This window comes from Bacteroides sp. 3_1_23, assembly GCF_000162555.1.
GTDB classification, from domain to species: domain Bacteria; phylum Bacteroidota; class Bacteroidia; order Bacteroidales; family Bacteroidaceae; genus Bacteroides; species Bacteroides ovatus.
Window position 1 is genome coordinate 1,058,809 of record NZ_GG774949.1, and the last position, 57,671, is coordinate 1,116,479.

Below are 57,671 nucleotides of genomic sequence, written 5' to 3' on the forward strand. Positions count from 1 at the left end.
CTTTGTCGGTTTTTACCAAAGAATAAAAAGATATCTCCGGAAACGGGAGACAAGTCCTTCATTTCCGATCGTATAATTTTGAATAAACCGTCAATGCCAAGGTTCATACGAACAAAGCCCTGGTACAGATAGTAGCGATTGGCTGATGTTAGAGAATACATAGATCTCCCTCCGTTCTTTCGTAATCGCGCAACATTTTAATCACACCACCGGGTGTGGCCCGTTTGACCGAAATGGTGGTTCCACTGTTAAAGGTGATTGTGATCCCGGCAAGACTAAACTCTTCTTCCGACAACATGGCGGGTGCTATTTGAGTGAATAAAGGAGAGGAAGTTGTCGGTTGGGAGGGTTCAACGCCGCCATAATAATCACGGACCACATCTGCCTTGGCTTGTTTAACGCTATAGCCCCGTCTGGACATCCAGGAACTCATACCACCAAAAGTGGTATGCTGATCGCGGCAAACATCGGCTAAAGGACAATTGTAGTCTACTTTCAATGTTTCAAGGAAATGTTTCCAAGTTTTTCCAAATCGATTTTCTGCTAAATCCATAATGCTTCATTTTTATACATAGCAAAAATATAAGAATGAAAAAAGGGCGACAAGATAGAATCGCGGAGACGCTTACATATGCAATACGATGAATGTAATGATGAAAAACTCTACCTTCACCCGTAGAGAGCTTATTTATCAGGAGTTCAGAAGAAAGGTGAAGGAGAATAGAGAAATGAGTTTTTTGTAGGAGAAGTGTGAAACTTCTTTTAGTATAAGTAAAAAGTATAGCTTTAGAGAACGGAAAGCTTAGCTTTAGGTGGGCAAAAGCTATGCTTTAGGAAGAGGAAACAATCTATATGTGAAATAATCATGAATATATTCATTCTGCTTAAAATTGGCCAAAAGCATGTTTCTTTTAAATAAGAAAAGGGCTGTTTTTAGTAAGTTGAAGTTTTAGACAGCCCTCAATTCTTTTATTTCTTATAAACCAACTTGCTCGGAACTCCCTCCCCGAACAAATTATCACCCAGCGTCGTAATCTTATTTCCGGTAGCCAACACATAGCGGAGATTATCGCATCCCATAAAAGCACCGAACTCAATAGCCGTTACACTGGCCGGTAATTCCAGCGTGCCGCACAAGCGACCGCAATTACTAAATACACGCTGTCCGATTGATTTCAGGTTATGAGGTAATTTCATATTCAGCAGATACTTCTTTTGCGAGAAAGTGAAGTCGGGGATAGCCGTTGCATTCGTCTTGGAAATATCAACCGATACGAGATTCGGCATATAATCACGGATAAGTTTGAAGTCAGCGTTATCCAGTTTCCCTTCAACGGTCAGGAAGTTGATGTCTCTGGGTTGCAGTCCGGCTTTCAGGATCTCTTCTTCCAGTTTACCCATTGCCCCCACTTGCAGGGTAGTCTCTACCGGTTCGCCTTCGATAAAAGCAAAATTCTGCCATCTGTCCTTGTAGCGGTAAGAGTCGCTGCTTCCCAGAGGGACGAAGATGGCGGTAACGCTGTCTGCCAATGCTTCCGGCAACAGGTTGGGAGCTGTCTTCTTCCGGATCTGACAGATTTTCAGATTCTCGCAACCTTTGAAGGCGGCATCCTCTATATTCTTCGTTTTCTCCGAAAGAATCACTTTCTCCAGAGTGGCTTTACCTTTGGTCACTCCGCCTACCACATTCGAGAAAGCATAGGCAGGGATGAAGTTCGGCATATAAATGTAGAATTTTCCATTGGGATAAGTACCGGCTTTTCCGCTGTACATCTTGATTTCTGCGTTCGAAATATCCAATACTTTCAGATTGGCAAATTCGTCACGGAGATGCCGGAAGTCCTCTGCATTCAGTTTTCCGGTCAGTGTGAGGTGGGTGACACTGTTGGCTTCCTCTTCAGTCATCATGGAAATCAGCGTACCGGGCTTACTCACATAATACGTCTTACTCACTTGGGCGGCGGCTCCTAATGCATTAGCGGCCAGTAAGAAACTTATCAATAGTAGTTTAATTTTCATAATTTTGTAGATTTGTTCTGACAAATATAGGAAAAATAGAGAATACATGATGTTTTTTTATGTTTTATATCTAATTTTGTAGCCGGATTAACAAATTGTAAAAATGGAGGCAGACAACATAGATGGGAAGAAAGAACCCAAAAGACTTCCTGTGTGGGCATGTATCTCGCTGTTTATTGTAGTACTTTTCATATTTATTGGATTGTATGGGACACTGGTTAGCGGAGGCTTGTCGTTGGTTCTTGGAGTGGAGGCTCGTCATCCGGGAGTAGTAGGGTATATTTTCGTGGAGGCCAGTATGCTTTTGGCTGTTCTTACTGCTGCCGTAATCTTGCTTCGTCTCGAACGTCGTCCGTTTTCTGATTTGGGACTTTCTTTAAAAGGACATGCCAGTGGACTGTGGTATGGACTTCTGATGGCAATCTTGCTCTATTTGCTGGGTTTCGGAATCTCTGTTGTTTTGGGAGAAATAGAAGTCACCGGTTTTCAGTTTAAGCCGTTGGATTTATTGGGGTCGTGGGTGTTTTTCCTGTTAGTGGCGTTGTTTGAAGAAATTCTGATGCGCGGCTATATCCTCGGACGTCTGCTTCATACTAATATGAATAAATTCCTGGCGCTCTTCATCTCGTCGGCATTATTCGCGTTTATGCATATCTTTAATCCAGAAATAGCTTTCCTACCGATGCTTAATCTCTTACTTGCCGGTATGTTGCTGGGTGCTTCCTATCTTTATACCCGGAATCTGTGTTTCCCTATCTCGCTTCATCTTTTCTGGAATTGGATTCAAGGCCCCATCCTCGGTTATCAGGTAAGCGGAAACAACTTCACCACCAGTATGCTGACTTTGCGTATGCCCGAAGAAAACGTACTGAATGGCGGAGCCTTCGGTTTTGAAGGCTCGCTCATTTGCACAGTACTTATGATTGTTTTTACGATTCTGATCGTGTGGTGGGGAGAAAAAAGGGAAGCAATTAGTCTTGCTGTACCCCGATCATACTAAGCTGAATCCGTTTCCGGTCATAATCTACATTCATCACTCTGACCATGACGTGTTGATGGATGGATACCACTTCCGTTGGATCGGAAATGAACCGTTCCGCTAATTGCGAGAGGTGCACCAATCCGTTCTCCTTAATACCTATATCGACAAACGCCCCGAAATTGGTGATGTTGCCTACAATGCCCGGAAGAATCATTCCTTTGCGCAAATCGGCTATGGTGCGCACGTTCTTGTCGAATTCGAAGACTTTGATAGCCTTACGCGGGTCACGTCCCGGCTTGTCGAGTTCCTGCAGAATGTCCTGTAAGGTGGGCAGACCGACGGTAGGTGTGATGTAGGCGGAGATGTTAATCTTCCGGCGGAGTTCCTTGTCGGATATCAGTTCGTCGATGGTACATTTCAGGTCTTTGGCCATTTGCTCTACGATGTGGTAGCTTTCCGGATGCACGGCGGTGTTGTCCAGCGGATTCTTGGCTCCGGGGATGCGGAGGAATCCGGCACACTGTTCGAAAGCCTTGGCACCCATGCGAGGAACTTTCATCAACTCTTTCCGCGAACCGAAAGCTCCGTTTTCCGCCCGGTAGTTGACGATATTTTGAGCCAGTTGCGGTCCCAGTCCGGAGATATAAGTCAATAGATGGCTACTTGCCGTATTCAGGTTTACACCGACCAGGTTCACGCAATTCTCTACTGTCTGATCGAGCGCTTTTTTCAGCTTTGTCTGGTCTACATCGTGCTGGTATTGACCTACACCGATGGATTTAGGATCTATCTTTACTAATTCTGCCAACGGGTCCATCAGGCGGCGGCCGATGGAGACTGCTCCACGCACCGTTACGTCATAATCGGGAAACTCGTCGCGGGCAATCTTCGAAGCCGAATAGATGGAAGCTCCCTGCTCACTGACTACAAACACGGGTATCTGGCGGTCGAAACTCTGGCTGTTGATGAAATCTTCTGTCTCACGGCTTGCTGTTCCGTTGCCAATGGAGATGGCTTCTATCTGATAGGCCTCAATCATCTTACGGAGTTTGGAAGCAGCTTCTCCTGTTTTGTTCACCGGAGGATGCGGATAGATATTCTCATTATGCAACAGATTGCCTTGTGCGTCGAGGCAGACAACTTTACATCCCGTACGGAATCCGGGGTCGATGGCGAGCACCCGTTTTTGTCCCAATGGAGGGGCGAGAAGAAGTTGGCGGAGGTTCTCGGTGAATACCCGGATGGCTTCCTCGTCGGCTTTTTCTTTGGATTGAGCGGCAAATTCTGTTTCGATGGAGGGCTTGAGCAGACGCTTGTAGGCATCGACTGTGGCTTCGTCCACCTGCTGGCTACACTCGTTGTTGCCACGTACGAACTGACGTTCCAGGCGTTCGATACATGCCTCGTCGTCGGGATTGATGGATACTTTTAGCAGACCTTCCGACTCTGCCCGGCGGATGGCCAACAGGCGGTGGGACGTGCAACGTTTCAGTGCTTCGGAGAAATCGAAATAATCCCGGTATTTTGCCGCTTCTTCCTCTTTTCCTTTCACTACTTTGGCACTAATCTCTGCCTGGCGGCTGAACTGATTACGTACCGCGTTGCGGGCACGTTCGTCCTCGTTCACTTGCTCTGCAATGATGTCACGGGCGCCTTTCAGGGCATCTTCCACATCTTTCACGTCTCCTTTCACGAAGGAGGCAGCCTTGGTACTAAGATTGTTTTCCCTTTGCAACATCAGGATGGTGGCAAGCGGTTCCAACCCTTTCTGGCGGGCTACTTCAGCACGTGTCTTCCGCTTGGGTTTATAAGGAAGATAAATGTCTTCCAGTTCCGTCGGATTCCAGGTGTCGTTGATACGTTTCTCCAGTTCGGCAGTCAGTTTTCCCTGCTCGTTGATGGTGCCGAGAATCGTTTCTTTCCGTTTGGCTATGTCGCACAACTTATCGTGTTGCTCTTTTATTTGCTCTATCTGCACTTCATCCAGTCCGCCGGTGGCTTCTTTACGGTAACGACTGATGAAGGGAATCGTAGCACCTTCACCCAAAAGATGGAGCGTACTACTTATTTGTCTTTCCGGTATACCCAGAAAACCGGAAATCATCTTGTGAAATAATTCCATAATTTGTATTTTTTGAGAGTAAATGAGCGACAAAAATACATATAAATCTGCTAAACCCGACAAGTTTTACTATATTTGCAACTCAATTAATGAATTAACACATCAAAACTGCATAATTATGCTGGGACGTCTTGGATATCTTTTTATCTGTTTCCTTTGGCTTCTGCAGTCAACGGAAGTATTGGCTGTCTCTAAAGATAAGAAACCTATTCTGATTATTTGCTCTTATAATCCGGCAGCGCACCAAACTTCGGTCACTATTTCCGATTATATGGATGAATATAGTAAGTTGGGAGGACAGCGCGACATTGTCATCGAAAACATGAACTGTAAAAGTTGCTCGGAGGCTCCGTTATGGAGCGCGATGATGGCGCAGATTCTGGCTAAATATCAGGGAGAAAAGCATCCGGCACAAATTATTTTATTAGGACAGGAAGCGTGGGCTGCCTATTTGTCGCAGAGGGATGAAATGCAGGTGAAAGTGCCGGTGATGTGCAGTCTGGCCAGTAGTAATGTGGTGATATTGCCAAAAGATACGGTGGAAAACCTTGATTGCTGGATGCCCGAATCTGTCGATATCTTTGAAGATCATCTGGATATTCCCGAACTGGAATCGGGATTTATCAATCAATATAATATAGAAGGTAATATCTCCATGATTCAAGCTTTCTATCCGAAAACAAAACACATTGCCTTTATCTCGGACAACACTTATGGCGGAGTGACTATGCAAGCGTTGGTACGAAAAGAAATGAAGAAGTTCCCCGATCTGGATTTGATTTTGATGGACGGCCGGAGACATTCTATTTATACCATCGTTGAGGAATTGAGACAGCTGCCCGAAAATACGGTTATTCTGGTGGGAACGTGGCGTGTGGATATGAACGAGGGGTATTTCATGCGGAATGCGACGTATGCCATGATGGAGGCTACTCCTACCATCCCGGCTTTTACTCCTTCATCGGTGAGCCTTGGATATTGGGCGATAGGAGGAGTGCTGCCCGATTATCGGAAAGTGGGAGGAGAAATGGCTATGGAGTCCATACGGATGGATCAGCACCCGGAGGATACGGGGAAGCATCTTTCGATCATTGGCTCTAAAGCGGTATTGGATAGCCGGAAGGTGAAAGAGTGGGGGCTGCGCCCAAGCGTGTTGCCTTTTAAAGTGCAGCTTGTCAACCAACCGGTTTCGTTCTATCAGCAATATACTTATCAGATATGGTCTGCTTGTGCTTTGTTCGTGATTCTGGTACTTGGCTTATGTATCTCTCTTTTCTATTATTTCCGTACGAAACGTTTGAAAGACGAGCTTCTGAAATCGGAGAAGGATTTGCGTGTAGCGAAAGACAGGGCGGAAGAGTCTAATCGTCTGAAGAGTGCTTTCCTTGCCAATATGAGTCATGAGATACGGACGCCGTTGAACTCGATTGTCGGCTTTTCGGATGTACTGGCAATGGGCGGTAGCACGGAGGATGAACAGCAGTCTTATTATAAGATTATCAAAACCAATTCGGATTTGTTGCTTCGTCTGATTAATGATATTCTCGATCTTTCACGTCTGGAGGCGAACCGGGTGACTTTGACGTGGGAGGAATGTGATGTGGTGCAGTTGTGTAGTCAGGTGGTTGCCTCTGTTAGTTTTTCACGGCAGTCGTTGGACAATCAGTTCTTGTTTTCCACTTCTTTTGAAACTTTCCGGATGGTGACGGATGTGCAGCGTATGCAACAGGTAATCATTAATCTGCTGTCCAACGCCGACAAATTTACGAAACGCGGGAAGATTACCTTGGACTTTTCTGTGAATGAGGAAAAGCAAATGGCTATTTTCTCGGTAACGGATACCGGATGCGGTATCCCGAAAGAAAAACAGGGACTTGTGTTCGAGCGTTTTGAAAAGCTGAATGAGTACGCCCAGGGAACCGGATTGGGATTGTCTATCTGTAAATTGATTGTGCATAAATGGAGAGGAAGTATATGGATCGATCCTGACTATACCGGTGGGGCACGGTTCGTATTTTCGCATCCGCTAAATATAGAAAAAGAATGAAACGAATAGGATTTATTTATGGCTTGCTTTTCTGTCTCGTACTGTCTGTTGCGGCGCAGGAAAAGGTGGTGAAGCTGAAGATTGTGGAAACGAGTGACGTACATGGTAATTATTATCCTTACAATTTTATAACCCGCCACGAGTGGAAGGGTAGTCTGGCACGTATTTATTCTTTCGTGCAGAAAGAGCGTGAACAGTATAAAGAGAATCTGATATTGCTGGATAATGGTGATATTTTGCAGGGACAGCCTACTGCCTATTACTATAATTATATAGATACGGTGTCTCCTCATCTTTGTTCGGAAATGATGAATTTCATGAAATATGATGCCGGTAATATGGGGAACCATGATGTGGAAACGGGACGTGCTGTGTTCGACCGTTGGATAGCCACTTGTGACTTCCCTGTGTTGGGTGCCAACATCATTGATACGTCTACGGGAAAACCCCATCTGGCTCCTTATAAGGTGTTGGAACGTGATGGCGTGAAGATTGTGGTATTGGGTATGATTACTCCTGCCATCCCTGCATGGCTTTCTGAAAATCTGTGGAAAGGCTTGCGTTTCGACGATATGGAAGAGACGGCACGCAAATGGATGAAGATTATCCGTGAAAAAGAGAATCCGGATTTGGTGATCGGGTTGTTTCATGCCGGACAGGAGGCTTTCAAAATGTCGGGCAAATACAATGAGAATGCTTCTCTTAACGTAGCGAAGAATGTGCCGGGATTCGATATCGTGTTAATGGGGCACGATCATGCCCGCGAATGTAAGAAGGTGATGAATGTAGCCGGAGATTCGGTGTTGATTATCGATCCGGCCAGCAATGGAATTGTATTGTCTAATGTCGATGTGACCTTGAAACTGAAAGATGGAAAGGTGCAGAGCAAGGACGTCAAAGGGGAGTTGACAGAAACGGAAGCTTACGGAATCAGCGAGGATTTCATGAAGCGTTTTGCTCCGCAATATGAGACGGTGCAGAAGTTTGTATCCAAGAAGATCGGCACTTTTACCGAGAGTATCTCTACTCATCCTGCTTTCTTCGGTCCTTCTGCTTTTATTGATTTGATACATACTTTACAGCTCGATATAACCGGAGCTGACATCTCTTTTGCCGCTCCGCTTTCGTTTGATGCGGAGATAAAGAAAGGGGATGTGTTTGTCAGTGATATGTTCAACTTGTATAAGTATGAGAATATGCTGTATGTGATGACGTTGTCCGGAAAGGAGATTAAGGATTTTCTGGAGATGTCTTATTATATGTGGACGAACCAGATGAAGTCACCGGAAGATCATCTGCTCTGGTTCAAGAAGAAACCTCGGGAAGGTGCGGAAGACAGGGCTTCTTTCCAGAACTTCAGTTTTAATTTCGACTCGGCTTCCGGCATTATTTATACGGTGGACGTGACAAAACCGAAGGGAGAAAAGATTACGATTACGAGCATGGCGGACGGTTCTCCTTTCCGTATGGATAAGATATATAAAGTGGCCTTAAATTCTTATCGTGGTAATGGTGGTGGAGAACTGTTGACGAAAGGATCGGGTATTCCGCAGGAGGATTTGAAGGACCGCATAATTTTCTCTACAGATAAAGATCTTCGTTTCTATTTGATGAATTATATCGAAAAGAAAGGTACGATGAACCCCAAAGCCCTGAATCAGTGGAAGTTTGTTCCGGAGAAATGGACAGTGCCGGCTGCCCAACGTGATTCTGTATATTTATTCCGGTCTGTTCAATAAGTAACTAAAAGTGTTCATTATGTCTGATAATACTCTTGAACGGCTTGTATATCTGATTAAATGCTGGTATATTTGTCGCAAAAAAGAGAGAGTATGTATATTCAAAATGTTCCCAAAGTAGGTATTTCTTCGGTAGTTCATTCTAAACATATAGATTCTGGCAACATTGATGTTGTTGATAATGATATAGCGCTCTTCGATACGGAGAGCGTTATATCGTTGTATAATGGACCGACTAAACTGGAGGTGTTGACGGTAGGTCTTTGCCTGGAAGGTACTGGTACTTTTAATATTAGTTTACGTGAGTTCCAACTGTTCCCCGGATTAATGGTGATCGCGCTGCCTAATCAGATTGTCGAACAGCGGTGTTTCAGTTCCGACTTTAAAGCGATATTCTTTGCTGTGTCGAAGAACTTGTTGGAGACATTGCCTAAGATCAGTAATGTGCTTTCCTTATTCTTTTATCTGAAAGATTACCCGTGTTTCAATCTTACACCGCAGGAGCAGGAGACTGTGAAGGAATATCATGCATTTATCAGAAAACGGTTGAAGAATAAGGAGGCTTTATATCGTAAAGAAGTGGTAATGGGCTTGATGCAAGGGTTCTTTTTTGAACTTTGTAATATCTTTACCAATCATGTGCCAGCCAATGCTACTACCATGAAAAATAAAAGCCGGAAAGAATATATTTTCGAACGTTTTTATGAGTCTTTAGTGGAGTCTTACCAGTCTGAACGGAGCGTGAAATTCTATGCTGACCAGTTGTGTCTGACGCCGAAGCATCTTTCGGGAGTAGTAAAAGAGGTCAGCGGAAAAACGGTGGGGGAGTGGATAGACGAACTGGTGATTCTGGAAGCGAAAGCACTTCTGAATTCTTCAAGTATGAATATACAAGAGATTGCCGATCGGCTGAATTTTGCCAACCAGTCGTTCTTTGGAAAGTATTTCAAGCATTACACTGGTATGTCTCCTAAAGAATACCGGAAAAGCCGCTAAAATCATAGAACACCGGAGCGCACGCGGCTTAGTGTTTCCGGTGTCATCAAAAGATAAGAGGCGATGTGTGCCAGAGGTGCACGTTTGATAATTTCCGGATGTGTTTCGAGCAAGAGGTTATAGCGTTCGCGGGCGGATTCAAAGCGCCAGGAGTCTGCTTTAATCTGTGACACAATCAAGGAGTATTCCAGTATCTTTTGGTAGAACATATTGATTTCCCAGTTCTCTTTTGCCAATTTTTGTATCATGTCGCGAGGGAACAGGTAGATAATGGAAGGTTCGAGGGTTTCCACGATTAGCCGGGTGGGTACTTGTTTCAGAAAACTCTCAATGCACATCACGATACATCCTTCGTATGAGAAATGTTCGGTCACGTCTTTCCCATTCTTGTAATAGTACTGCCTAAGCATCCCTTTGCCGACAAATACGATTTCATGAGCTACTTCTCCTTCATTCAGCGCTATTGCTCCTTTGGGAAATTCTTCACGAATCAGTATACTTTCTATCTGTCGTCTTCCTTCTATACTCATTTCCGGAAAGCGGGAATTTACAACAGCATTTACAGTCTCTCTTAATAATGTATCCATGTCTTTTCTGTCTTGATGTGTGCAAAAATACTAAAAACGGTTGACATAAATCAAGTGTGGTATAAAAAAGATGTATCTTTGTCCGCAAAATCAAGAGGTAAGATGATAATGAATAAGATAATAGGCTTGGCAGTGTTGCTGTTCTGTTTGAGTGGTTGCGTAAGGGATAATGATGCTATTTATTATCCGGTTGGCAACGTAGATGTGGAAAGAGGCGGTCCGGCTTTGGAGGCTGGAAAGGGTGATTTAATAACCCGTAGTTACAATACCGAAGATTATGTGCTGGACACGCTTGCGCAATATCCGGGTGATCCGACGCTTGGTAAACTGACATTCATGGTCAGTCTGAAAAACCGGTTGGCAGATCAGGAGGTGAGTGGCTTTAATGGTGTCGGTCTATCCAAACTAACGATGAGTCTTGGATATAAAGACGGCAACTATCCGGCAGAAAGCCAGGTTCCTGTTTATACTTCGTCCGACGTGACTGCCAGTTATGCCATTAAACTTCGTTTAAAGGGAGAATTGACTTTAACAGGAGACGAATGGATGATTGACTATATTTATGCTCAATTAGCGGGTTTATTCCAGCCTTATCCTCCTACGTCTTTCCCGGAAGTGTTTATGTGTAAAGGGGGTGAGCAATCGTATGCAACGTTCGATTCTTTTCGTAGAACCTGGACATTTGATATTACTTATGATCGTTCCAACCTTTCTTTCAGCCAACTGTATTTCAATCTGTTTGTGAATCTGGCAGGACAGAAAAGGGAGGATAGAGTCCGGTTGAGGATTGATAAGGAATCTTATTTCGAGATCTATAAAGAAAAAGAGGAAATGTAGTTAAACTGCATTTCCTCTTTTTCTTTGGTAGTGGGTACGAGAATCGAACTCGTATTACATGCGTGAGAGGCATGTGTCCTAACCGTTAGACGAACCCACCGGAGTTTGATAGATTTAAAAAGAGCCAAGTCTATAAAACTTAGCTCTTTTTATTTTGAGATTTTGCGGAAGCTGGGGGATTCGAACCCCCGGTACCCTTACGAGTACGTCAGTTTAGCAAACTGGTGGTTTCAGCCACTCACCCAAACTTCCTTGAACCCGCATTCTCTCTCAAATGCGGTGCAAATATAGGGGGAACTTTTGGACTACGCAAATCTTTTAGCAAGATTTTTTTTACCTGTTTTTTGTGAAATGAGATAACCTGCTATGTTTCAAATGTTAAACGGAAGAAATTTTTTTCGAAAGCTTTTAATTTTTATCGATGGAATGGGAACTTGAAACATATTGACGCTATCCGCTTATTATAGTGACGGTATCTTCATGGGATAGGGTAAACATCCGGATGGGATAGTGACGGTATATTTGACGTGAGAAAAGAACATAAAAAAAGGCTATCTATCCCAGACAGCCAATCTTTTGTTAACCTTAAATCTAATACTATGAAAAACACAGTACAAATATACGGACTTCTGTCGAATTTGCAAATAAAACAAGAAAAAAGAGATGTTTTATAACATTGATTAAATATTTGATTCTTCAATTCTATTTTTATTAAGACTTTCAGCGTTTTGAACACTATATTCCCAATATTTATCACATAATTTCAGATAACTGGTCTCGGCACTTTTGCCTCCTAAAGAAATGGCATACATTTTTGTCTGTTTTGCTTTTGCATGTTCTATGGTCCGGGATAGCAGTTTATCGACTGGACGCATCTCAAAATCCGATACGGTGATGATGTCTGCTTCCATATATCCTTCTTCGCTGATCTTTCGCAAAGCATGTGTGATGACTGGTTCCATATCTGTGCCACCATGAAAAGATTGGCTTAGAAAATCGACAAGGCGATCGAAACTACTCCCTAAATCGGTTATTTCAATACACTCGATATCATCGGAGAAGAGGATGACGTAACATTTCCGATGTTGTACTTCTGTCAATTCGGCAATGGCAAGTAGAGTAGATTTTGCGATTCTTTCCCGTTCGCCTGCCATAGAACCGGAAGTGTCCAGGCAAACGATGAAAGGACCTTCAGCTTCTTCGGAAACTTCATTTCCTACTGTTTTCTTATCATTGATGGTTTGTTTCTCGTGCGATTGATAATCGATGACTTGTAGTCTCTTCTCTATGAAACGCTCGAAAAATATGGGTTGCAGGTTCTTTTCCGCCAGATAACAATATTCCAGAGGGAGAAGACTATTCAAATCGTTTCCTTCACAAATGCCTGCAATATCACTTCGGGTGGCATGAGATATAATTTGTTCCCGGTGAATACCTGCGGTCATTTTGAAACGTTTCCGGCTACTTTGGTGTTTTTTGCCTAAGATTTCTACCAGTTCGCGGATAACGGGATTTCGTTTGATCGTTTCTTCGTATTCTAAAATCTGTTCCGCTATCTGTTTATGATTGCGAAGTAGCCAGACGAGGCGTGAGCCACCGCGTACCGGAAGATTTTTGGCTAATGCCAGTTGAATACGGTAGAAATCCTCACAGAGTTGCTCGATATGTTCCATCTGATAGTTGAACTCATTGTTCGAGAGTAGCGTATGCCACTTGTCGAAAAAAAGAGTCCGCAACGCTTTCCATTCTTTGGAACGCGGGCTGATTGCATTAAAACGTTGGAGGTAGTATTTTACGTTGAGGTCTACCAGGTGATATTTCATGGAGAAGGGGTATGCGCTGTTTTTCAGGAATTGAAGAAACTTTGCGTCCGATGCTTCATTCATTTCATGAAAGTATTCCCATTGCGATGCATAACGGGAGTAGAAATCTTGCAGGGAGGGTTGTGTGTGACGAAAATACAGGTGAATGTCCGCATCCAGTTCTTCGGGACGGATAATCAGATTGTGTAGTTGTTCGTCATACACCTCATAGGCTATTCCCTGCAATTTTTCGTAATAAATGTCTTGCAGGTGTTTGAGCCTAATACTCTCTGTTCTCTTGTTCATGGGCATGAGCGATGATGCGAAGTTCGTTCCGGTAATTCTCTATGATATGTGCAGTCTCCCCTAAGATTCGCTTGATCTTGCTTTTTTGCGATGAGCTTAAGAAAAGATGTTCCTTTGTATATGCTGTTTCCCGCTCGGAGATTGTTTTATATTCTACCTCCATTTGGTGAAGTAAATCTATCACTTCCTGCAATGTAAATTCGAACGGAGTGCTGTCGTCCTGTTGTGCTGGCAAAGGTTCGCAATTATCATAACATAGTAGTGGATACTCTTGATTGTTGACGAAAACGGATCGTTTCCCTTTTCGGAGGGAATAAATATTCTTTTGTGCAATATTTCTGTTCTTTACAAAATCATAAGCTTTCAGGATTTTGTTGACCGGACGGAATTTATCCTGCTGAATATAAAACAATCGGTTACTGTCTTTCCTCAAAGACTGGTAGTCCGAAGCAAAGATGAGTAAATTTCCGGCAATGTGGTAACCTTCTATGCGATGATAGAAGGTATCTACGACCTGGATTCCCGGATCGCTAAGTTCCCGTAGGCTGTGTTCGGACTTCATGTTTTCTTTCAGCGTATCCAGTTTCTGTTCCAGTCGTTTTTCTCCCAATAAATATGTATTGATTCCCCGTGCAATCGACTGTTCCACTATGTTTTCGATGATGGGGAGCTGCGAAACTTCATCCCACAGGCAGGCGCTCATCAGCAGGCAGTCGGAGAAGTGAATTCCCGGAGATTCATTCAGATAGGCTGAGGTGCGGAGCAGGCCTACTATTTTTTTCCAACGGCGGTCGGATATATAGATGGGAGGGGTGTTTTCATCCCGTCCCGTATTATATTGTTCGATTTCTCGTTTAATATTGTGAATCAGCTCGAAGATGGTATAGTGGATGCCTACTTTCTCACTTTCAGCTTGTATTTGATTGTATAATTCATCGTCTACCTGGAGTTTTGCCGGGATTTCAGGTTCTACTTCCCGTGTAGAAGAAATCATCTGGTCGAAAGCATATTCCTGTTCAATGCATCCGACAAACTGGCGGATCAGGAAACGGTCGTATAAGGCTTCCAGTCCTTCACCCTTTGCGGGTAGTTCGTTGGATGCGGCAATCAGCGCTTTCAGAGGAACACGCACCGTAAACTGCCCGTTGCGATATATCTTTTCATTGATTACCGTCAAAAGAGAATTTTGGATAGCAGGACCGGCTTTCCAAATTTCATCCAGAAAGACAATCGATGCTGTCGGCAAGTATCCTTTTGTAATGCGTTCGTATGTATCTTCATCTTTCAATTTTGAGATGGAGACGGGGCCGAATATTTCATCCGGTGTACTGAAACGGGACATCAGATATTCAAAAGCATCCGCATCTTTAAAAGCCAGCTTGAGCCTGCGCGCCACTAAGCTCTTGGCTACTCCCGGAGGGCCCAATAGAAAGATACTTTCACCTGCCATGGCAGATAATAGGGAGAGTGCGATGGTATGTTCTTTTTCGAATACTCCCTCATTGAGGGATTTCAGCAGTTGGGTGATATGGGATTTGATTGACTTCATGCGACAGATGATTTCATGTGTTGTTAGCAGGAGGCAAAGATACAAGAATTCTTTGAAATAGACTTCATTGGGGGGATTTACCCCTAGATTTAGGCAATTTCCTCCCGATAAGTAGGAGTTTTCAGTTTCATAAGGAAAATTCATTCTCTACTTTTGTTCTATCGAAAGATAAATGATAGATAATAATTAGAGAACCGTTAAAAATATAAGGAATATGAAAACGAACACATTTAAATACTTCGGTTTGGCTTTGATGGCTATATTGATGGTAAGTTTTACCTCTTGCGAAGTGGAAATAGACAGTTTCTATGATGATGATAATAATGGTGCAGGATACTATAATCGTTCGGCTGATTTGTGTAGCCGTACCTGGGTTAGTTTCTACCGGGACATGGACGGTAACTATTGTCGTCAGGAACTGGATTTCTTTTTAGATCGTACGGGAATTGACTATATACGGGTGGAATATCCTAACGGAGCAGTAGAGCAGTATGAATATAATTTCCGTTGGAGCTGGGAGAATTATGCGCAGACTTCCATTCGTATGTCATACGGACCGAATGATGTTTCATACCTGGATGATGTGTACATCGGTGGAAACAGGTTAAGCGGTTATCTGGACGGACGAAATAACTTTGTGGAGTTTCAGGGGAAATGATGAAAGATAAAACGGAAAGAAACAGAGGGAAAAAGATCGTTTGAGGGATAACAAGATGCAGGTGAAAAGAGAAGGATAAGATAGTTAAGATAGAAATAGGATAGTTATTAGGAACAAAATAATAGGTAACGGAGTAAAAGGGTAATCAATAAGATTTCAGGATATATGATTCAGGGTATAAATAGGGCGCGAAATGAAAGCTTAAAAGTTTTGAACCGGACTAAATAGTTTTTATCTTTGCGCCCTATTAGTTTTTATATACATGGAGTGGTTATATAGTCTATTTCTCGAACATTCTGCCTTACAGGCTGTTGTGGTACTTTCATTGATTTCTGCCATTGGTCTGGGCTTGGGAAGAGTGCATTTCTGGGGAGTTTCCCTGGGAGTCACTTTTGTTTTTTTTGCAGGCATCCTCGCCGGCCATCTCGGGCTTTCGGTCGATCCGCAGATGTTGAACTACGCAGAAAGTTTCGGACTAGTCATTTTCGTTTATTCTCTCGGTTTGCAAGTCGGTCCCGGTTTCTTTAGCTCTTTCCGCAAAGGAGGGGTGACATTGAATATGCTGGCATTGGGAGTTGTTCTGTTGGGAACGTTGTTGACGGTGGTGGCCAGTTATGCGACAGGTGTCTCTCTTCCTGATATGGTTGGTATCCTTTGTGGAGCAACGACGAATACTCCGGCGTTGGGAGCTGCACAACAAACATTGAAACAGATGGGAATGGACAGCAGTACTCCTGCTTTAGGATGTGCGGTAGCCTATCCGATGGGGGTAGTTGGTGTAATCCTTGCCGTTTTATTAATTCGCAAAGTGCTGGTTCGCAAAGAAGACTTGGAGATAAAAGAGAAAGACGATGCGAACAAAACCTACATTGCAGCGTTTCAAGTACACAATCCTGCTATTTTCAATAAAAGCATCAAGGATATAGCTCGCATGAGTTACCCGAAGTTTGTCATCTCCCGCTTATGGCGTGACGGACATGTAAGTATTCCGACTTCTGACAAGATATTGAAGGAAGGTGACCGTTTGCTGGTGGTAACTGCGGAGAAAGATGCTTTGGCCTTGACCGTGCTTTTTGGTGAACAGGAAAATACGGATTGGAATAAAGAGGACATTGACTGGAATGCGATTGATAGTGAATTGATTTCGCAGCGTATTGTCGTTACCCGTCCCGAATTGAATGGTAAGAAACTCGGTTCACTCCGGTTGAGAAATCATTATGGGATTAATATCAGCCGCGTTTATCGGTCGGGTGTGCAGTTGCTTGCTACTCCGGGATTGGTACTTCAATTAGGAGATCGTTTGACGGTAGTGGGAGAGGCTGCTGCTATTCAGAATGTGGAGAAAGTACTTGGAAATGCTGTGAAAAGTTTGAAAGAACCCAATCTGGTTGTTGTGTTTATCGGCATCGTGCTTGGTTTGGCATTGGGGGCTATTCCTTTCTCTTTTCCGGGTGTCAGTACTCCTGTGAAGCTGGGATTAGCGGGTGGACCGATTATCGTTGGTATTCTTCTGGGAACTTTTGGACCGCGGATACACATGATTACTTATACCACCCGTAGTGCGAATCTGATGTTACGTGCCTTGGGACTTTCCATGTACCTTGCTTGTCTGGGACTGGATGCCGGAGCTCATTTTTTCGACACCGTATTCCGTCCGGAAGGTTTGTTATGGATTGCTTTAGGGGCCGGATTGACTATTGTTCCAACCGTACTAGTCGGGTTTGTGGCTTTCAAGATGATGAAGATTGATTTCGGTACTGTATCTGGCATGTTGTGCGGAAGTATGGCAAATCCGATGGCACTGAACTATGTAAACGATACAATTCCCGGCGACAACCCATCCGTGGCCTATGCGACCGTTTATCCGCTGTGTATGTTTCTGCGGGTAATTATCGCTCAAGTGTTGTTAATGTTCTTGTTGAATTGAGAAATAATTGTAAATAGTAAAATTGTAAATAGAATGACTGCTCAAAGTAACATAACTCCTGAAAGCATTGTGAGTGATCTCCGTTACCTACAACTGCTTTCCCGAAGTTTTCCTACCATTGCCGATGCCAGTACGGAAATAATCAACTTAGAGGCTATCTTAAATCTACCTAAAGGGACGGAACATTTCCTGACTGATATTCATGGAGAATATGAAGCTTTTCAGCATGTACTGAAAAATGCTTCCGGTGCGGTAAAACGTAAAGTAAATGAAATATTCGGCAACACTCTTCGTGAAGCTGAAAAGAAAGAAATCTGTACTTTGATTTACTATCCCGAAGAGAAACTGCAATTGGTGAAGGCCCGTGAAAAGGATCTGGATGATTGGTATCTGATTACGCTGAACCAACTGGTGAAAGTCTGTCAGAACGTGTCTTCCAAATATACCCGTTCGAAGGTTCGTAAATCACTGCCTGCCGAATTCTCTTATATCATTCAGGAGTTATTGCACGAATCGTCTATCGAACCGAATAAGCATGCTTATATTAATGTAATTATCAGCACAATTATCACTACGAAGCGTGCCGACGATTTCATTATCGCTATGTGTAATCTGATTCAGCGCTTGACTATTGATTCTCTTCATATCGTAGGTGATATTTACGACCGTGGTCCCGGTGCGCATATCATTATGGATACATTGTGTAATTACCACAATTTCGATATTCAATGGGGAAATCATGATATTCTCTGGATGGGAGCAGCTTCCGGTAATGATAGTTGTATCGCTAACGTGATACGTATGTCTATGCGCTATGGTAATCTGGGGACACTTGAAGACGGATACGGAATCAATTTGCTTCCATTGGCTACTTTTGCAATGGATACGTATGCCGATGATCCTTGCACGATTTTCATGCCGAAAATGAACTTTGCCGATGCTCATTATAATGAGAAGACTTTGCGTCTGATTACTCAAATGCATAAAGCCATTACCATTATCCAGTTTAAGCTGGAAGCTGAAATCATCGACCGCCGTCCGGAATTCGGAATGGCTAATCGTAAACTTCTGGAGAAAATTGATTTTGAACGCGGCGTCTTTGTATATGAAGGAAAAGAATATGCTTTGCGTGATACCAATTTCCCGACTGTAGATCCGGCAGATCCTTACCGACTGATTGAAGAAGAACGCGAATTGGTAGAAAAGATTCATTATTCATTTATGAATAGTGAGAAATTGAAGAAGCACATGCGTTGTCTGTTTACCTATGGCGGCATGTATCTGGTTTCAAACTCGAATCTTCTTTATCATGCTTCTGTTCCTCTGAATGAGGATGGCAGCTTTAAACATGTCAAAATACGTGGTAAGGAATACTGGGGACATAAATTGCTGGATAAAGCCGATCAATTGATCCGTACCGCTTATTTCGATGAAGAAGGAGAGGAGGATAAGGAATTTGCTATGGATTATATCTGGTATATGTGGTGTGGCCCGGAAGCTCCTTTGTTTGATAAAGATAAGATGGCGACTTTTGAGCGTTATTTTGTAGAAGATAAAGAGTTGCATAAAGAAAAGAAAGGCTATTATTACACATTGCGTAACCGGGAAGATATTTGTGACCAGATTTTGACAGAGTTTGGAGCTTCAGGGCCTCATTCGCATATTATCAACGGTCATGTGCCTGTGAAAACGATTCAGGGAGAACAACCTATGAAAGCCAATGGCAAGCTTTTCGTTATTGATGGTGGCTTTTCAAAAGCTTATCAGCCGGAAACGGGAATTGCGGGGTATACGCTTGTTTATCATTCTCATGGTATGCAACTCGTACAGCACGAACCATTCCAGTCTCGTCAGAAAGCCATTGAAGAGGGGCTTGATATCAAATCGACCAACTTCGTTCTCGAATTTAATTCGCAACGAATGATGGTGAAAGATACCGATAAGGGAAAAGAACTAGTGACTCAAATACAGGATTTGAAGAAACTGCTTGTTGCTTATCGTACTGGTCTGATAAAAGAAAAAGTGTGATAGATTGAAATGATAAGGGCTTAAAACCATCATTTATCATTTGATAGTTTTAGTAATGCTTAAAATATAGTGTCTTTATTTACTTGATACATAAGGAAAAGTGCAATTCATTATTAATATTGAATTGCACTTTTATTATTAATGCCCGTTATATTCCATACTATACATATCAAAGCCTTTGGCCCAATAGTCTCTTTGGATTTCTTTCAGTGTGAATCCTTGCTTTTCGTAGAATTTATAGGCTAATTGTGAAGTTCTAACGGTTATTTTTTGAATACCATCAATGGACTTTAATATTTCAATTCTATATTTTAATAATTGTGCTCCTAACGATTTGCCTTGGTACTGGGGATGTATGATATCCCAACTTATTTTTCCGCTGGCTTTATCCTTTGTAAAATTTATTCCGCCACAGCCTACAACCTTCTTGTTGAGTAATAGAACAAAATAAAGTTCACGTTCGCTATCCAGATAGTTACTAAAATCAGCTTCTTCTTTCGGTGCAAAATATGCAGGCGTGTTCTGTCTGATTAAATCTATTACAGCATTCTTATCTGTTGGCTGGTATTCTCTAATTGTAGTTATGTTCATCTCAACGTTCATTGTAATTTTATTTAGAAAAGAACAATGCCTGCTTCTATAATCGCTCCTTTATCGTAATTGCTTGATTTATTATAGAATCTGGTTAGCCCATAACCGCCTGTTGCAAAGATACCGAACTTCCTGGTAAATTGATATTCCAGATTGGCACGTGCCTGCAATGCATATAAACGTTTCGGAATCACCTCGTCTTTGTTATCGAAAGCCTCGATATGCTGGTAGCCAAGGTCTCCGCTGATGGATAAGCCTTTGTAAAGAGTGAAGGACAAGCCAGCACGATAGGATGCACTTGCCGAAAACTTATCATTCAATCCCTGATACATGGAGCCGATTCCCAGAATGGTATAAAACAATTGGTTCTTGAAGCGTACACCTATATTGGCAGGCGTAGCATTTCCACCATACACCATCATTTGCACTCTTGTATCAGGATTCGCATTAACCAATCCGAGTTGGAATCCCTTCATATCTTCCTTGTAATAATTGACAAGGCCAATTTGAAGCCCGCGGGCCTGCGTTGCATAATTACATAATGCTATTTGTACCCCATTCAGTTTCGATGCGGTTATATTGGCAATTCCTGCCATCTGCAAGCCGTTCATGTGTTCGCCTACTACATTCAAAAGTCCGGAAGCCATCAAGCCGCCGAAACTCTGCCCTGTAATATTTGCCGCTCCGGAAAAGTGTAGCCCCGAAGCCATATTGCCCGTCACATTCATGAAACCGCTAATCATTAACCCCGAGGTATTATCTCCTCCGATACTGGTTAAACCGGATATGATTACTCCTTGTGTTCTGTCGCCAGTGATATTTACTAGTCCGGCAGCAGAAAGCCCTACGGTGTTGTTGCCGCTGATATTACTGATACCGGCTAGCTGGACACCCCTCATTGTTCCACCTGCCAGATTGGCTAATCCGGTGATCTGTACTCCGTTCATGTCACCATGTACCACACTTCCCAATGCATTGATACCCACACCGTTCAAGCGATTCATTGTAGACAGGAGACCGATGTTCACATAAGTCGTCTGTGTACTGTCATGCGGTTGCGTACAAATATCTTTCCAGATAGATATATTAATACCTGCACTCTTGTTCTGTGCCGGTAAACAAACGGCAGTCATTAGTATAGCTGCCGTGAATATTGTTTTCTTTATCTTCATTCCTTTCTCTTTTCGGTTTAAGTAATATCTCTATGCAGCTAACTTTATATTAGCCTTTTGCTTCCTGGTATAAATAACGTTTGATACTCTTCTTCGGTGTCTTTTCGAATTCTTCCGGATAGATTTTCATCTTGGATATTTGGCTGTAAGCCGGTAGCGTATCATTCAGTGCCACACGGTTTTCTTCCATTATTTGCTCGATGTCTTCATTCTTCAGGCCATGAGCGAAAGCGTCGTCAAAATCAGGATAAACAAGTCCGACAAGTTTTTCGTTTTGCTGAACGATAATACTTTCAGCCACGTATGGCAGGTTGTTCAATTTATCTTCAATTTCTTCCGGGTAGATATTCTGTCCGCTGGCACTCAATAACAGGTTCTTGCTGCGTCCTTTGATCGTAACATTTCCTTCGGCGTCCATCAAAGCCAGGTCACCTGTATGCAGCCATCCGTCTTTGTCGATAACTTCCTGGGTAGCTTCTTCGTTTTTGTAATATCCCAACATCACATTCGGACCCTTACATACGATTTCGCCAACAATGTTCTCGGGATCAGATGACAACACTTTCACATCCATACGTGGTACAGCTTTTCCGCATGAACCCGGCTTGAATCTTCTCCAATCCTCGTAACAGATAATCGGACCACATTCCGTCATTCCATATCCTACTGTATAAGGGAAATCAATCATTTTCAAGAACTGTTCTACTTCCTGATTGAAAGCAGCACCTCCTACTATAACAGCTTTGAAGTTTCCGCCAAATGCTTTAATCATTTCTTCGCGTACCGTTGCTTTTATCTTGTCGTTGATGATAGGCACTTTTAGTAAGATCTTCATTGCAGGAGTTTCCAATTTCGGAAGCACGCTCTTCTTGATGATTTTTTCGATGATAAGCGGTACGGCAACAATCAGATTAGGTTTCACCTCTTCGAAAGCCTGGAAAATGATTTTCGGACTCGGCATGCGAGTAAGGAAGTAGATGTGGCAACCCACGGAGAACTCATAAAGGAATTCGAAAGCCAGTCCGTACATGTGTGCCATAGGGAGCATGGATACGATCTTATCTCCGGCTTGCAGGTCTAATACTTCAAAAGCAAATTTGGTATTCGACCACAGACTGCGATAGGGGAGCATTACTCCTTTCGAGTAACTTGTTGTTCCTGAAGTATAATTGATAACAGCCAGTTCTTCCGGTTCATCCTTATGATAAGAGATATGCTCTGTGCGGAAATTCTTCGGATATTTTTTGCCGAACATTTCGTTCAGGTGTTCGCGTGCATAAGTCAGTCGTTCGCTGCGTGACACTAGCAGGGTGAAGTCGTTCATCATCAGGATACCCTCCAGTAGCGGCATTGCCGACTCATTCAGGTTTTCCCATACCATATCTCCTACAAGCAGTAATTTTGCTTCGGAATGGTTGACGATGTTATGTATATTGTCCGCTTTAAATTCATGGAGGATGGGTACAACAACTGCCCCATACGTCAGTGTAGCAAGGAACGTGACTCCCCAATGAGAGCTGTTTCTTCCGCAAACAGCAATCTTATCTCCTTTGCGGATTCCACTTTCTTCAAAAATGATATGGAGTTTTTCGATCTTGCGAGCTACGTCTTTATACTGTAAAGTTGCACCTTTATAATCGGTCAGGGCATCCAGGTCCCAATTATTTTTGATACTATTCTCAATGTAGGCTATAAAACTTTGTTCCATTGTTTTGCACATTTGGTATTAATTTGTGCAAATATAGCAATTATATTAAGAATGAAGAATTAAGAGGGAAGAATTTTTGGAAATGGGGGAAGGGCGATGTAGTGAGATTGCGACAGGCTGGTAGGAGGAAAGATTATGCTTATAGCTAATTTCATTATGCTATAATCAAAAAAAATATGCTATAAGCAAAAATAATTCTGCTCATAGCATATTGATTGATTCTTTAAATTCTTATTTCAAGTACCATTCGTACATTCTTTGTACGCCTTCCTCGATTTCAATTTTATGGTGCCACCCCAAAGAGTGCAGTTTCGAAGGATCGGTCAGCTTGCGCATAGTGCCGTCCGGTTTGCTGCTGTCGAAGGTCAGTTTTCCTTGATACCCTACAGTTTCTACAATACGTTCGGCCAGCTGACGGATGGTGATTTCCTTACCAGTGCCGATGTTGATATGGCAGTTGCGGATATCTTTGCTGCCTTCTTTATAGGTATCTTTGAAGTCTACGTGCTCCATTACGAAGACGCTGGCATCTGCCATTTCTTCGCTCCAAAGGAACTCGCGGAGTGGAGTACCTGTACCCCAAAGAGTGACTTCTGTTTCGCTGATTCCGTATTTTTGCAGAATAGCCAGGATTTCTTCTTTCGGACTGTCGCCATTTACACCTTCCACCGGACGCAGATTCATATCCTTGCGTACAGCTTCCCAGTTTCCTTCTTTCAGACAGTGTGCCAGATGAATCTTTCGGATCATGGCAGGCAGTACATGACTGCGTTCCAAGTCGAAATTATCATTCGGTCCGTAAAGGTTTGTCGGCATCACAGCGATGTAGTTCGTTCCATATTGCAGGTTGAAGCTCTCGCACATTTTCAGTCCGGCAATTTTGGCGATTGCATACGGCTCGTTGGTATATTCTAACGGTGAAGTAAGCAATACATCTTCTTTCATCGGCTGTTCGGCATCGCGTGGATAAATACACGTACTACCAAGGAAGAGCAACTTCTTTACATGGTGACGGAAGCTCTCTCCGATGATATTCTGTTGAATCTGCAGATTCTTATAGATAAAGTCGGCACGGTAGATGCTGTTCGCCATGATACCACCCACAAAGGCAGCAGCAAGGAATACATATTCCGGTTGTTCTTCATCGAAAAAATTACGGACAGCCATGCCATCCAGCAGATCAAGCTCTTTGTGAGTGCGGCCTACCAGATTGGTGTATCCTTTATCCTGCAAATTCTTCCAGATAGCAGATCCCACAAGTCCGCGGTGTCCTGCTACATATATCTTTGCATTCTTTTCCATTCTATTAGTAAAGCAAGTTTTAATGTTTGGTAGCAATCATTCGTCTCACTTTCTCCATATCGTGGCGAACCATGATACTTACCAGTTCTTCGAATGATGTTTTACGTGGATCCCAGCCCAACAGTGTTTTAGCTTTAGTCGGGTCGCCCAGCAATTGTTCTACTTCCGATGGACGGAAATACTTCGGATCAACTTCTACCAGAGATTTTCCGGTAGCTACGTCGATACCTTTTTCATTTACGCCTTCACCTTCCCAACGAAGCTCGATCCCTGCTTCTTTGAATGCTAACGTTGCGAATTCGCGCACCGTGTGCATTTCTCCAGTAGCAATAACGAAATCTTCGGGAACATCATGTTGCAGGATCAGCCACATACATTCGATGTAATCCTTGGCATATCCCCAGTCGCGAAGAGAATCCAGATTACCCAGGTACAGTTTGTCCTGTTCGCCCTGTGCGATACGTGCGGCAGCAAGCGAAATTTTACGGGTAACGAACGTCTCACCACGGCGTTCGCTCTCGTGATTGAACAAAATACCGTTTACTGCAAACATACCATAGCTTTCGCGGTAGTTTTTAGTAATCCAGAAACCATATTGTTTGGCTACCCCATACGGAGAACGGGGATAGAATGGAGTTGTCTCTTTTTGTGGAACTTCCTGCACCTTACCGAACAATTCGGAAGTAGAAGCCTGATAGATGCGGGTTTTCTTTTCCAGTCCCAGGATGCGTACAGCTTCGAGCATACGCAACGTGCCGATAGCATCTGCTTCGGCAGTGTATTCCGGAACGTCGAACGAAACCTTCACGTGGCTTTGAGCTGCGAGATTGTAGATTTCATCCGGTTGCACCTGTTGAATAATACGAATTAACGAACTAGAATCTGTCATATCCCCATAATGCAGATTAATCGTACGTTTCTGTTTCATGTCGCGCACCCACTCGTCAAAATACAAATGTTCAATACGTCCTGTATTGAACGAAGAAGAACGACGGAGTATACCGTGTACTTCGTAACCTTTTTGCAATAGAAATTCGGCAAGATAAGAACCATCTTGCCCGGTGATGCCTGAAATTAGGGCTTTTTTCATACGCTAATTATTTATATAATTGAAAATGTGGGTGCAAATGTCGGCATTTTTTGTGACCCAGCCAAGTGACTTTCCAATTATTTTTCAGCACAGTCATTCAGCACGGTTTTTTCCCATTATTTTGTCGATAATCAAAGCGATAGCTCCGTCTCCCGTTACATTGCAGGCAGTACCGAAACTATCCATGGCGATGTAAAGCGCAATCATCAAAGCTTGTGCCGATTCGTCGAAACCGAGCATGGATTGTAGAATCCCCAGGGAAGCCATGATTGCTCCACCCGGAACTCCCGGAGCAGCTACCATAGTGATACCCAGCATAAAGATAAACCTGGCAAACAGGGGGAAGTCGAACGGCATTCCTTGCATCATCATCAATGCCAGTGCACAGGCTACAATTTTCAGTGTACTGCCCGATAGATGGATGGTGGCACATAGCGGAATCACAAATCCGGCTACTTCAGCAGATACTCCGTTCTTTTTGGTCTGTTCCAGTGTCACGGGAATGGTGGCTGCAGATGATTGTGTACCCAATGCCGTGAAGTAAGCGGGCAGCATTTTGCTAAGCAATTTGAATGGATTTCTATGCACAAACAATGCCGCAATGGAATACTGAAAAACCAACAGGAAAATATGAAGAACGAAGATGACTCCGATAATTTTAATAAACACCATCAGGATAGAATATACTTGTCCCGAATGTGTCATGTTGAGGAATATGCCGAAGATATAAAGCGGCAGCAACGGCAGAATGACGGCACTTATCATTCGTACGATAATTTCCTGAAAATCACGTGCCACATTTTTCAATGCGTCGCTGTTGAGTGACGCCAGTCCTAACCCCAGTGTGAAAGCTAAAACCAGAGCTGTCATTACGTTCATCAGTGGCGGAATGGAGACGGAGAAGTAGGGGAGGATTCCCTGCGCTTCGCTTACTTCTTCAAGTGGTGCACCCGGTTCGATGAGCGAAGGAAATACTGTGACTCCTGTGAAGTAGGAGAGAAAGCCTGAAAAAAGAGTAGCGAAGTAGGCGATCAAAGCTGTCACGAGTAGCATTTTTCCTGCGCCTTTTCCGATGTCGGCAATAGCCACAGTAACCAGTCCGACGATAATCAATGGGATAGAGAAATTGAGAAATTCACTGAAAATACCATTGAACGTAACAAATATTCGCACTAGCGGAGCCGGGAAAACTGTGCCGATGGCAATACCCAAAATGATGGCGATAACGATGCGTGCCAACAAACCGATTTTGATCTTCTTCATCCTTGATTTTATTTGTAGACTACAAAAATAATGTTTTAATCTAAAATCTTGCGAACAAATGTGCATTTTAAATGTTACTAAGATAAAGAATATTCAAAATATACAAGTTATGGCAAATCAGAATAAAACAGATATCGGACTTATCGGCTTGGCTGTGATGGGCGAGAATCTTGCTTTAAACATGGAGAGTAAGGGATGGCACGTGTCGGTATATAACCGTACTGTTCCCGGAGTAGAAGAGGGGGTGGTAGAGCGCTTCCTGAATGGTCGTGCAAAAGGTAAAAACATCGAAGGATTCACGGATATAAAGGCATTTGTAGATTCGATAGCTATTCCCCGTAAGATTATGATGATGGTTCGTGCCGGAAGTCCGGTAGACGAACTGATGGATCAGCTTTTCCCGTTGCTTTCACCGGGAGACATTCTTATTGATGGCGGTAATTCTAATTACGAAGATACCAACCGTCGTGTCCAACTGGCGGAATCAAAGGGATTTCTTTTCGTCGGTAGCGGTGTGTCCGGTGGTGAGGAGGGAGCCTTGAATGGCGCTTCTATTATGCCCGGCGGTTCGGAAAAAGCATGGCCGGAAGTGAAACCGATTCTTCAGAGTATTGCGGCAAAAGCTCCGGACGGCACTCCTTGTTGCCAATGGGTGGGTCCTGCCGGCTCCGGTCATTTTGTGAAGATGATTCACAACGGTATCGAATATGGTGATATGCAACTGATTGCCGAAGCCTATTGGGTGATGAAAAAGTTGCTTGATCTGACCAATGAGGAAATGGCTGATGTCTTTGCCCGTTGGAACGAAGGCAAACTTCGCAGTTATCTGATTGAAATCACCGCCAACATTCTGCGGCATAAAGACAAATCCGGAGGTTATCTCATTGATAAAATTCTGGATGCAGCCGGACAGAAAGGAACCGGTAAATGGTCGGTTATCAATGCGATGGAACTCGGTATGCCGTTAGGGCTAATTGCCACGGCGGTATTCGAACGAAGCCTTTCTTCACAGAAAGACTTGCGTCACTTGGCTTCCAAGCAATTCCAGTGTCAACATACACAACCTATATATAATAAGGCGGAACTCGTAAAGAATATTTTTTCTGCTCTTTATGCTTCCAAACTCGTCTCTTATGCCCAGGGATTCGCCGTGTTGCAACGTGCTTCCGACGCTTTCGGCTGGCATCTCGACCTGGCTTCCATTGCGCGTATGTGGCGTGGGGGATGCATCATCCGCAGTATATTCCTGAACGATATTGCAGCTGCCTTCGAAGCCACCGACAAGCCTAAACACTTGTTGTTGGCTCCTTATTTTAAAGAAGAAATGAAGACATTGCTTCCCGGATGGAAGAGCCTGGTGGCGGAATCCATGAAAGAAGAACTTCCCGTTCCTGCTTTCTCCTCTGCCCTCAACTATTTCTATTCGCTCACTTCTGCCGATCTGCCCGCCAACCTTGTACAGGCACAACGTGATTATTTCGGTGCGCACACTTTTGAGCGTAAGGATGAGTTGCGCGGACAGTTCTTTCACGAGAACTGGACAGGCCACGGAGGAGATACGAAATCGGGCACCTATAATGTTTGAGTAAACCTATAATTCATATTTAGAAATTAATAAAGTGGATAAATTTGCAATGATAATTTTCGGTGCGTCAGGTGATTTGACCAAGCGTAAGCTGATGCCTGCCCTTTACTCCCTCTACCGTGAAAAACGGTTGACCGGAGAGTTTTCCATATTGGGTATCGGGCGTACGGTCTATTCTGACGATAACTACCGTTCCTATATATTAGAAGAACTACAACAGTTCGTCAAGTCTGAAGAACAGGACACAGCTCTTATGGCTTCATTTGTCTTCCATCTCTACTATTTACCGATGGACCCGGCAAAAGAAGAAGGTTACCCGCAACTCCGCCAACGTCTGGTTGAATTGACTAACGAGGTAGATCCAGACAATCTGCTGTTCTATCTTGCCACTCCGCCATCACTTTACGGAGTAGTGCCCATCTATTTGAAAGCTGCCGGACTTAACACTCCCCACTCGCGCATCATCGTTGAGAAACCTTTCGGCTATGATCTCGAGTCGGCACTTGAACTGAATAAAACGTATGCCTCTGTTTTCAATGAGCATCAGATTTACCGTATCGACCATTTTCTCGGTAAGGAAACGGCCCAGAATGTACTGGCTTTCCGTTTTGCCAACGGTATCTTCGAACCTCTTTGGAATCGTAACTATATTGACTACGTAGAAATTACAGCCGTAGAAAATCTGGGTATCGAGCAACGAGGCGGGTTCTATGAAACGGCAGGTGCGCTGCGGGATATGGTGCAGAATCATCTGATACAGCTCGTGGCCCTTACGGCTATGGAACCGCCTGCTGTTTTCAATGCAGACAATTTCCGTAATGAAGTGGTGAAGGTCTACGAATCTCTTACTCCATTGAATGATGTAGATTTGAACGAACATATTGTTCGCGGACAATATACAGCCTCCGGTAGTAAAAAAGGATACCGTGAAGAAAAAGGAGTGGCTCCCGATTCGCGTACGGAAACTTATATTGCCATGAAACTGGGCATTAGTAACTGGCGCTGGAGTGGCGTTCCGTTCTACATTCGTACAGGTAAACAAATGCCGACGAAAGTAACGGAAATCGTTGTTCATTTCCGGGAAACACCTCACCAGATGTTTCATTGTGCTAGTGGCAACTGTCCACGGGCTAATAAATTGATCCTTCGTTTGCAACCGAATGAAGGAATTGTGCTCAAAATCGGAATGAAAGTCCCCGGTGCAGGTTTCGAAGTCCGCCAGGTGACGATGGATTTCAGTTATGCACAGTTGGGCGGTGTGCCTAGTGGTGACGCTTATGCCCGTCTGATAGATGATTGTATCCAGGGCGATCCGACTTTATTTACTCGAAGTGATGCAGTAGAAGCCTCATGGAAATTCTTCGATCCGGTGCTCCGCTATTGGAAAGATAACCCTGATGCGCCTCTTTACGGTTATCCCGCAGGTACGTGGGGACCTTTGGAAAGCGAAGCAATGATGCACGAACATGGGGCTGACTGGACGAATCCTTGTAAGAATTTGACAAATACAGATCAATATTGTGAATTATGAAACTATCAGTTTTTCCCTCATCAATTGAAACTTCACGAGCATTGATACTCCGCCTGGTGGAAATCATGAATGAAGAGCCGGACAGAGTGTTCAATATCGCAGTTAGTGGTGGTAATACCCCTGCTCTGATGTTCGATTTATGGGCGAATGAATATATGGAAATTACTCCTTGGGACCGTATGCGGATTTATTGGGTGGATGAACGTTGTGTGCCTCCCGATGATTCGGACAGTAATTACGGAATGATGCGCAACCTTCTTTTGGGTATCACTCCTATTCTCTATGAGAATGTATTCCGTATCCGTGGAGAGGCAAAGCCTGCGAAAGAGGCGGTTCGTTATTCGGAGTTAGTCCGGCAGCAAGTGCCGTTTAAGCGTGGTTGGCCGGAATTCGATATTATACTGTTGGGAGCCGGAGATGACGGACACACTTCTTCGATCTTTCCCGGGCAAGAAGATTTGCTGACTTCAAACTCTATTTATGTGGTCAGTGCACATCCCCGTAACGGGCAGAAGCGTATCGCAATGACGGGATACCCCATTCAGAATGCCCGCTATGTCATTTTCCTGATTACCGGAAAAAACAAAGCCGATGTAGTAGAAGAAATCTGTAATTCGGGAGACACTGGTCCCGCAGCCTATGTGGCTCATCATGCGCAAAATGTAGAACTGTTTATGGATAAAGGGGCTGCCGCATATATTGAAGATCCTAATAAAAAGATGAGTTAGAACAGAACTATTTCATTGACGAAACTAATAGAAAAAAAAGAAAAATATGAATCCTTATCAACATTCATTTGGTGGTAATATCCCACAAGACGTAGCGGGGAAACAAGGCGAAAATGTTATTTTTATTGTTTATACTTTAAAAGATTCGCCTGAAACTCTTGACAAAGTAAAAGATGTGTGTGCCAATTTCTCGGCCCTGATTCGCAGTATGCGTAACCGTTTTCCTGATATGATGTTCAGTTGTACCATGGGATTTGGAGCCGATGCCTGGAGCCGTCTTTTCCCGGAACAGGGAAAACCCAAAGAACTGAAAACTTTCGAAGAGATAAAAGGCGAGAAGCATACGGCAGTTTCTACTCCGGGCGACTTATTGTTTCACATCCGTGCAAAACAGATGGGATTATGTTTTGAGTTTGCATCTATCATCGATGAGAAACTTCAAGGCGTGGTTGAACCTGTCGACGAAACTCACGGTTTCAGATATATGGATGGCAAGGCCATTATCGGCTTTGTGGATGGAACGGAGAATCCGGCGGTTGATGAAAATCCCTATCATTTTGCAGTTGTAGGAGAGGAAGATGCTGATTTTGCAGGAGGCAGCTATGTCTTTGTGCAGAAGTATATTCACGATATGGTTGCGTGGAACTCCTTACCTGTGGAAGAACAGGAGAAAGTGATCGGGCGTCGTAAGTTTAACGATGTCGAACTGTCTGACGAGGAGAAACCTCAAAATGCGCATAATGCCGTCACTAATATTGGTGATGACCTGAAAATAGTGCGTGCCAATATGCCGTTCGCCAATACGTCTAAGGGAGAATATGGTACTTACTTCATCGGCTATGCAAGTACGTTCACTACTACCCGGCAGATGTTGGAAAGTATGTTTATTGGCAATCCGGTAGGCAATACCGACCGTTTACTGGACTTTAGTACAGCAGTTACGGGAACACTTTTCTTTGCTCCTTCCTACGATTTGCTAGGTGAACTGGGCGAATAAAAAATAAAAGACTGGGGGAGTATTACACTTTAGTAATCTCCTCCACTACATATTGGTCTTTTACTTTCTTGCAGGTACATACGAAGAATTCCGGATGTTTCAGAGCTCCTTGTAAAGTATCAGGAAGAATCATTTCTTTAGTACGACGGTCCATTGCAACCGTTGCATACAGGATACCTTCACTCTCGCATTTCTCTATTAATGCACTTTTTAGTTCTTCTACGCTATATTCCATTTGTGTGATCCTTTGTCGCTGCAAAGTTATGGAAAATATGTATATTTTGTGCAATTATATTCCTGTAATAAATAAAAAAAATAGCTCCCTAGTTCGTCCGCCGACGAGGGAGCTATTAACACAAAAACTAAACTAGACTTAACTAAACTATTCTATTCTTGGAATTTCACAATCCCTTTCTGTTCGTTGCAAAGGTAGATATAAAACGGGTTTTGACAAACTATAATCGACAAAATTCACTTTTTTACCGATAAATTCATGAATAATTAGCTCCTTTCGTCAAGAAAAGTCTGAAAAACTTGCTTGTAACTATCGCTGATAGGAATATATGTCTTGTCAAAAACAATACGCCCGCGATCGATCACACGTATCTTATCTTTTTGTACGATGAATGAGCGGTGCACGCGTATGAAACGGCTGGAAGGTAAAAGTTCCTCCATTGCTTTCATACTCATCAGTGATAGAATAGGTTTGGAAGCATCTTCCGTATATATTTTAATATAATCTTTCAGTCCTTCGATATACATGATTTTCTTCAAGTCCACTTGCACCAGTTTGTAGTCACTTTTCACAAAAATACTGTCTATCTCTTCCGGTTTCTGTACAAGTTCGAACCATTGAAGGGCCTTGTTGGCAGCTTGCAGGAAATCGACGTAGGAGATTGGTTTCAGCAGGTAATCGAGTGCATTGACACGATAACCGTCGATGGCATACTGTCCGAAAGCGGTAGTAAACACAATGCGGGTGTGCGGATCTACCATCTTCGAAAACTCCAAACCATTAAGCTCCGGCATCTGGATGTCCAGAAACAGGAGATCGACCTCTTCGCCAGGCAATTCTTTCATTGCCTGAACCGCACTGGAATACTTTCCTACGAGTTGCAGGAACGGGGTTTTATTCACGTAACTCTCTAACAAGCTAAGAGCTAACGGCTCATCGTCAACAATTGCACAACGTAACATCATACTATTTTATATCTAAAGTTTTTATATTCAATGTTTTGAAATCTACTCTCTGATCTTGATACTTAATTTCGATTCATATACTTTTTCATCTTTTGAGATACCTTTCGACCAGGTATAAGCCCCGGGATAAAGAATCTCCAACCGGCGGCTGACTTGCTCCAGTCCCACACCCGAGCCACTTTTATCCTCCACTGTCTTTGGATGATTACTGTTGCGAATTTCGCAAATCACTTCCTTATCATTCTCCGAAAGATGAATACTGATGAAACTCGATTCAGTAGGGGAGATGCCATGCTTGAAAGCATTCTCTATCAATGAGATAAAGATAAGCGGAGCAATAAGCGTCTGACTGTCAGGCTGAATATCAAATTTAGTAATCATCTGTACATTGGCCGACAGGCGGATGCGCATCAGTTCAATGTAATTTCGGATAAAATCAACCTCTTTACAGAGAGGAACGTACGTTTGTTGGTTATCATATAACACATAACGAAGCAGTTTGCTCAACTCCTGAACTGCTTGTTGCGCTTTGTCCGAATCAAATGCAATCAGTGCATAGATATTATTCAGGGTATTCAGCAGAAAGTGAGGGTTCAGTTGGTTTCGCAGATTTTTCAGTTCCGCTTCCGCACGGTTTCGTTCCGCCTCTTTGCGGGCAGCTTCATTTTGCGTCCATCGCGCGCTCATACGGATAGCGGCACTTAGGCCGATAGTAAATACGAGGCTCAACATATCTCTAAGGAAGAATAGCCATCCCGGAGGCATACCCGGTCTTTTGGCTTTGGGTGCAAATGACGGATCGAATGTCAGGCTTTGCCAGAGATGTAACAAAATGCCGATGACACATAAAAAGATAATGTTGTAGACGATATATCTTTTGGCCTGACTCTGAAACAGATAACGAGGAACAAGAATGAAATAATTCACGTAGAACGCAATCATAAAAGAGAGTGGTACAGCAAGATGGCGTATATAGGCCATCCAGTTAATGTTCCCGTTTCCACGTTCAACGAAGAAGAACGGGAAACCGAACATAATCCCCCAGCTGATAATGTGTATCAGTATCTCCAGGGGACGACGTGCGGATGTAAAGGTTTGTTTCATAAAGACAAAGATAATTTTTTTAATTGACAACCGACGGTTGTCAATCAATTATTCGTATCTGATGGCTTCTATCGGGTCTAAATCAGCTGCTTTCTTAGCCGGATACCATCCGAAGAAGACGCCCGTAACGGTACATACTGCGAAGGAAAGGAATACACTCCACGGCTGGATATAGATAGGCCAATGCGCTACGCTCTTGACAATCCAGCTAGCCCCGCAACCGATAATCACTCCGATGATACCTCCCGTGATACTAATCATGATGGCCTCGATAAGGAATTGGCTTAGAATATCGACTCCACGTGCACCGACAGACATACGCAGACCGATTTCACGGGTACGTTCCGTAACGGATACATACATGATATTCATAATTCCGATACCACCTACTACCAATGAAATACCTGCGATACAAGCCAGCAGGGTTGTCATCAAATCGGTGGTTGAGTTGAGCATTGTACTCAATTCCTGTTGGGTACGGATGGTAAAATCATCGTCATCCGAGGCTTTCAGCTTATGGTTGCGACGGAGGATCGTACTGATTTCGTCAGTAGCATAATCCGTCATATCTTCGGTAAGGGCAGAGGCAAACACTCCCTGCAAATACGTGACGGCAAGCAGACGTTTCATCACTGTGGTGTATGGTGCAAGCACTACTGCATCCTGGTCTTGTCCCATGGAGTTGTAGCCTTTGGCTTTAAGCACACCTACCACACGAAGCGGTATTTTACTGAAACGAATAATCTTACCTACCGGATCACTTCCGTCCGGAAAAAGATTGTCTACTATAGTCTTTCCAATCACACATACTTTCGCCGAACTCTGTATGTCGGCCTCTGTGAACATCTCTCCGTTTTCAACAGTCAGCTGGCGGATGTCGAGGTATTCTGTTCCGACACCGTTCACGGAAGCTGGGTAGTTGTTGTTTCCGGCAATGAGTTGCCCCGATGATGAAACATTGGGACTGATGGCGGACAGGAAACTTGTCTCATCACGCAAGGCTTCGTAGTCGGCAAGCTTCAAGGTTTGCATAGCAGACGGGTCTTGGCGGACACCTCCACGCATATCGGCTCCCGGATGAATCATAATCATGTTCGATCCCATTTCGGAAATCTGCTGCTGGATGCTTTTCTTCGAACCTTGTCCGATAGCCAGCATCGTGATGACAGAAGCAACACCGATAATGATACCGAGCATGGTGAGAAAAGCACGCAGCTTATTGTTCGCCAATGCCCGGAGAGCTATCTTAAATAAATTAGTTCCATTCATAATGAATAATTTGCTAATTTGTCTATATACTAATGGGGCAATTTCCTGAAGGTATAGTCACCCAACCTGTTTATTGTACAGCAATCGGCACATTAGTATATCGGCACATTGAATAATTATTAATCCTCGTCGTTTTTCGGCAATGCGGCCAGCGCTTCGGCAGCAGACAGAATTTTCGGATTGGTTGTATCTTCTATAACCTGACCGTCACGCAGACGGATATTCCGGCTGCTATATTGCGAAAGTTCGGGATTATGTGTTACAAAGATAATCGTACGTCCCTCTGCATGAAGCTTTTGAAACAGTACAAGTATTTCGAAAGAGGTACGGCTATCGAGGTTTCCGGTCGCTTCGTCGGCAAGAATCACTGCCGGATTGTTGACCAATGCGCGTGCGATGGCAACGCGCTGCATCTGTCCACCGGACATCTGGTTGGATTTATGTTCCAGACGGTCCCCCAATCCTACAGCCTGTAGGGATTCGATGGCGCGGCGACGGCGTTCGGAAGCGCTCACGGCAGAGTTGTACATAAGCGGTAGTTCCACATTTTCTACAGCCGTCGTTTTAGGTAACAAGTTGTAGCTTTGGAACACGAAGCCAATCTTCCGGTTTCTTAGTACTGCACGTTGAGGCTTGCTCATCGTACGTACGGGAATATCGTCGAGCAGATATTCTCCACTGGTCGGGGTGTCCAGGCAGCCTAATATATTAAGCAGCGTGGATTTTCCCGAACCGGAAGTCCCCATGATGGTAACAAACTCTCCTTCATTGATATTGAACGAAACGCCCCGCAATGCGTGGACGGTTTCGTCGCCTACCTGAAAGTTACGTTTGATATTTTGTATTTCAATTACTTTTTTCATCGTAAATAATGTGTTAATGTGCCAATAACGGATTGGCACATTGAATAATTATTTTTTCTTCTTACTTCCCGGAGGGCCAGGCATGAACGGACTTCTTTCTCCGCCACTTTCCTGATTTCCTTCAGCAGCCACATTTTCACCGGGCATTGCTCCTATGGTAGCTTCGGTCACTACTTTTGTTCCTTCGGAAATGCCACTGATAATTTCTGTAGATATACCGTTGCTGATTCCTACTTCTACCGGATGAGCGGTGAATGTGGTTCCTTCACGAGTCCAGAGTTTATGTTCGCCTTCGCAATCTTTTACGATGTCATTATTACCGATTAACGGTTTTTCAGGTGTGAATCGCAGTGCTTTGTTCGGGACAGACAACACATCCTTTTTATCAAGAATATAGATCGTGACATTAGCTGTCAAACGAGGTTTCAGTTTCAAATCAGGGTTGGGAGCAGAGATTACAACTTCATAAGTAACTACTGTAGTGGTGGTGCTTGTACTGCTCGTACTGCTTGCATCTCCCAGACGAATTTGTGTAACTACGCCTTCGAATACATCATTCGGATAAGCATCTACCGTGAAGCTGGCACGCTGGCCTTCTACTACACCGCCTATATCAGCTTCATCCACATCGGCTACTACCTGCATCTGTGTCAGGTCGGCAGCAATAGTGAACAGTGTCGGAGTTTCGAATCCGGAAGCAACGGTTTGTCCTGCTTCCACATCACGGCTGATGACTACTCCGTCAATCGGTGAGGTGATAGTAGCATAAGCCAGGTTACGTTCTGCTTTTGCGAGCGATGCCTTACTGCTATCATAGCTACTTTTCGCTTTCTGATAGTTGTAGAGGGCCTGTTCGAAATCCGTATCACTAATCAGTGACTTTTCGTGTAAGCCTTTGCTACGTTCATAATTCTTCTTCTGATATTCATATTCGGCTTTTGCACCATCGTACGTTGCCTGTTGTGATGCCAATTCACTTTGCAATGTGGCACGGTCCATTTCGGCAATCAACTGTCCTTTGGTTACTACCGAGTTGTAATCTACGTAAATCTTGTCGATGATACCGGAAACCTGCGTACCGACTTCTACTTCCGTCACCGGTTCGATGGTTCCGGTAGCAGTGACCGAATTTGAAATATCGCCTTTGCTCACGTAGGCAGTGGCGTAGGTGACTTTGTGCTTGGCCGGTGAACCTGCAAAGAACCAGATTCCTGCACCTGCTACCACAACGACTGCCACAGCGATTAAGATAATCTTTTTCGTTTTCATTCGTTTATTATGCTTTTATTTATAATGCTAATTGATCTCCCTGATAGAACTTCAGCAACTGCGTATTCAGTATGGCCATATATTTGGCTTGAAGCTGTTCCTGCTGTGCTTGTAGCAAGTTGTTCTTTTCAGTAAGAAGTTCTATGGTATTCTTCATTCCCAGATTAAACTGTTCGCTAATCAACTCATAGCTGATTTGTGTACTCTTCAACTTCTCGTTTGCTGCTGCATAACGTTGCTGTGCACTGTTAGCATCCAGCCAGAGTCCTTCGATGGTCTTGTACAGAGTTTTTTGTTCGTCAAGCAAGGATAACATGCTCGTCTCGTATTGCAATTTTGCTTTCTGTACGGCACTTTTAGTTTGACGGTTATTGAAGATCGGCACACTGACAGACAATCCGATCGAATTGTTCCATCCGTTTTTCACTTGCTCTCCGAAAGTGAAGTCGCTGCCGCTGGTGTGGTTGGTTCCGATTCCTGCGCTAAGGCTGATTGTGGGCAAATAACTTGATTTGGCAATACCGATACCCAGTTCGGAAGCCTCTACATTAAGTTTGCTAGCTTCAATCTCCGGGCGAAGACTCAATGCACTAATGTACACATCTTTTTTGGTAGGCAACGGAGCCAGTACATTTTCGTCGGACAGGGCAGGGAGGTAGATGTTCATTTCATTCTCCCCATCCAGTTCGAGCAATTGTTTCAGTTGTAATTTGTAATCTTCAAGAGTGGCTTGCGCTGTGACAAGTTGGTATCGGTCTGTGCTCACCTGCGCTTCCAGTTGGGCGAAGTCGCTTTTAGCAATACTTCCGGCGTTCAGAAGTTCCTGTCCGCGGTCACGCTGCGCAATAGAGACTTGCAGGGTACTTTCGTTTACTTTGACAGACTCGGCTGCATAAAGAATCTGGATATACACTTGGGCGATAGATTCCTGAATGTTATTTTCGGAAGTCGCTACGTCCAGTTCGGCTACCTGATTGTTCAACTTTTCCTGCTGGATGGTTTTCAGTCTTTTATTACCATTATATAGAGTCCACGACGCATTCAGTCCATAATTACCATTGTAGCTCGTTTTACTATTGCTACTGATAATTTCGCTGCCGCTTACCCGACTACTCGTCTCCTGATACGGACGATTCACCACCTGCTGGCTGGTAGAGAACGAAAGACTGGGAAACAAGGCAGCCTTAGCTGTCTTTACATCAATCTGCGTGCTGGCCGCAGTGATCCGGTTCTTGCGAATCGTGATGTTCTGCTCTTTTGCGTAGTCGATGCATGACTGCAAATCCCATTGAGCCGGAATTTTCGTTTCTTTCAGCGTATCGACTTGCAGCGGAGAAACTTGGGCAGATATGCCGGACAGCATACCTGCTTCAAGAAATGTCATCACTGTCAATCTTCTTACATTTATCATATTCATAACTTCTATTGATTTACTGTTAGCGAAGGTACGTACATATTATATATGCCGCAAAAACGATAGACGGATGACGTAATTTCGCCGTTAAATGTTTTTTTTCTGTCGATAGGCAGGTTTTTGAAGAAAAACACAACAAATCACACAACTTTTTTGACTAGTTGTTTGTTTTAATTATAAAAAATGTATATTTGTACTCATTACAAATTATAACGTCAACATATGAAGAATACACTGCTTACGATCTGGAACTTCTATTTGGAGGGCTTCCGTAGTATGACCTTGGGGCGTACCCTGTGGGTTATCATTCTGCTGAAATTATTCGTTATGTTCTTCATCCTCAAAATGTTCTTTTTCCCTGATTTCCTCCGTGACCATCCTACGGATGACGACAAGGGAACATACGTGGGAAACGAACTGATAGAACGTGCCATCCCCGGTAAATCTACTGATTTTTAACTCTTAAACTACATAGGATTATGATTGAAAGTATTGACACCTCGCTGATCGATTGGTCGAGAGCCCAATTTGCGATGACAGCCATGTACCACTGGATTTTTGTTCCTCTCACACTCGGACTGGCAGTGGTGATGGGAATCATGGAGACGCTGTATTATAAAACAGGCAATGAATTTTGGAAAAAGACTGCCCAGTTTTGGATGAAACTCTTCGGTATAAACTTTGCCATTGGTGTGGCAACCGGTTTGATTCTGGAGTTTGAGTTCGGTACGAACTGGAGCAATTATTCGTGGTTTGTAGGAGATATCTTCGGTGCTCCGTTGGCTATTGAAGGAATTTTGGCATTCTTTATGGAAGCCACATTTATCGCCGTCATGTTCTTTGGGTGGGGCAAAGTAAGTAAACGTTTCCATTTGACTTCTACCTGGCTCACAGGCTTGGGAGCTACGATTTCTGCCTGGTGGATTCTCGTAGCCAACGCATGGATGCAGCATCCGGTAGGCATGGAATTCAATCCTGATACAGTTCGTAATGAGATGGTAGATTTCTGGGCAGTGGCTACGTCACCTGTAGCGGTCAATAAATTCTTCCATACGGTATTGTCCGGCTGGGTGTTGGGTGCTATTTTTGTAGTCGGCATCAGTTGTTGGTATCTGCTGAAGAAACGTAATCGTGAGTTTGCGCTTGCCAGCATCAAGATTGGGGCGATTTTTGGATTAGTAGCATCGTTGCTTTCTGTTTGGACAGGTGATGGTTCCGGTTATCAGATTGCCCAGACGCAACCGATGAAACTGGCTGCTGTGGAAGGTCTGTATGAAGGCGGCACTAATGTAGGTCTGGTTGGAATAGGAGTGTTGAACCCGGAAAAGAAGACTTACAACGATGGGAAAGATCCTTTTCTCTTCCGTTTTGAAATCCCCAGCATGCTTTCTTTCCTTGCAGAACGTAATGTAGACGGCTACGTTCCTGGTATTACAAATATCATCGAGGGTGGTTATCAACAGAAAGACGGATCGACAGCTCTTTCTGCTGCCGAGAAGATAGAACGTGGAAAAACGGCTATCGGTGCATTGGCTGCCTATCGTGCAGCAAAGAGTGCAGGACATGAGGAAGATGCTCAAATTGCATATAAAGTATTACAGGAAAATATTCCATATTTCGGTTACGGATATATCAAAGATGTGAACCAACTGGTTCCGAATGTTCCTCTGAACTTTTATGCATTCCGTGTAATGGTAATCTTGGGCGGATACTTCATCCTGTTCTTTATTGTCGTTCTCTTCTTTATCTATAAGAAAGATTTAAGCCAGATGCGTTGGATGCACTGGATTGCTCTGCTGACAATTCCTTTGGGATACATCGCCGGACAAGCCGGATGGGTGGTTGCCGAATGTGGGCGTCAACCGTGGGCTATCCGTGATATGCTGCCGACAATGGCTGCCATCTCCAAACTGGATGTAAGCTCTGTACAAACGACTTTCTTTATCTTCCTGCTCCTGTTTACAGTGATGCTGATTGCAGGTGTCGGAATTATGGTAAAGGCTATTAAAAAAGGACCGGAGAATTGATAATTACCTATTACTCATTACTTAATATTTTAGCTATATGTATATATTTTTGCAACAATATTGGTGGCTTGTCGTTTCCTTGTTAGGAGCCATACTCGTGTTCTTATTGTTTGTACAAGGAGGTAATTCTTTGTTGTTCTGCTTGGGTAAAACCGAGGAACATCGTAAGATGATGGTGAATTCTACCGGACGTAAGTGGGAGTTTACGTTTACTACATTGGTTACATTTGGAGGAGCTTTCTTCGCTTCTTTCCCCTTGTTTTACAGTACCAGTTTCGGCGGTGCATATTGGCTTTGGATGATTATACTTTTCAGTTTTGTATTGCAGGCTGTCAGTTATGAGTTTCAGAGTAAAGCCGGAAATCTGTTAGGTAAAAAGACATACCGGACTTTTTTGGTGATTAATGGAGTGGTAGGTCCTGTGTTACTTGGTGGGGCAGTGGCTACTTTCTTTACCGGTTCTGATTTCTATATTAATAAGACCAATATGACAGATACCATTATGCCGGTAATCAGTCATTGGGGAAATGGCTGGCACGGATTGGATGCACTGACCAACATTTGGAATGTTATTCTTGGATTGGCTGTCTTCTTCCTTGCCCGTGTGTTGGGATCTCTCTATTTCATTAATAATATTGATGATAAAGAGCTGACCGATAAATGTCGTCGTGCAGTACGAAATAATACAGTTTTGTTCCTTGTATTCTTTTTAGCATTTGTCATTCGTACATTGGTATCTGATGGTTTTGCCGTTAATCCGGATACACAGGAAATTTATATGCAGCCATACAAGTATTTCACTAACTTTATCGAAATGCCGGTAGTGCTGGCTTTATTCCTGATTGGTGTGGTACTGGTTCTTTTCGGCATTGGAAAGACATTGCTTAAAAAGACGTTTGATAAAGGAATCTGGTTTACGGGAATCGGTACGGTACTGACTGTTTTATCTTTATTGCTGGTAGCAGGGTACAACAATACCGCTTATTATCCGTCATATACAGACCTGCAAAGCTCATTAACTTTAGCCAATAGCTGTTCCAGCGAATTTACACTAAAGACAATGGCCTATGTCTCTATTCTTGTTCCATTCGTAATTGCATATATTTTCTATGCTTGGCGTAGTATCGATCGTCACAAAATTACCGAGAAAGAAATGGATGAAGGAGGACACTCATATTAATACTTTGTCCACATAGAATTTCGAATTGAGATTCTTGTAGGAACAAATAAACTCCCCTTATTTAATTCTTTATGTCATGGTAGAGAAGTTAAATGAGGGGAGTTTTATATATAAGCCTTTTCTATCTTTTCGGATATATCGCTTTTTATTTATTGACTATATTCTCCGGTTTTCCGGTAATGTAAGCCTGAAGGTTACTGATTGCAATATTCATCAGACGTTCACGAGCCTCGATGGTTGCCCAGGCAATGTGCGGAGTGATGTAGCAGTTCTTTGCAGTAAGTAATGGATTGTCGGCACAAGGTGGTTCAGTAGAAAGCACGTCTACTCCGGCTGCATAAATCTTGCCACTGTTCAAAGCGTCTGCAAGGTCTTGTTCGTTGATAAGCGGGCCGCGACCGGTGTTGATTAAAATAGCTGTCGGCTTCATCATACCCAAACGGCGTGCATTTACCATTTCGCGTGTCTCCGGAGTAAGCGGGCAGTGCAAACTGATAATATCACATTCGCTGAACAACTGATCTAAATCCATCTTCTTGATTTCCGGTGGCAACTGGAAGTGAGATTTAGAAGTCAATGCATACACTTGCATACCGAAACCGATAGCAACGCGCGCTGTGGTATATCCGGTATTTCCCAGTCCTACCAGACCGATTTTCTTTTCCCGTAGTTCCATCAATGGAGTATCCCAAAAACAGAAATCCTTGTTATTAGCCCAACGACCTTTATGCACTTCTTCAGAGTGGTGTTGCACTTGTTGAGTGATGTTCAGGATATGCGCAAATACCATTTGAGCAACGGAAGCAGTGCTGTATGAAGGAATATTAGTAACGACGATTCCCCGTTCTTTTGCAGCAGCTGTGTCTACCACATTGTATCCGGTAGCCAACACACCGATATATTTCAGTTCGGGCAGTGCAGCCATGTGGTCTGCATTGATGATTACCTTGTTAGTCAGAATTGCTTCTGCACCGGCTGCACGTTCTAATACCTCTTCCGGAGCTGTACGATCATAAATTGTACATTCTCCAAGCACCTTCATACCTTCCCAGGATAAATCTCCGGGATTGGCGGCATAGCCGTCTAAAACTACAATCTTCATTTCAATTTCAATATTATTAGTATGTTATAATGTTTCCTACTGCTTTATTGTGCTTTTAGCTTTTCTTACAGAAGGGAGTGACTTATTTTAGGAACGCTTATTTCTTAAATTTGTCTCCCCACAACTGTATCATTCGCTCGGCATGTTTCTGTTCTGCCGGATTGTTTTGCGGTTGCCATATCCGTTTGTCTTTCAGCTCGTCCGGAAGAAATTGCTGTTTGACAAAGTTACCTTCATAGCTGTGCGCATATTTATATTCCTGTCCGTATCCCAACTGTTTCATCAGTTTGGTCGGAGCATTGCGCAGATGCAAGGGCACAGGCAGATTACCGGTTGACCGGACTAGCTCTAATGCATCGTTAATCGCACTGTATGCCGAATTACTTTTTGGACTGGTAGCCAGATAAATCGTTGTTTCAGCCAAAGGAATCCGTCCTTCGGGCCAACCGATTTTCATCAATGTATCAAAGCACGCATTAGCGAGAAGCAATGCATTCGGGTTTGCCAGACCAATATCCTCGGCAGCCGAGATCACCAGTCGGCGGGCAATGAAAGCCGGATCTTCGCCTCCTTCCACCATACGGGCAAGCCAGTAGATCGCTCCGTCAGGATCGCTGCCGCGGATAGACTTGATGAAAGCCGAGATAATGTCATAATGCATCTCTCCATCCTTGTCATAAGCCAGTGGATTCTGTTGCAAGCGTTCGGTCACCATTTCATCGGTGATGACAACTGTTTCCTCCGTCTCCGATTGCACAACAAGTTCCAATATATTAAGCAGCTTGCGGGCATCTCCACCGGAGAAGCGCAACATAGCTGTTGTTTCTTTCAATTCAATTTTTCGTTCCTTCAGTATGGCATCTGTGGTGATGGCACGTTGCAGAAGTTCCAGCAAATCTTCTTTTTCCAAAGATTTGAGCACATAAAGCTGGCAGCGGGACAGGAGAGGGCGGATGACCTCAAACGACGGATTCTCCGTTGTTGCGCCAATCAGTGTGACTGTTCCGTTCTCTACCGCTCCCAACAGAGAATCCTGCTGCGACTTGCTGAACCGATGGATTTCATCGATAAACAGAATCGGGCTGGACTGTGAAAAGAAGCGGTTGCTCTTGGCACGTTCTATCACTTCGCGCACATCCTTCACACCGGAAGTCACGGCACTTAACGTATAGAAAGGTGTTTCCAGTTTGTTGGCAATGATTTGCGCAAGGGTTGTTTTACCCACTCCGGGAGGTCCCCAGAGAATAAACGAAGAGATGCGTCCTGCGTCAATCATTTTCCGCAAGATAGCCCCCGGTCCAACTAAATGTTTCTGACCGATATAATCATCCAAAGTCTTTGGCCGTAACCGTTCTGCTAGTGGTTGCATAATTTTTTAGAATACCATTAATACCATGAAGCGGATACCGTTTTTGTTGATACCCGGATTATCACGATAAGTGAAACGATGTACATACTCAACGTGCAGCAACTTGAAAATGTTGTAGATACCTACACTTGCTTCGACATACGGCACTTTCGGGTCCATCACGAAACTGGTGAACTTACCGTCACGTGTCGGGAAACGGAACAAATCGGGATTGTTGCTCTTGAACGGATTGTTCTTGTCCGTCAATGTTCCCCACAAAGCACGTACACGGAACATTTCCCTCCATTTCAGGTTCTTGATAAGAGGAATACGGTTGAAGAGTTTTCCATTCATGTCGTAGGATAATGACATGGAAGCGTAACGGTCGTTCAGGAATTCCATGTTATTAATCAAGTTGAACGTTTCGCGCTGGGTGATGTAGGACAAGTTGGCTTCCGGCAGGATTAACAACGGGAAAGGAACTGTGTTCCATTCTGCACCTGCTTTCACGCTGCAATCAATCTTTCCCCAGGAAGCCGGGAGCCAGAAACGTTTCCACACACTTGCTTCCGTACGGTTAAAGTTGTAATCTCCACCCAATACGCCTTTGAAACCCATGGCATGAGTGAGCGTAAAGATAGGAGCGTCCAGCGACACAGGCACGCGGCGTTGCTTGGAATTGACAAATGATTCGCCCGGCGCATAGCGCAGCGTCAGACTTGCTTCGGAAGTTGTGACATCGTGCACACGGGTTTGTGCGGCATCATTACGCAGATATTCCAGTTTGCCGGTCGGTTCGTCGTTACGGTGTCGCAACATGGCTTTCACTCCGAATCCGGTCAGCGTTTCGAGTTCATAATTAATGGTGGCGTCGCGCATATACGACATTTGGTCTACTGTCGTTGTTTTGACCGACAGGAAGATATTATCTTTATCCGTAAACAGGAATTTGTCCATCGGAGACATTACGTCATAACTGTACGTTGCCGAAAGATAATGTTTCGGGAACTCCCAGACCACATAATCGCGTTTGTTGAACGAATAAGTCACCGTTCCGCTATATTTCCAGCGTTCGTCTTTCAGACCGTACGCTCCGTATCCGCTCAAGAACCAGTGCTTGTCGAAATGAGCCGTAGTCATACCGCTCAACCGGAAACGGGTACCATCAATGTAATTGCTCGAAATCATGGTGTTGATAGGGCCGATGTCCACTTTGCTCGGATGCTCTTTGCTTCCTGTTTCTACAAAGTTCTCAATCAGTGCTTTCGCTCCGAAGATGATGTATTTGAATCCCGGAATCTGTTCGAGACGGTTGACGAATACATCCATCGAACTTTCTTTCTTTGTCAATGGTACTTGACGGACACTCGCCCAGTACTCATCGCTTTTCGAGAGCATATCCGCTTCTTTTATCACGCTGCCTTTCAACCGGAACAGTCGTTGTTCAATAGGATCGAATTTATAGTTACTATATTTCGTGGTTCGTTCCACCTGCAATCCACCTGCTGTTTTGTTGGAATTCCAGGAAAGGTCTACGGTCATGTCATCATCCGCCAACACCCAGTTGCCGTTGGGCAGTTGCTCATACTGTTGCGTGATGTCCATGCGGTTGACAAAGTTGACTCCGGTCTTTTTAGGCAGGTTCATTGTACATTTCTGAACGGCGTATGTAGAATCATTCAATACATACAGATGGCCGGTGAATCCGAAGTCCTGCGAGTTTTGCGGAACAAAAGTAAGGTGGACACATTCGCGTTTGTTTACCATCAATGTATCCATCAGATAATATTTATAAAATGAGATGGCATTGTTACCGATCGGACTGACGAAACGCTGCTGAAGCAACCGGATATCATCATCGTAGATATTGATGTCGGCAAATACGTCTTTCAATACGGTACCGAGCATATCTCCCGTAGAGAAAAATTCTTCTATACCATTGGAGTTCTTTCCTTTGATAATCGTTTTCTTGTTTTCGGGATTTTTGCGGTAGATGGTTTGCGAGGACGTTTCCTGTACGGAAATTGGGAGAATCAACTTATTGGTTGTTTCCGACACTTCCACTTGGTCTCTTAAGAATGAATATTTTTTGTAGATACCTTTTTCAAGCTTTTCCGGTGTGAGGTCGTTGATAGACATTTTCATCTTCTCGTACTTGTCGTACTGATAGTACTCGTTCACTTCGAGGACTTGTGCCTTTTTGTGTTCGATTACCTTCTTCATGAATTCCACTGCCGGATTGTTTTTGCGGGAATATTTCTCCTTTTGAGGTTTCACGACAACCTCGTTCAGGAGCACATTATCCGGAGCTAACTTAACGTTCACTGTCTGATTGTTGGAACCAACCCGAACCGTTTTACTGATATAACCTACAGCGGAGAACACCAGTGTTCCTCCGTTTCTGCGGGTGTCAAGACTGTATTCTCCGTCAATATTGGTGATGGTACCCATATCTCTCTTTTCTTGGTAGTAAACAGAGATATACATCAATGGCTCGTGGGTAATCGAATCAGTGACTACCCCTTTAATTTGCTGCGCAAAAGCATTGGAAGCTACCAATACGAGTAAGAACAGTATAAGTATTTTGTTATATCGTTGTATCATAACGTTCGTAGTAGGGCTGCAAAGTTAACAAATAACTCTAAGGATAACAGAATATATAACTTTTTTTACCCATCGTTTTTGGTTGTTTACAAGCATATATCGTCCGATAATTCAAGGAACATCCCGCTGTTAATCCTTTTGATAAGGGCATTTCCGCATTTCGTTCTCCCAGTTTCGGTATTTGAAACCTTTGCTCCCGTTGTAGGGCACTTTTTGTTTCGACATTTGAAACTTTTTGTTTCCCGGCATGAAACTGTTGGTTTCTCGGTGTGAAACACTTTGTTTCTCGGTGTGAAACTATTAGTTTCAAGGCGTGAAACTAACAGTCCCATGCCGGGAAACGGAATGGAACATGCCGGGTAAATGTTATTTGCTCGTAAGTATCTGTACAATACGCTCTGCGGTACGTCCGTCCCAACGTTCGGGAAGTTCGCCACGTTTCCATTCACCGTGCATCAGTGTATCCATTGTTTTGGCAAGCAGGGCAGGATCTTCTCCGACAAGTTCGTTGGTTCCCATGCGCCACGTTTCCGGATGTTCGGCATACGTGTTGAGTGTGATACAAGGAATACCCAGGAAGGTCGCTTCTTCGGCTACGTTTCCCGAATCTGTTATGATTCCTTTCGCCTTGTTTATCAGATAACCGAAGAACAGGTAGTTCTGCGGCGGCATGATATGGAGATTCGGAGCTTCGATGTCCAACTCTTTAATGGCATTACGTACGTAGGTATGTAGCGGTGCAACGATAGGCATACCGGCGGACTTGTCGATGATTGTTTTCATCAACTGACGCAGATTCTCCTTATTGCCGAGTAATACACGACGGTTGAGAGTAAATAGGAGATAATTTCCTTCTTGCAGTCCCAAGACGGAGAACCATATCGGTTTGAGCAAGCGGTTCCGGTTATAGCGGATGGCATCAATCAGAATGTTACCTACATAATATACGTTTTCGCTTTCCGTTCCCGTCTGGTTCAGGTTGCGGTTGGCAACCATGCCGGCTGTGAACAGATAGTCGGATAGTCCGTCTGTAATCATGCGGTTGACTTCTTTCGGCATTTTCATATCGAAAGAACGGGTTCCGGCTACGAGATGTGCTACCTTGATGCCTTGTTTCTTGGCAACGATGGCACAACTCATGGTTGCGGTCAAGTCGTCTACCACAAGGACTACGTGTGCCGGATTCTCCGTCAGTTCTTGTTCGAAGGCTACCATGATTCCGGCTGTCAAACTCGTTGGATTACTGCTTTCCACTCCCAGATACACATCGGGAGCTTTCATATCGAGATCCGAAAAGAGAGAAGCATCCAGACTTGTATCATCTTTCCTTCCTGTATAAACCAGTCGGTAAGAGATACTTTTACCCAGCGCCCGTGCGGCTTCAATAGCGCGTGTAATGGGAGCTATCTTCATAAAATTGGGGCGTGCCCCCGCAACAATTGTTATTTTCATATTGTTTCTACCTAATTCGGTTTAATTCGTGAAGCAAAAGTACATTTTCTTACGGAATTTATTCGTTACTTTGCATACAAAATAACAAATATATGCCCACATTCGTTCAAATTCTTGATTTTATAGGCACATTTGCCTTTGCTATTAGTGGTATCCGACTAGCTTCGGCGAAACGTTTCGACTGGTTCGGCGCTTATGTGGTAGGACTTGCTACGGCTATCGGCGGCGGTACTATCCGTGATGTACTGCTCGACGTGACACCGGGATGGATGACCGACCCTATCTATCTGATTTGTACAGGACTGGCTTTGTTATGGGTCATCTGTTTCGGACGCTGGCTCATCCGGCTCAATAATACTTTCTTCATTTTCGATACCATCGGTCTGGCACTGTTTACCGTGGTAGGTGTAGGCAAGAGCATTGCTTTGGGTTATCCTTTCTGGGTGGCGATTATCATGGGTAGCATTACGGGAGCGGCCGGTGGGGTCATTCGTGACGTATTTATCAATGAAATACCTCTTATCTTCCGAAAAGAAATTTATGCAATGGCCTGCGTTGTAGGCGGTATTGCATACTGGCTGTGCGACGTTGCAGGTCTGGAATCATACGCCTGTCAGTTGATTGGCGGACTGGCGGTATTCCTGACCCGCATCTTAGCTGTCAAATATCACATTTGCCTACCTATATTAAAAGGTAGTGAAGAGCCGGAAGAATAAGGATGGCATTATTTTTCCTCCTTTATATCCAGTTCTCCTTGAAAACTAATGGACTGACGGTTTTGCATATTGACATCGATACTTGCCGAACCATTGGGAAATACTTTGGCTCTGAATTCATATCTGTCTTCAGGATTACGTGCGACGAACTTGATAACGGCATTCCCTTTTTTATCCATTTCCACATTATATTCTTTGAGGATGGTTTTGAAGTTAAGTCCGTCACCTCCGCCATACGGAATGCTATAAGCCCGTCCATAATAAGGCAAGTAAGAAATAACCGAATCATTTCTGATTGTCAGTGAGTAGGAAGATGTCAAAGGGATGGAGCGTCCGCGCATCGGCATGGCAGTGTTGACATCTATCTTGTAATTTTCAGATTCAATTAGTTTCATTACTGCTTCTTTCTTCTGTTCCTTCTTTTCCTTTTTACTTTGTTGAGCCGAAAGGGTAGGGATGCCCACTAGCAAGGCTAGTAACAGCATAAAGATTTGCTTCTTCGTTCTCATATCAGTTTGCATTTAGGTTGATGTATATATGTATAACAATCAAATATACTAAAAAGACAGGGATACTTCTGTTTCTTTTAATGAAAATTAAACAGAACCCCCTGTTATTTATGAGTTTAGCCCGATTTAGAACTGTTCCAGTATTTCGATTCGTTTTTCGATGGGAGGATGAGTGGCAAACAATCCGCTAAGTCCGCTGAATATACTTTTAGATGCCTTTTGGGGGTTCTGAATAAATAATTGTGCCACGTCTTTCCTTTCTACTGCTTCGATAGCGGGATCTGCTGATATTTTGCGGAGAGCGTTGGCCAGTGCCAACGGATTCTTCGTCATTTCTGCCGAACCTGCATCTGCCATATATTCGCGTTTGCGTGAGATGGCAAAACGCATCAGGCTTGCAAAAAGATAACCGATGGCGGCTATCACTAAAGCAATAAGAATAAAAAGAACCACACCGCCGCTACCTTTACTATTACTACGCACGCGTATGTGTGTAATGGCATAAAACGTGATTTCTGTCAGCATGGAGAAGATACCGACAAAGACAATGGAAATAATCAGCAGGCGTACATCGCGGTTGCGGATGTGACTTAGCTCGTGCGCGATGACTGCTTCCAGTTCCTCATCATTTAGTTTCCGGATGATGCCCTCCGAGAGAGTAACGGTGTATGTGCGTTCGTTGATACCGCTGGCAAATGCATTCAGGGAACTGTCATAGATGATATTGATTTTCGGCATTTTCATGCCTTGAGGCATACAGAGGTTTTCCACTAGATTATAAACTCGTTTATTCTCCTGACGGTTCAGCGGCTTGGAGCCGGTGGCGGAATTGATAATGCTTGTGTTAGCCCAATAGGCAATCAGAAACCAGATTAATACAATCCCCATGGTATATGGTAACGAAGAGAAGAAGAAATGATTGACTATTGGCATCATTTCGACTTCCATATCCTCTTTATATCCCATAAAAGTCAGCAGGTAGCAGGCCAAATAGAGGAGTGCTGCCACGAGACAGGGAAACAGGAATAGTAGAAACGCAGAGCGCAGATTATTCCGGCTCTGCTGTGTTTGGATTCCGACGTATTGCATGCGTGTTCGACTTTTGTAATTGGATGGACGGTGTATATAAAGGTTTTAGAAACTAATTTTGGGTGCCTGCTCCAAATTCGCACGTTCGTTTTTCCCCAAGTCGAACATTATCTCTCTTTGGAATCCGGTCATTCCTGCTACGATATTCGACGGGAATGTCTGCACGGCGTTATTGTATTCTTTAGTGGCCGAGTTGAAGTAGCGGCGAACAGCAGCCAGTTTATTCTCTACGTCAGAAATTTCTTCCTGTAATTGCAGGAAATTCTGATTAGCTTTCAGATCGGGATAAGCCTCGAGAGTAATCTTCAATCCAGCAAGAGCAGAGCTTAACTGGTTTTCGGCAGCTATCTTATCATCAATCGTTTTTGCGCCAACTGCACCGTTACGTGCCTGAATCACTCGATCAAGCGTTTCCTTTTCATGTGCGGCATATCCTTTCACGGTGTCTACCAGTTGGGGAATGAGATCATGGCGTTGTTTCAACTGTACATCGATGTCGGCAAACGCGTTTTCACGATTGTTTCTCAATTTCACTAATGAGTTGTACATGGAAGCAAAAATGATGCCCAGCAATACAATAATCCCTACAATAATAAGTATGGTCATAGCTTTTTGTTTTATTTAATAATATAAAATCAAAAGTAATCTATTTGGTTCTTTTAACCAAGTAGTAGGGGGTAAATTTCGCAAATACCACCTAAAAACTATCAGAAAGCACCTAAAATCTGTCATTTGATAGAATTAACCCCCAAGAAATGACAAATTTTCCCCTGCTGGATACACAAAATACCTTTAAACTTGCAAATGTCGAGAAAAAACGAATATTAACCATAAAACCATTAAAGTATGAAAAGTTTAAGTTTCAGAAAAGATTTAATTGGAGTACAGGAAGAGTTGTTTCGTTTTGCTTATAAATTAACGGCCAACCGTGAAGAAGCAAATGATTTATTGCAGGAAACATCTTTAAAAGCATTAGACAATGAAGAGAAATATGTTCCGGACACAAATTTCAAAGGATGGATGTACACAATCATGCGTAACATCTTTATTAATAACTACCGTAAAATAGTACGCGATCAGACCTTTGTTGATACCACCGATAATTATTATCACTTAAATCTGCCACAAGATTCAGGATTTGAAAGTACCGAAGGTGCTTACGACCTGAAAGAGATGCATCGCATCGTCAACGCACTCCCCCGGGAGTATAAGATTCCTTTCTCCATGCACGTATCAGGTTTCAAATACCGTGAGATTGCAGAGAAATTAGGATTGCCATTAGGTACAGTGAAGAGCCGCATATTCTTCACACGTCAACGTTTACAACAAGAGTTGAAAGATTTTGTATAAATGAGGATAACGCATACAAACAAGCTTATAAGCAAAAGGAGCAAGGGGATAGATCCTCGTTGCTCCTTTCTTTTTATTTATGATTCAATTATCACTTGCCTTTCTTGTTTTTGCTTTTTTTCTTTTCTACGGCTTTTTCTTCAGATGGAAATTTAGGAACCAGATTCATCAGCCGTAATATCTGATTTTGTCGTTTTAATATGTATGACGAAGGTTTCGCCGAGTTAAACCGTATCGGATTGGGCAGAGTAGCGGCGATAAGTGCGCATTGTCCCCGGGTCAACTGGGCAGCTGTTGTTCCGAATTTGACCTTTGCGGTAGCTTGCGCGCCGTAGATGCCATTTCCCATTTCTATAGAGTTGAGATAGACTTCCATGATTCGTTCTTTCGACCAGAACAGTTCGATGAGAAACGTAAAGTAGACTTCGAGTCCCTTGCGTACCCACGAAGATTGCGGCCATAAGAACACATTCTTGGCTGTCTGCTGACTAATGGTACTTGCTCCGCGTTTCCGTTTGCGTGTTTCGTTCTCTTTCATCGCTTTCTTGATTTCTACAAGATCGAATCCGTTGTGTTCGGCAAAACGGTTGTCTTCGGAGGCTATGACCGCCATCGGCAGGTTGGGAGATATCTTATCAAAAGAAACCCACGTGTGCTTCCACGTGGGTTTATCTCCTGAAAAAATCTGCTGAACACTTCGGATAACCATCAACGGAGTGACATAAACTGGCATAAACCGATACACAATCACTGCCAACAGAGTGGATGCAAAGAAGAAAATCAGCAGGTTGCGCGTATAGCGCAGAATTTTTTTAATTAGCAGCTGCTTGTGCATCTTTAATCATTTGTTCACTTGCGTACATGTATACTTCTACACGACGGTTTTGTTCGCGACCGGCAGCAGTATCATTGCTTGCAACGGGATCGCTTTCACCCATTCCCTGTACACTTTTGATCTGATTGGTGGAAACACCACAACTCAACAAATAACTAGACACGCTCTGTGCACGTTCTTGTGACAAGTTCAGATTTTTCTGCTGGCTTTGTGCGGCAGTGCTGTTTTTCCAGCCCTGGTTGTCAGTGTATCCGTAGATAGACACGTCCATATCCCGGTTCTGATTGAGCACATTGTTGGCAAACTTGCTTAAAGCAGATTTAGCAGCAGCACTTAGATTTGCATTACCGGTAGTGAAAAGAATACCCGAGTCGAATGTTACTTTCACGGCTTGCAATCCGTTGTTGTCTGTTATCTGTTCTACTTGTGCGCCTTCAATTTGTTTTGCTTCTGCTGCTGCTTTGTCCATCTTCTTACCGATAAGAGCACCCGTACCTGCACCTACTGCCGTACCGATAGCAGCACCAATAGCGGCACCTTTACCTTTACCGATAACACCTCCCAGGATTGCACCCAGTGCAGCACCCGAACCACCACCGATAGCAGCACCTTTACCAGTGTTGTTCATACTTCCACAGCTACCAAATATCATGGCAATACTCATGAAGAGAACCATAAATTTCATCTTGTTCATAATGTTGATGTTTTTTTAAATTGGTTTATAAATAATGTTTTTATACGAATCGCTTCGTATTATAAATAACAATGCAAAGATACATATTATTTGGCAAGCATGTACTTTTTAAGTTAAAATAACTCGGATGAATCCCTTTGTTTGTTAATAAAGGAAAACGAACGTTATCCTTTTATTGTTGAAGGAATACTTAAGCACTTCTTTTTGATAATAATGAACCAACTCAAAAGAATTAAACCTTTGGCAACGGTGGTGACGCAGACTGCCCACCAGATTCCTTCCACTCCCATACCCATCCGTACAAACAGGATAGCAAGCGGAATACGCATATAGTTGCAACTGATGCTGATAATGGCAGGGGGTATTGTGCGGCCGATGCCGTAGAAAACTCCCTGCATGGTGATTTCGAGCATCATAAAGAGCTGGGAATATCCGTCGATACGAAGGAATACACCTCCGGCTTCATAAGCAGCCTGTTCGGGCACGAATATGGCGAAAACTTCGTTTCCGAAGAAAACGAATAGCAAGGTACAGAGTGTACCGAAGATTCCCGTCATCCATAGGGTAGTGTACCAGGATTTAAGTACCCGTTCGATTCGTCCGGCAGCATAGTTTTGGGCGATGAAGGCACTTAGTGCGGTGGAGAATCCCTGTGAGGTGTTCCAAGTAATTGCTTCGATTTGTCCCCCGGTGGTGAACGTCATTAAGCCGATGTGCCCTCCCTGTTCGGAAGCGGTGCGGCAGAGGAACATGTTGACGAAGGCAAACAATGTATTTAAAGTCGCTACGGGTAATCCAAGTTTAAGGATTCTCCGCGTGTACTTTTTCTTTAGCCGGGTGAAGAAAGGGAAACCGCCCAGCAGCGCATCCCTGCAACGCAACTGATAGACGAAAATCAGGAAAACACTTGCTTCTGCAATCCAGGTGGCGTACGCCGCACCGTTTGTTCCCAGTCCGAAACCGAATATAAAGAGTGGGTCCAGAACGATATTCAATATCAACCCTGTGCCACTGATAAAGAACGGGACTTTGCTGCGTCCTGCTGCATTATAAATTCCGGTGAAGGCAGCGGAAAGGAAAACGAAAGGTAATCCGGTAGAAACAATCCGCAGATATTGAATGGCATTGACTGTGATATGTTCCTCAAGTTCATAAATACGTATGATAGGTTCTGCAAATATAAAAAGGAGTCCCCCCAGCAAATGGAAATAATCAAAGCAATCGTAATATTATGAGACGCGAAGCTGCGGGCATCTTCCTGGCTTTGCGCACCGATGGATTGTCCGACACTCACTTCAGATCCTACCTTATTTAATAAGGAGATAGAACCGGACATCCACGTCAGGATTCCGACAGAACCGATAGCGGCTACGGCTTCACTTCCCAACCGTCCTACCCATGCCATGTCTGTGAGACTATATGCCATTTGAATAAACGACGTTGCCATGATCGGCATTGCCAGATTAAACAGTTGACGATTGATAGGACCTTGTGTCAGATTCTTTATTCCTTGCATATAATTTTTCTAATCGAAATGGGGTGCAAAGATACGTAAAATTACTATCTTCGCACATCTAATTATTCATTAATCAAAGTATATAGATACTATGAAACAGAAATTTTCCACTATTTTTCTCCTGTTGCTTCTCTTGCTAGCAGGTTCACGGGTGGTAGCACAGAATGCTCCGAAGCCTTTTGATATCGAACAACCTTCACTTCGCGTATTCCTTCCTGCGCCGGAATTGGCAACGGGGCGTGCTGTGGTTGCTTGTCCGGGTGGCGGATATTCGCATTTGGCTTTCGAACATGAAGGTTGCGACTGGGCACCCTATTTCAATAAACAAGGTATTGCATTGATTGTGCTGAAATACCGTATGCCGAAGGGGGATCGTACATTGCCCATTTCAGATGCTGAAGCGGCAATGAAAGTTGTGCGTGACAGTGCTGATGTTTGGAATCTGAACCCGAATGATATAGGCATCATGGGCTCTTCTGCGGGCGGACATCTGGCATCCACTATTGCTACTCATTCCAACCCCGAGCTTCGTCCGAACTTTCAGATTCTTTTCTATCCTGTGATTACGATGGATAAATCATATACCCACATGGGGTCTCACGACAATCTTTTGGGAAAAAATGCTTCTGCTGAATTGGAAACGGAATATTCCAATGAAAAGCAAGTAACGAAAGATACGCCACGTGCTTTCATTGTATATAGCGACGACGATAAGACCGTTCCGCCCGCTAACGGGGTTAATTATTATTTGGCTCTGAACAAGAATAATGTGCCTTCGGTACTTCATATTTATCCTTCCGGTGGACATGGATGGGGAATTCGTGAGGGTTTCCTTTATAAGAATGAGATGCTGGATGAACTGACGTCTTGGCTCCGTAGCTTCAAAGTGCCCCACAAAGATGCTATTCGTGTAGCTTGTATCGGCAATAGTATTACGTATGGCGCGCGCATCAAGAATCGCAATCGTGATAGTTATCCTGCTGTGTTGAGTCGTATGCTGGGAGAAGCTTATTGGGTAAAGAATTTCGGAGTAAGTGCCCGTACTTTGCTGAACAAGGGAGATCATCCTTATATGAATGAAAAGGCTTATCAGGATGCGTTAGCTTTCAATCCCGATATCGTTGTCATCAAACTGGGTACGAATGACAGTAAATCGTTCAACTGGAAGTATAAAGCCGACTTCACGAAAGATCTTCAAACAATGGTTGATGCTTTCAAAGCATTGCCTTCCCAACCGAAAATTTATCTTTGTTATCCTTCCAAAGCCTATCAGACCGGAGATAATATCAATGACGATATAATCTCTAAAGAAATTATTCCGATGATAAAGAAAGTTGCTAAGAAAAACAACCTGTCCGTCATCGATCTTCATACGGCAATGGACGGAATGCCCGAACTATTCCCGGATAAGATTCATCCGAATGAAGCAGGTGCCAAAGTGATGGCAAAAGCTGTTTATCAGTCCCTGAAAAAGTAAAATAGAAACACAATAAATGCAGAATATCCGGTTGGAACAATCTCTTTATGAGAAAGTTTCAACCGGAATTTTTTTAGTTTAACGACGAATAAACTTCTTATAATATGCTAAAAATATAACTTTCTGAAAGTCTGGTTTATGGGTAATCCGTATTTTTGCGCCCGAAAAATAATAAAATGATAAATAGCGTTATGAATAGACTACAAGATTTTACCTTTTTCTCGCAGTTGATGGCTAACGCTAATATGGGATGGTGGAAAGCCAATTTATCAACTGCGAATTATGAATGTTCTGACTTTATAGTAGAGTTATTAGGTCTGGATCAGACCGGAATTATTAGTTTTGAAGATTTCAATAAACGTATTCAGAAAGAGGAACAACTTTCTACAACTGTTCATTCCTATGGTGTGTATCAACGGCCGGAGGTGGTGTATTTGCTTGATACGGTGAAAGGACCTGTTTGGGTACGTAGCAAGGTATGTTTTCAAGAAACGGATGAAAACGGAAACGAAATCATTTATGGTATATCCGAAGTGCAAGATGGTCCTGATATGGCATCTGCTTATCAAGCTTTGCAATACAGTGAGCGTCTCTTATCTAACATTTTCAAGTATTTGCCTATTGGTATCGAATTATACGATATGGATGGGGTATTGGTGGATTTGAACGATAAGGAATTGGAGATGTTTCATATAGAGAAGAAGGAAGATGTATTGGGTATCAATATTTTTGAGAACCCTATTTTTCCGAAAGAAATGAAAGAACGGCTGAAGAAAAATGAAGATGCCGACTTTACTTTCCGTTATGACTTCTCGAAGGTTGGTTCGTATTATCAGAATACCCAGAAACAGGGCACAATTGATTTAGTGACTAAAGTGACTACATTATATGATAGCGAACACCAACCGATAAACTATCTGTTGATTAATGCGGATAAGACAGAAACAACGGTAGCCTATAATAAGATTCAGGAGTTTGAGGAGTTTTTTGAACTGGTCGGTGATTATGCCAAGGTCGGTTATGCCCACTTCAATGTTTTGAGTGGACACGGCTATGCCCAAAAAAGCTGGTACAGAAATGTGGGTGA

The 57,671-nt window shown here is 43.5% G+C and carries 48 protein-coding genes, 2 tRNA genes and 1 pseudogene (1 of these 51 running past the window's edge); 19 read left to right on the forward strand and 32 right to left on the reverse strand.

What is annotated here, in order from left to right; translation table 11 throughout:
- The 3 genes from tnpB to HMPREF9010_RS20300 form a co-directional block, all read right to left on the reverse strand.
- Positions 1-161: IS66 family insertion sequence element accessory protein TnpB (gene tnpB / locus HMPREF9010_RS25200; RefSeq protein WP_008647182.1), on the reverse strand; the 161-nt coding region annotated here is incomplete at its 3' end.
- Positions 149-553 (reverse strand): hypothetical protein, encoded by a 405-nt coding sequence (locus tag HMPREF9010_RS20305; RefSeq protein ID WP_008647184.1) that lies wholly within the window; start codon positions 551-553, stop codon positions 149-151. The genes HMPREF9010_RS20305 and tnpB, both read right to left, overlap by 13 nt.
- 416 nt (positions 554-969) lie before the next feature.
- Complete coding sequence (locus HMPREF9010_RS20300) at positions 970-2,019, reverse strand: leucine-rich repeat domain-containing protein (protein WP_032846173.1); 1,050 nt, start codon at positions 2,017-2,019, stop codon at positions 970-972.
- 103 nt (positions 2,020-2,122) lie between these two features.
- Between HMPREF9010_RS20300 and HMPREF9010_RS20295 the strand changes: the two genes are divergently transcribed.
- Complete coding sequence (locus tag HMPREF9010_RS20295) at positions 2,123-3,019, forward strand: CPBP family intramembrane glutamic endopeptidase (RefSeq protein ID WP_004297862.1); 897 nt, start codon at positions 2,123-2,125, stop codon at positions 3,017-3,019.
- Here HMPREF9010_RS20295 and HMPREF9010_RS20290 read toward each other — a convergent pair.
- Positions 2,991-5,123: a Tex family protein gene (locus tag HMPREF9010_RS20290; RefSeq protein ID WP_008647187.1), complete on the reverse strand. Its 2,133-nt coding sequence runs from the start codon at positions 5,121-5,123 to the stop codon at positions 2,991-2,993. The genes HMPREF9010_RS20295 and HMPREF9010_RS20290 overlap by 29 nt on opposite strands.
- Before the next feature lie 118 nt (positions 5,124-5,241).
- Between HMPREF9010_RS20290 and HMPREF9010_RS20285 the strand changes: the two genes are divergently transcribed.
- The 3 genes from HMPREF9010_RS20285 (at position 5,242) to HMPREF9010_RS20275 (ending at position 9,905) form a co-directional block, all read left to right on the forward strand.
- Positions 5,242-7,170, forward strand: a complete 1,929-nt coding sequence (locus HMPREF9010_RS20285; protein WP_032852453.1) for a sensor histidine kinase — start codon at positions 5,242-5,244, stop codon at positions 7,168-7,170.
- Positions 7,167-8,909, forward strand: coding sequence for a bifunctional metallophosphatase/5'-nucleotidase (locus HMPREF9010_RS20280; protein WP_004297856.1), 1,743 nt, complete (start codon positions 7,167-7,169; stop codon positions 8,907-8,909). Before HMPREF9010_RS20285 ends, HMPREF9010_RS20280 begins: the two co-directional genes overlap by 4 nt.
- A gap of 93 nt (positions 8,910-9,002) precedes the next feature.
- A complete protein-coding gene (locus HMPREF9010_RS20275) occupies positions 9,003-9,905 on the forward strand; it encodes a helix-turn-helix domain-containing protein (protein ID WP_032846169.1) in 903 nt (300 codons plus the stop codon).
- Between the two features lie 2 nt (positions 9,906-9,907).
- Here HMPREF9010_RS20275 and HMPREF9010_RS20270 read toward each other — a convergent pair whose 3' ends face one another.
- Positions 9,908-10,492, reverse strand: coding sequence for a Crp/Fnr family transcriptional regulator (locus HMPREF9010_RS20270; protein ID WP_004306385.1), 585 nt, complete (start codon positions 10,490-10,492; stop codon positions 9,908-9,910).
- 15 nt (positions 10,493-10,507) lie between these two features.
- On the opposite strand from HMPREF9010_RS20270, the gene HMPREF9010_RS20265 reads away from it, so the two are divergent.
- Positions 10,508-11,329, forward strand: a complete 822-nt coding sequence (locus tag HMPREF9010_RS20265; protein WP_008647192.1) for a DUF3845 domain-containing protein — start codon at positions 10,508-10,510, stop codon at positions 11,327-11,329.
- A gap of 25 nt (positions 11,330-11,354) precedes the next feature.
- Here HMPREF9010_RS20265 and HMPREF9010_RS20260 read toward each other — a convergent pair.
- The 4 genes from HMPREF9010_RS20260 to HMPREF9010_RS20245 form a co-directional block, all read right to left on the reverse strand.
- Positions 11,355-11,429, reverse strand: a tRNA-Glu gene (locus HMPREF9010_RS20260).
- Between the two features lie 65 nt (positions 11,430-11,494).
- Positions 11,495-11,581 (reverse strand) — tRNA-Ser (locus HMPREF9010_RS20255).
- A gap of 428 nt (positions 11,582-12,009) precedes the next feature.
- Positions 12,010-13,437 (reverse strand): VWA domain-containing protein, encoded by a 1,428-nt coding sequence (locus tag HMPREF9010_RS20250; RefSeq protein WP_008647194.1) that lies wholly within the window; start codon positions 13,435-13,437, stop codon positions 12,010-12,012.
- Positions 13,412-14,986, reverse strand: coding sequence for an AAA family ATPase (locus HMPREF9010_RS20245; RefSeq protein WP_008647197.1), 1,575 nt, complete (start codon positions 14,984-14,986; stop codon positions 13,412-13,414). The genes HMPREF9010_RS20250 and HMPREF9010_RS20245 overlap by 26 nt, the downstream gene beginning before the upstream one ends.
- Positions 14,987-15,200: 214 nt before the next feature.
- On the opposite strand from HMPREF9010_RS20245, the gene HMPREF9010_RS20240 reads away from it, so the two are divergent.
- From HMPREF9010_RS20240 to HMPREF9010_RS20230, 3 genes are all read left to right on the forward strand, one after another.
- The gene (locus HMPREF9010_RS20240; RefSeq protein WP_008647198.1) at positions 15,201-15,644 is read left to right on the forward strand and encodes a hypothetical protein; all 444 of its coding nucleotides are present in this window, start codon (positions 15,201-15,203) and stop codon (positions 15,642-15,644) included.
- 262 nt (positions 15,645-15,906) lie between these two features.
- Positions 15,907-17,571 carry a putative transporter gene (locus HMPREF9010_RS20235; protein ID WP_004297845.1) on the forward strand — a complete coding sequence of 555 codons (1,665 nt, stop codon included), beginning with the start codon at positions 15,907-15,909 and terminating at the stop codon, positions 17,569-17,571.
- Positions 17,572-17,604: 33 nt separating this feature from the next.
- Positions 17,605-19,599 (forward strand): fructose-bisphosphatase class III, encoded by a 1,995-nt coding sequence (locus HMPREF9010_RS20230; protein ID WP_008647200.1) that lies wholly within the window; start codon positions 17,605-17,607, stop codon positions 19,597-19,599.
- A gap of 138 nt (positions 19,600-19,737) precedes the next feature.
- On the opposite strand, the gene HMPREF9010_RS20225 is transcribed toward HMPREF9010_RS20230, so the two are convergent.
- From HMPREF9010_RS20225 to HMPREF9010_RS20200, 6 genes are all read right to left on the reverse strand, one after another.
- Positions 19,738-20,202 (reverse strand): GNAT family N-acetyltransferase, encoded by a 465-nt coding sequence (locus HMPREF9010_RS20225; RefSeq protein ID WP_004306375.1) that lies wholly within the window; start codon positions 20,200-20,202, stop codon positions 19,738-19,740.
- Positions 20,203-20,213: 11 nt separating this feature from the next.
- Positions 20,214-21,362 (reverse strand): LA_2272 family surface repeat-containing protein, encoded by a 1,149-nt coding sequence (locus HMPREF9010_RS20220; RefSeq protein ID WP_008647202.1) that lies wholly within the window; start codon positions 21,360-21,362, stop codon positions 20,214-20,216.
- A gap of 49 nt (positions 21,363-21,411) precedes the next feature.
- A complete protein-coding gene (locus HMPREF9010_RS20215; RefSeq protein ID WP_008647206.1) occupies positions 21,412-23,070 on the reverse strand; it encodes an AMP-binding protein in 1,659 nt (552 codons plus the stop codon).
- A 231-nt stretch (positions 23,071-23,301) separates the two neighbouring features.
- Positions 23,302-24,372, reverse strand: a complete 1,071-nt coding sequence (locus HMPREF9010_RS20210; RefSeq protein WP_004297837.1) for a GDP-L-fucose synthase family protein — start codon at positions 24,370-24,372, stop codon at positions 23,302-23,304.
- A gap of 19 nt (positions 24,373-24,391) precedes the next feature.
- Entirely contained in the window at positions 24,392-25,462 is a 1,071-nt protein-coding gene (gene gmd, locus HMPREF9010_RS20205) for a GDP-mannose 4,6-dehydratase (protein WP_004297836.1), read from the reverse strand.
- Positions 25,463-25,555: 93 nt separating this feature from the next.
- Positions 25,556-26,725, reverse strand: a complete 1,170-nt coding sequence (locus HMPREF9010_RS20200) for a dicarboxylate/amino acid:cation symporter (RefSeq protein WP_008647208.1) — start codon at positions 26,723-26,725, stop codon at positions 25,556-25,558.
- A 109-nt stretch (positions 26,726-26,834) separates the two neighbouring features.
- Between HMPREF9010_RS20200 and gnd the strand changes: the two genes are divergently transcribed.
- The 4 genes from gnd to HMPREF9010_RS20180 are packed head-to-tail and all read left to right on the forward strand — an operon-like array spanning position 26,835 to position 31,566.
- Positions 26,835-28,310, forward strand: coding sequence for a decarboxylating NADP(+)-dependent phosphogluconate dehydrogenase (gene gnd / locus HMPREF9010_RS20195; protein WP_032846467.1), 1,476 nt, complete (start codon positions 26,835-26,837; stop codon positions 28,308-28,310).
- Positions 28,311-28,344: 34 nt separating this feature from the next.
- Positions 28,345-29,841 (forward strand): glucose-6-phosphate dehydrogenase, encoded by a 1,497-nt coding sequence (gene zwf / locus HMPREF9010_RS20190; RefSeq protein WP_008647211.1) that lies wholly within the window; start codon positions 28,345-28,347, stop codon positions 29,839-29,841.
- Positions 29,838-30,569, forward strand: a complete 732-nt coding sequence (pgl, locus tag HMPREF9010_RS20185) for a 6-phosphogluconolactonase (RefSeq protein ID WP_004297828.1) — start codon at positions 29,838-29,840, stop codon at positions 30,567-30,569. The genes zwf and pgl overlap by 4 nt, the downstream gene beginning before the upstream one ends.
- Before the next feature lie 46 nt (positions 30,570-30,615).
- Positions 30,616-31,566: a Dyp-type peroxidase gene (locus tag HMPREF9010_RS20180; protein WP_008647212.1), complete on the forward strand. Its 951-nt coding sequence runs from the start codon at positions 30,616-30,618 to the stop codon at positions 31,564-31,566.
- Between the two features lie 22 nt (positions 31,567-31,588).
- Here HMPREF9010_RS20180 and HMPREF9010_RS20175 read toward each other — a convergent pair whose 3' ends face one another.
- The 7 genes from HMPREF9010_RS20175 to HMPREF9010_RS20145 all read right to left on the reverse strand — a co-directional run bounded on the left by HMPREF9010_RS20175 (position 31,589) and on the right by HMPREF9010_RS20145 (position 38,688).
- Positions 31,589-31,801 carry a hypothetical protein gene (locus tag HMPREF9010_RS20175; protein WP_004310918.1) on the reverse strand — a complete coding sequence of 71 codons (213 nt, stop codon included), beginning with the start codon at positions 31,799-31,801 and terminating at the stop codon, positions 31,589-31,591.
- Between the two features lie 266 nt (positions 31,802-32,067).
- Positions 32,068-32,766 carry a LytR/AlgR family response regulator transcription factor gene (locus HMPREF9010_RS20170; RefSeq protein WP_004300327.1) on the reverse strand — a complete coding sequence of 233 codons (699 nt, stop codon included), beginning with the start codon at positions 32,764-32,766 and terminating at the stop codon, positions 32,068-32,070.
- A gap of 42 nt (positions 32,767-32,808) precedes the next feature.
- On the reverse strand, positions 32,809-33,870 hold the full coding sequence (locus HMPREF9010_RS20165) for a sensor histidine kinase (protein ID WP_004306368.1): 1,062 nt from the start codon (positions 33,868-33,870) through the stop codon (positions 32,809-32,811).
- A 48-nt stretch (positions 33,871-33,918) separates the two neighbouring features.
- The gene (locus tag HMPREF9010_RS20160) at positions 33,919-35,139 is read right to left on the reverse strand and encodes an ABC transporter permease (RefSeq protein ID WP_004300329.1); all 1,221 of its coding nucleotides are present in this window, start codon (positions 35,137-35,139) and stop codon (positions 33,919-33,921) included.
- Between the two features lie 119 nt (positions 35,140-35,258).
- Positions 35,259-36,002: an ABC transporter ATP-binding protein gene (locus tag HMPREF9010_RS20155; RefSeq protein ID WP_004300330.1), complete on the reverse strand. Its 744-nt coding sequence runs from the start codon at positions 36,000-36,002 to the stop codon at positions 35,259-35,261.
- 48 nt (positions 36,003-36,050) lie between these two features.
- Positions 36,051-37,271, reverse strand: coding sequence for an efflux RND transporter periplasmic adaptor subunit (locus HMPREF9010_RS20150; RefSeq protein WP_008647214.1), 1,221 nt, complete (start codon positions 37,269-37,271; stop codon positions 36,051-36,053).
- Between the two features lie 19 nt (positions 37,272-37,290).
- Complete coding sequence (locus HMPREF9010_RS20145; protein WP_008647218.1) at positions 37,291-38,688, reverse strand: TolC family protein; 1,398 nt, start codon at positions 38,686-38,688, stop codon at positions 37,291-37,293.
- A 219-nt stretch (positions 38,689-38,907) separates the two neighbouring features.
- On the opposite strand from HMPREF9010_RS20145, the gene HMPREF9010_RS20140 reads away from it, so the two are divergent.
- From HMPREF9010_RS20140 to cydB, 3 genes are read left to right on the forward strand one after another with little or no spacing between them, the layout of a single operon-like run.
- Positions 38,908-39,144: a DUF4492 domain-containing protein gene (locus HMPREF9010_RS20140; protein ID WP_004300334.1), complete on the forward strand. Its 237-nt coding sequence runs from the start codon at positions 38,908-38,910 to the stop codon at positions 39,142-39,144.
- 20 nt (positions 39,145-39,164) lie between these two features.
- Positions 39,165-40,712, forward strand: a complete 1,548-nt coding sequence (locus HMPREF9010_RS20135) for a cytochrome ubiquinol oxidase subunit I (RefSeq protein WP_004300335.1) — start codon at positions 39,165-39,167, stop codon at positions 40,710-40,712.
- Between the two features lie 37 nt (positions 40,713-40,749).
- Complete coding sequence (cydB, locus tag HMPREF9010_RS20130) at positions 40,750-41,892, forward strand: cytochrome d ubiquinol oxidase subunit II (protein ID WP_008647221.1); 1,143 nt, start codon at positions 40,750-40,752, stop codon at positions 41,890-41,892.
- Between the two features lie 145 nt (positions 41,893-42,037).
- Here the strand turns inward: cydB and HMPREF9010_RS20125 are convergent, their stop codons facing one another.
- The 4 genes from HMPREF9010_RS20125 to wecB all read right to left on the reverse strand — a co-directional run bounded on the left by HMPREF9010_RS20125 (position 42,038) and on the right by wecB (position 48,398).
- Complete coding sequence (locus tag HMPREF9010_RS20125) at positions 42,038-42,994, reverse strand: D-2-hydroxyacid dehydrogenase (protein ID WP_008647223.1); 957 nt, start codon at positions 42,992-42,994, stop codon at positions 42,038-42,040.
- Positions 42,995-43,091: 97 nt separating this feature from the next.
- Entirely contained in the window at positions 43,092-44,363 is a 1,272-nt protein-coding gene (locus tag HMPREF9010_RS20120) for a replication-associated recombination protein A (protein WP_004311579.1), read from the reverse strand.
- 6 nt (positions 44,364-44,369) lie between these two features.
- Positions 44,370-46,946: a DUF5686 and carboxypeptidase-like regulatory domain-containing protein gene (locus HMPREF9010_RS20115; RefSeq protein ID WP_004311580.1), complete on the reverse strand. Its 2,577-nt coding sequence runs from the start codon at positions 46,944-46,946 to the stop codon at positions 44,370-44,372.
- Positions 46,947-47,312: 366 nt separating this feature from the next.
- Positions 47,313-48,398 (reverse strand): non-hydrolyzing UDP-N-acetylglucosamine 2-epimerase, encoded by a 1,086-nt coding sequence (gene wecB / locus HMPREF9010_RS20110; RefSeq protein ID WP_004311581.1) that lies wholly within the window; start codon positions 48,396-48,398, stop codon positions 47,313-47,315.
- 92 nt (positions 48,399-48,490) lie between these two features.
- Here wecB and HMPREF9010_RS20105 point away from each other — a divergent pair, with 92 nt between their 5' ends.
- On the forward strand, positions 48,491-49,114 hold the full coding sequence (locus HMPREF9010_RS20105; RefSeq protein WP_004300342.1) for a trimeric intracellular cation channel family protein: 624 nt from the start codon (positions 48,491-48,493) through the stop codon (positions 49,112-49,114).
- Positions 49,115-49,122: 8 nt separating this feature from the next.
- On the opposite strand, the gene HMPREF9010_RS20100 is transcribed toward HMPREF9010_RS20105, so the two are convergent.
- The 3 genes from HMPREF9010_RS20100 to HMPREF9010_RS20090 all read right to left on the reverse strand — a co-directional run bounded on the left by HMPREF9010_RS20100 (position 49,123) and on the right by HMPREF9010_RS20090 (position 51,318).
- Entirely contained in the window at positions 49,123-49,623 is a 501-nt protein-coding gene (locus HMPREF9010_RS20100; RefSeq protein ID WP_032846475.1) for a DUF4251 domain-containing protein, read from the reverse strand.
- A 126-nt stretch (positions 49,624-49,749) separates the two neighbouring features.
- Positions 49,750-50,712, reverse strand: a complete 963-nt coding sequence (locus HMPREF9010_RS20095) for a M48 family metallopeptidase (protein WP_008647226.1) — start codon at positions 50,710-50,712, stop codon at positions 49,750-49,752.
- Between the two features lie 45 nt (positions 50,713-50,757).
- The gene (locus HMPREF9010_RS20090; protein WP_004306356.1) at positions 50,758-51,318 is read right to left on the reverse strand and encodes a LemA family protein; all 561 of its coding nucleotides are present in this window, start codon (positions 51,316-51,318) and stop codon (positions 50,758-50,760) included.
- 240 nt (positions 51,319-51,558) lie between these two features.
- On the opposite strand from HMPREF9010_RS20090, the gene HMPREF9010_RS20085 reads away from it, so the two are divergent.
- Entirely contained in the window at positions 51,559-52,062 is a 504-nt protein-coding gene (locus HMPREF9010_RS20085; protein ID WP_008647227.1) for an RNA polymerase sigma factor, read from the forward strand.
- Between the two features lie 91 nt (positions 52,063-52,153).
- Here the strand turns inward: HMPREF9010_RS20085 and mtgA are convergent, their stop codons facing one another.
- From mtgA to HMPREF9010_RS20070, 3 genes and pseudogenes are all read right to left on the reverse strand, one after another.
- Positions 52,154-52,897 carry a monofunctional biosynthetic peptidoglycan transglycosylase gene (gene mtgA / locus HMPREF9010_RS20080; RefSeq protein WP_004306355.1) on the reverse strand — a complete coding sequence of 248 codons (744 nt, stop codon included), beginning with the start codon at positions 52,895-52,897 and terminating at the stop codon, positions 52,154-52,156.
- A complete protein-coding gene (locus HMPREF9010_RS20075; protein WP_004306354.1) occupies positions 52,875-53,591 on the reverse strand; it encodes an OmpA family protein in 717 nt (238 codons plus the stop codon). Before HMPREF9010_RS20075 ends, mtgA begins: the two co-directional genes overlap by 23 nt.
- A gap of 164 nt (positions 53,592-53,755) precedes the next feature.
- Positions 53,756-55,107, reverse strand: a pseudogene (locus tag HMPREF9010_RS20070) (MATE family efflux transporter).
- 91 nt (positions 55,108-55,198) lie between these two features.
- On the opposite strand from HMPREF9010_RS20070, the gene HMPREF9010_RS20065 reads away from it, so the two are divergent.
- Both HMPREF9010_RS20065 and HMPREF9010_RS20060 read left to right on the forward strand, forming a co-directional pair.
- A complete protein-coding gene (locus HMPREF9010_RS20065) occupies positions 55,199-56,584 on the forward strand; it encodes a GDSL-type esterase/lipase family protein (protein WP_008647228.1) in 1,386 nt (461 codons plus the stop codon).
- 191 nt (positions 56,585-56,775) lie between these two features.
- Positions 56,776-57,671, forward strand: the start of a protein-coding gene (locus tag HMPREF9010_RS20060) for a PAS domain-containing sensor histidine kinase (RefSeq protein ID WP_032852455.1). 976 nt of this gene lie beyond the right edge of the window; the window shows 896 of its 1,872 coding nt (coding positions 1-896); its start codon is at positions 56,776-56,778; its stop codon lies beyond the right edge, outside the window.

What these genes read in the sequence shown, in the direction of transcription:
- HMPREF9010_RS20305 (WP_008647184.1), bottom strand. Translation starts at nt 553, where the DNA reads ATGGATTTAGCAGAAAATCGATTTGGAAAAACTTGGAAACATTTCCTT.
- HMPREF9010_RS20300 (WP_032846173.1), bottom strand. Translation starts at nt 2,019, where the DNA reads ATGAAAATTAAACTACTATTGATAAGTTTCTTACTGGCCGCTAATGCA.
- HMPREF9010_RS20295 (WP_004297862.1), top strand. Translation starts at nt 2,123, where the DNA reads ATGGAGGCAGACAACATAGATGGGAAGAAAGAACCCAAAAGACTTCCT.
- HMPREF9010_RS20290 (WP_008647187.1), bottom strand. Translation starts at nt 5,123, where the DNA reads ATGGAATTATTTCACAAGATGATTTCCGGTTTTCTGGGTATACCGGAA.
- HMPREF9010_RS20285 (WP_032852453.1), top strand. Translation starts at nt 5,242, where the DNA reads ATGCTGGGACGTCTTGGATATCTTTTTATCTGTTTCCTTTGGCTTCTG.
- HMPREF9010_RS20280 (WP_004297856.1), top strand. Translation starts at nt 7,167, where the DNA reads ATGAAACGAATAGGATTTATTTATGGCTTGCTTTTCTGTCTCGTACTG.
- HMPREF9010_RS20275 (WP_032846169.1), top strand. Translation starts at nt 9,003, where the DNA reads ATGTATATTCAAAATGTTCCCAAAGTAGGTATTTCTTCGGTAGTTCAT.
- HMPREF9010_RS20270 (WP_004306385.1), bottom strand. Translation starts at nt 10,492, where the DNA reads ATGGATACATTATTAAGAGAGACTGTAAATGCTGTTGTAAATTCCCGC.
- HMPREF9010_RS20265 (WP_008647192.1), top strand. Translation starts at nt 10,508, where the DNA reads ATGTGTGCAAAAATACTAAAAACGGTTGACATAAATCAAGTGTGGTAT.
- HMPREF9010_RS20250 (WP_008647194.1), bottom strand. Translation starts at nt 13,437, where the DNA reads ATGAACAAGAGAACAGAGAGTATTAGGCTCAAACACCTGCAAGACATT.
- HMPREF9010_RS20245 (WP_008647197.1), bottom strand. Translation starts at nt 14,986, where the DNA reads ATGAAGTCAATCAAATCCCATATCACCCAACTGCTGAAATCCCTCAAT.
- HMPREF9010_RS20240 (WP_008647198.1), top strand. Translation starts at nt 15,201, where the DNA reads ATGAAAACGAACACATTTAAATACTTCGGTTTGGCTTTGATGGCTATA.
- HMPREF9010_RS20235 (WP_004297845.1), top strand. Translation starts at nt 15,907, where the DNA reads ATGGAGTGGTTATATAGTCTATTTCTCGAACATTCTGCCTTACAGGCT.
- HMPREF9010_RS20230 (WP_008647200.1), top strand. Translation starts at nt 17,605, where the DNA reads ATGACTGCTCAAAGTAACATAACTCCTGAAAGCATTGTGAGTGATCTC.
- HMPREF9010_RS20225 (WP_004306375.1), bottom strand. Translation starts at nt 20,202, where the DNA reads ATGAACGTTGAGATGAACATAACTACAATTAGAGAATACCAGCCAACA.
- HMPREF9010_RS20220 (WP_008647202.1), bottom strand. Translation starts at nt 21,362, where the DNA reads ATGAAGATAAAGAAAACAATATTCACGGCAGCTATACTAATGACTGCC.
- HMPREF9010_RS20215 (WP_008647206.1), bottom strand. Translation starts at nt 23,070, where the DNA reads ATGGAACAAAGTTTTATAGCCTACATTGAGAATAGTATCAAAAATAAT.
- HMPREF9010_RS20210 (WP_004297837.1), bottom strand. Translation starts at nt 24,372, where the DNA reads ATGGAAAAGAATGCAAAGATATATGTAGCAGGACACCGCGGACTTGTG.
- gmd (WP_004297836.1), bottom strand. Translation starts at nt 25,462, where the DNA reads ATGAAAAAAGCCCTAATTTCAGGCATCACCGGGCAAGATGGTTCTTAT.
- HMPREF9010_RS20200 (WP_008647208.1), bottom strand. Translation starts at nt 26,725, where the DNA reads ATGAAGAAGATCAAAATCGGTTTGTTGGCACGCATCGTTATCGCCATC.
- gnd (WP_032846467.1), top strand. Translation starts at nt 26,835, where the DNA reads ATGGCAAATCAGAATAAAACAGATATCGGACTTATCGGCTTGGCTGTG.
- pgl (WP_004297828.1), top strand. Translation starts at nt 29,838, where the DNA reads ATGAAACTATCAGTTTTTCCCTCATCAATTGAAACTTCACGAGCATTG.
- HMPREF9010_RS20180 (WP_008647212.1), top strand. Translation starts at nt 30,616, where the DNA reads ATGAATCCTTATCAACATTCATTTGGTGGTAATATCCCACAAGACGTA.
- HMPREF9010_RS20175 (WP_004310918.1), bottom strand. Translation starts at nt 31,801, where the DNA reads ATGGAATATAGCGTAGAAGAACTAAAAAGTGCATTAATAGAGAAATGC.
- HMPREF9010_RS20170 (WP_004300327.1), bottom strand. Translation starts at nt 32,766, where the DNA reads ATGATGTTACGTTGTGCAATTGTTGACGATGAGCCGTTAGCTCTTAGC.
- HMPREF9010_RS20165 (WP_004306368.1), bottom strand. Translation starts at nt 33,870, where the DNA reads ATGAAACAAACCTTTACATCCGCACGTCGTCCCCTGGAGATACTGATA.
- HMPREF9010_RS20160 (WP_004300329.1), bottom strand. Translation starts at nt 35,139, where the DNA reads ATGAATGGAACTAATTTATTTAAGATAGCTCTCCGGGCATTGGCGAAC.
- HMPREF9010_RS20155 (WP_004300330.1), bottom strand. Translation starts at nt 36,002, where the DNA reads ATGAAAAAAGTAATTGAAATACAAAATATCAAACGTAACTTTCAGGTA.
- HMPREF9010_RS20150 (WP_008647214.1), bottom strand. Translation starts at nt 37,271, where the DNA reads ATGAAAACGAAAAAGATTATCTTAATCGCTGTGGCAGTCGTTGTGGTA.
- HMPREF9010_RS20145 (WP_008647218.1), bottom strand. Translation starts at nt 38,688, where the DNA reads ATGAATATGATAAATGTAAGAAGATTGACAGTGATGACATTTCTTGAA.
- HMPREF9010_RS20140 (WP_004300334.1), top strand. Translation starts at nt 38,908, where the DNA reads ATGAAGAATACACTGCTTACGATCTGGAACTTCTATTTGGAGGGCTTC.
- HMPREF9010_RS20135 (WP_004300335.1), top strand. Translation starts at nt 39,165, where the DNA reads ATGATTGAAAGTATTGACACCTCGCTGATCGATTGGTCGAGAGCCCAA.
- cydB (WP_008647221.1), top strand. Translation starts at nt 40,750, where the DNA reads ATGTATATATTTTTGCAACAATATTGGTGGCTTGTCGTTTCCTTGTTA.
- HMPREF9010_RS20125 (WP_008647223.1), bottom strand. Translation starts at nt 42,994, where the DNA reads ATGAAGATTGTAGTTTTAGACGGCTATGCCGCCAATCCCGGAGATTTA.
- HMPREF9010_RS20120 (WP_004311579.1), bottom strand. Translation starts at nt 44,363, where the DNA reads ATGCAACCACTAGCAGAACGGTTACGGCCAAAGACTTTGGATGATTAT.
- HMPREF9010_RS20115 (WP_004311580.1), bottom strand. Translation starts at nt 46,946, where the DNA reads ATGATACAACGATATAACAAAATACTTATACTGTTCTTACTCGTATTG.
- wecB (WP_004311581.1), bottom strand. Translation starts at nt 48,398, where the DNA reads ATGAAAATAACAATTGTTGCGGGGGCACGCCCCAATTTTATGAAGATA.
- HMPREF9010_RS20105 (WP_004300342.1), top strand. Translation starts at nt 48,491, where the DNA reads ATGCCCACATTCGTTCAAATTCTTGATTTTATAGGCACATTTGCCTTT.
- HMPREF9010_RS20100 (WP_032846475.1), bottom strand. Translation starts at nt 49,623, where the DNA reads ATGAGAACGAAGAAGCAAATCTTTATGCTGTTACTAGCCTTGCTAGTG.
- HMPREF9010_RS20095 (WP_008647226.1), bottom strand. Translation starts at nt 50,712, where the DNA reads ATGCAATACGTCGGAATCCAAACACAGCAGAGCCGGAATAATCTGCGC.
- HMPREF9010_RS20090 (WP_004306356.1), bottom strand. Translation starts at nt 51,318, where the DNA reads ATGACCATACTTATTATTGTAGGGATTATTGTATTGCTGGGCATCATT.
- HMPREF9010_RS20085 (WP_008647227.1), top strand. Translation starts at nt 51,559, where the DNA reads ATGAAAAGTTTAAGTTTCAGAAAAGATTTAATTGGAGTACAGGAAGAG.
- mtgA (WP_004306355.1), bottom strand. Translation starts at nt 52,897, where the DNA reads ATGCACAAGCAGCTGCTAATTAAAAAAATTCTGCGCTATACGCGCAAC.
- HMPREF9010_RS20075 (WP_004306354.1), bottom strand. Translation starts at nt 53,591, where the DNA reads ATGAACAAGATGAAATTTATGGTTCTCTTCATGAGTATTGCCATGATA.
- HMPREF9010_RS20065 (WP_008647228.1), top strand. Translation starts at nt 55,199, where the DNA reads ATGAAACAGAAATTTTCCACTATTTTTCTCCTGTTGCTTCTCTTGCTA.